General features: G+C 57.7%; 53 protein-coding genes and 2 riboswitches (1 of these 55 cut by a window edge). Of the genes, 30 read left to right on the forward strand and 23 right to left on the reverse strand.

Annotation, left to right across the window (positions count from 1 at the left end):
• The first annotated feature begins 36 nt into the window (after positions 1 to 36).
• Positions 37 to 285 (forward strand): hypothetical protein, encoded by a 249-nt coding sequence (locus EKL02_RS05685; RefSeq protein ID WP_128901143.1) that lies wholly within the window; start codon positions 37 to 39, stop codon positions 283 to 285.
• 8 nt (positions 286 to 293) lie between these two features.
• Here the strand turns inward: EKL02_RS05685 and EKL02_RS05690 are convergent, their stop codons facing one another.
• Positions 294 to 776 carry a cytochrome c gene (locus EKL02_RS05690; RefSeq protein WP_128901144.1) on the reverse strand — a complete coding sequence of 161 codons (483 nt, stop codon included), beginning with the start codon at positions 774 to 776 and terminating at the stop codon, positions 294 to 296.
• Positions 777 to 779: 3 nt separating this feature from the next.
• On the reverse strand, positions 780 to 1,976 hold the full coding sequence (locus EKL02_RS05695; RefSeq protein ID WP_164931956.1) for an MFS transporter: 1,197 nt from the start codon (positions 1,974 to 1,976) through the stop codon (positions 780 to 782).
• 139 nt (positions 1,977 to 2,115) lie between these two features.
• On the opposite strand from EKL02_RS05695, the gene EKL02_RS05700 reads away from it, so the two are divergent.
• Complete coding sequence (locus EKL02_RS05700) at positions 2,116 to 3,438, forward strand: hypothetical protein (RefSeq protein WP_128901146.1); 1,323 nt, start codon at positions 2,116 to 2,118, stop codon at positions 3,436 to 3,438.
• Between the two features lie 12 nt (positions 3,439 to 3,450).
• Here the strand turns inward: EKL02_RS05700 and EKL02_RS05705 are convergent, their stop codons facing one another.
• Both EKL02_RS05705 and EKL02_RS05710 read right to left on the reverse strand, forming a co-directional pair.
• The gene (locus EKL02_RS05705) at positions 3,451 to 3,930 is read right to left on the reverse strand and encodes a MarR family transcriptional regulator (protein ID WP_128901147.1); all 480 of its coding nucleotides are present in this window, start codon (positions 3,928 to 3,930) and stop codon (positions 3,451 to 3,453) included.
• A complete protein-coding gene (locus EKL02_RS05710) occupies positions 3,923 to 4,270 on the reverse strand; it encodes an AAA family ATPase (protein WP_206732454.1) in 348 nt (115 codons plus the stop codon). The genes EKL02_RS05705 and EKL02_RS05710 overlap by 8 nt, the downstream gene beginning before the upstream one ends.
• A gap of 128 nt (positions 4,271 to 4,398) precedes the next feature.
• On the opposite strand from EKL02_RS05710, the gene EKL02_RS05715 reads away from it, so the two are divergent.
• Together EKL02_RS05715 and EKL02_RS05720 are read left to right on the forward strand one after the other, a co-directional pair.
• Positions 4,399 to 4,986, forward strand: coding sequence for a 5'-nucleosidase (locus tag EKL02_RS05715; RefSeq protein WP_128901149.1), 588 nt, complete (start codon positions 4,399 to 4,401; stop codon positions 4,984 to 4,986).
• A gap of 250 nt (positions 4,987 to 5,236) precedes the next feature.
• Positions 5,237 to 6,982 carry a M57 family metalloprotease gene (locus tag EKL02_RS05720; protein ID WP_206732455.1) on the forward strand — a complete coding sequence of 582 codons (1,746 nt, stop codon included), beginning with the start codon at positions 5,237 to 5,239 and terminating at the stop codon, positions 6,980 to 6,982.
• Between the two features lie 83 nt (positions 6,983 to 7,065).
• On the opposite strand, the gene EKL02_RS05725 is transcribed toward EKL02_RS05720, so the two are convergent.
• A complete protein-coding gene (locus tag EKL02_RS05725) occupies positions 7,066 to 7,491 on the reverse strand; it encodes an OsmC family protein (RefSeq protein WP_128901150.1) in 426 nt (141 codons plus the stop codon).
• Positions 7,492 to 7,693: 202 nt separating this feature from the next.
• Here EKL02_RS05725 and EKL02_RS05730 point away from each other — a divergent pair, with 202 nt between their 5' ends.
• From EKL02_RS05730 to EKL02_RS05740, 3 genes are all read left to right on the forward strand, one after another.
• A complete protein-coding gene (locus EKL02_RS05730) occupies positions 7,694 to 10,294 on the forward strand; it encodes an excinuclease ABC subunit UvrA (protein ID WP_128901151.1) in 2,601 nt (866 codons plus the stop codon).
• Positions 10,295 to 10,448: 154 nt separating this feature from the next.
• Entirely contained in the window at positions 10,449 to 12,122 is a 1,674-nt protein-coding gene (locus EKL02_RS05735) for a C13 family peptidase (protein WP_164931957.1), read from the forward strand.
• Positions 12,123 to 12,174: 52 nt separating this feature from the next.
• Complete coding sequence (locus EKL02_RS05740; RefSeq protein ID WP_128901153.1) at positions 12,175 to 13,014, forward strand: DMT family transporter; 840 nt, start codon at positions 12,175 to 12,177, stop codon at positions 13,012 to 13,014.
• A gap of 36 nt (positions 13,015 to 13,050) precedes the next feature.
• Here EKL02_RS05740 and EKL02_RS05745 read toward each other — a convergent pair whose 3' ends face one another.
• Entirely contained in the window at positions 13,051 to 14,040 is a 990-nt protein-coding gene (locus tag EKL02_RS05745) for a hypothetical protein (RefSeq protein ID WP_206732456.1), read from the reverse strand.
• A gap of 172 nt (positions 14,041 to 14,212) precedes the next feature.
• On the opposite strand from EKL02_RS05745, the gene EKL02_RS05750 reads away from it, so the two are divergent.
• Positions 14,213 to 14,737, forward strand: a complete 525-nt coding sequence (locus tag EKL02_RS05750; RefSeq protein ID WP_206732457.1) for a hypothetical protein — start codon at positions 14,213 to 14,215, stop codon at positions 14,735 to 14,737.
• A gap of 24 nt (positions 14,738 to 14,761) precedes the next feature.
• Here EKL02_RS05750 and EKL02_RS05755 read toward each other — a convergent pair whose 3' ends face one another.
• The 7 genes from EKL02_RS05755 to EKL02_RS05785 all read right to left on the reverse strand — a co-directional run bounded on the left by EKL02_RS05755 (position 14,762) and on the right by EKL02_RS05785 (position 20,211).
• Positions 14,762 to 15,472, reverse strand: a complete 711-nt coding sequence (locus tag EKL02_RS05755; RefSeq protein WP_128901155.1) for an anti-sigma factor — start codon at positions 15,470 to 15,472, stop codon at positions 14,762 to 14,764.
• Positions 15,469 to 16,059, reverse strand: a complete 591-nt coding sequence (locus tag EKL02_RS05760) for a sigma-70 family RNA polymerase sigma factor (protein WP_241687798.1) — start codon at positions 16,057 to 16,059, stop codon at positions 15,469 to 15,471. The genes EKL02_RS05755 and EKL02_RS05760 overlap by 4 nt, the downstream gene beginning before the upstream one ends.
• Before the next feature lie 155 nt (positions 16,060 to 16,214).
• The gene (locus EKL02_RS05765) at positions 16,215 to 16,769 is read right to left on the reverse strand and encodes a fasciclin domain-containing protein (protein ID WP_128901157.1); all 555 of its coding nucleotides are present in this window, start codon (positions 16,767 to 16,769) and stop codon (positions 16,215 to 16,217) included.
• A 152-nt stretch (positions 16,770 to 16,921) separates the two neighbouring features.
• Complete coding sequence (locus EKL02_RS05770) at positions 16,922 to 17,317, reverse strand: hypothetical protein (protein ID WP_128901158.1); 396 nt, start codon at positions 17,315 to 17,317, stop codon at positions 16,922 to 16,924.
• Positions 17,318 to 17,337: 20 nt separating this feature from the next.
• On the reverse strand, positions 17,338 to 17,568 hold the full coding sequence (locus EKL02_RS05775) for an oxidoreductase-like domain-containing protein (RefSeq protein ID WP_128901159.1): 231 nt from the start codon (positions 17,566 to 17,568) through the stop codon (positions 17,338 to 17,340).
• A 141-nt stretch (positions 17,569 to 17,709) separates the two neighbouring features.
• The gene (locus tag EKL02_RS05780; RefSeq protein WP_128901160.1) at positions 17,710 to 18,021 is read right to left on the reverse strand and encodes a hypothetical protein; all 312 of its coding nucleotides are present in this window, start codon (positions 18,019 to 18,021) and stop codon (positions 17,710 to 17,712) included.
• Between the two features lie 219 nt (positions 18,022 to 18,240).
• Positions 18,241 to 20,211, reverse strand: a complete 1,971-nt coding sequence (locus EKL02_RS05785) for a U32 family peptidase (RefSeq protein WP_128901161.1) — start codon at positions 20,209 to 20,211, stop codon at positions 18,241 to 18,243.
• A 167-nt stretch (positions 20,212 to 20,378) separates the two neighbouring features.
• Here EKL02_RS05785 and EKL02_RS05790 point away from each other — a divergent pair, with 167 nt between their 5' ends.
• The 7 genes from EKL02_RS05790 to EKL02_RS05820 all read left to right on the forward strand — a co-directional run bounded on the left by EKL02_RS05790 (position 20,379) and on the right by EKL02_RS05820 (position 26,798).
• Positions 20,379 to 20,861: a hypothetical protein gene (locus EKL02_RS05790; protein WP_128901162.1), complete on the forward strand. Its 483-nt coding sequence runs from the start codon at positions 20,379 to 20,381 to the stop codon at positions 20,859 to 20,861.
• A 117-nt stretch (positions 20,862 to 20,978) separates the two neighbouring features.
• Positions 20,979 to 21,827, forward strand: a complete 849-nt coding sequence (locus EKL02_RS05795) for an alpha/beta hydrolase (protein ID WP_164931958.1) — start codon at positions 20,979 to 20,981, stop codon at positions 21,825 to 21,827.
• A gap of 149 nt (positions 21,828 to 21,976) precedes the next feature.
• Complete coding sequence (locus EKL02_RS05800) at positions 21,977 to 22,318, forward strand: PilZ domain-containing protein (RefSeq protein ID WP_128901164.1); 342 nt, start codon at positions 21,977 to 21,979, stop codon at positions 22,316 to 22,318.
• Between the two features lie 427 nt (positions 22,319 to 22,745).
• Complete coding sequence (locus tag EKL02_RS05805; RefSeq protein WP_164931959.1) at positions 22,746 to 23,888, forward strand: lipase; 1,143 nt, start codon at positions 22,746 to 22,748, stop codon at positions 23,886 to 23,888.
• Positions 23,889 to 23,969: 81 nt separating this feature from the next.
• Complete coding sequence (locus tag EKL02_RS05810) at positions 23,970 to 24,974, forward strand: HEAT repeat domain-containing protein (RefSeq protein WP_128901166.1); 1,005 nt, start codon at positions 23,970 to 23,972, stop codon at positions 24,972 to 24,974.
• A 72-nt stretch (positions 24,975 to 25,046) separates the two neighbouring features.
• Entirely contained in the window at positions 25,047 to 25,556 is a 510-nt protein-coding gene (locus EKL02_RS05815; protein WP_128901167.1) for a DUF1993 domain-containing protein, read from the forward strand.
• Between the two features lie 105 nt (positions 25,557 to 25,661).
• Positions 25,662 to 26,798, forward strand: a complete 1,137-nt coding sequence (locus EKL02_RS05820; RefSeq protein ID WP_241687799.1) for a YihY/virulence factor BrkB family protein — start codon at positions 25,662 to 25,664, stop codon at positions 26,796 to 26,798.
• A gap of 14 nt (positions 26,799 to 26,812) precedes the next feature.
• On the opposite strand, the gene EKL02_RS05825 is transcribed toward EKL02_RS05820, so the two are convergent.
• From EKL02_RS05825 to EKL02_RS05840, 4 genes are all read right to left on the reverse strand, one after another.
• A complete protein-coding gene (locus tag EKL02_RS05825; RefSeq protein ID WP_206732458.1) occupies positions 26,813 to 28,165 on the reverse strand; it encodes a PQQ-dependent sugar dehydrogenase in 1,353 nt (450 codons plus the stop codon).
• A 217-nt stretch (positions 28,166 to 28,382) separates the two neighbouring features.
• Positions 28,383 to 29,417 carry a DnaJ C-terminal domain-containing protein gene (locus EKL02_RS05830; protein WP_128901168.1) on the reverse strand — a complete coding sequence of 345 codons (1,035 nt, stop codon included), beginning with the start codon at positions 29,415 to 29,417 and terminating at the stop codon, positions 28,383 to 28,385.
• 276 nt (positions 29,418 to 29,693) lie between these two features.
• The gene (locus EKL02_RS05835; RefSeq protein WP_128901169.1) at positions 29,694 to 29,942 is read right to left on the reverse strand and encodes a DUF3297 family protein; all 249 of its coding nucleotides are present in this window, start codon (positions 29,940 to 29,942) and stop codon (positions 29,694 to 29,696) included.
• Positions 29,943 to 30,045: 103 nt separating this feature from the next.
• Positions 30,046 to 31,578: a sensor domain-containing diguanylate cyclase gene (locus tag EKL02_RS05840; RefSeq protein ID WP_206732459.1), complete on the reverse strand. Its 1,533-nt coding sequence runs from the start codon at positions 31,576 to 31,578 to the stop codon at positions 30,046 to 30,048.
• A 176-nt stretch (positions 31,579 to 31,754) separates the two neighbouring features.
• Here EKL02_RS05840 and EKL02_RS05845 point away from each other — a divergent pair, with 176 nt between their 5' ends.
• The 5 genes from EKL02_RS05845 (at position 31,755) to EKL02_RS05865 (ending at position 38,430) form a co-directional block, all read left to right on the forward strand.
• Positions 31,755 to 32,231, forward strand: a complete 477-nt coding sequence (locus tag EKL02_RS05845) for a peptidylprolyl isomerase (RefSeq protein WP_128901170.1) — start codon at positions 31,755 to 31,757, stop codon at positions 32,229 to 32,231.
• Positions 32,232 to 32,391: 160 nt separating this feature from the next.
• A riboswitch (glycine riboswitch) is annotated at positions 32,392 to 32,480 on the forward strand.
• Between the two features lie 8 nt (positions 32,481 to 32,488).
• Positions 32,489 to 32,602, forward strand: a riboswitch (glycine riboswitch).
• Positions 32,603 to 32,678: 76 nt separating this feature from the next.
• Positions 32,679 to 33,809, forward strand: a complete 1,131-nt coding sequence (gcvT, locus tag EKL02_RS05850) for a glycine cleavage system aminomethyltransferase GcvT (protein WP_128901171.1) — start codon at positions 32,679 to 32,681, stop codon at positions 33,807 to 33,809.
• 71 nt (positions 33,810 to 33,880) lie between these two features.
• On the forward strand, positions 33,881 to 34,258 hold the full coding sequence (gene gcvH / locus EKL02_RS05855) for a glycine cleavage system protein GcvH (protein ID WP_128901172.1): 378 nt from the start codon (positions 33,881 to 33,883) through the stop codon (positions 34,256 to 34,258).
• Between the two features lie 38 nt (positions 34,259 to 34,296).
• Positions 34,297 to 37,176: an aminomethyl-transferring glycine dehydrogenase gene (gene gcvP, locus EKL02_RS05860; RefSeq protein WP_128901173.1), complete on the forward strand. Its 2,880-nt coding sequence runs from the start codon at positions 34,297 to 34,299 to the stop codon at positions 37,174 to 37,176.
• Positions 37,177 to 37,302: 126 nt separating this feature from the next.
• Positions 37,303 to 38,430, forward strand: a complete 1,128-nt coding sequence (locus EKL02_RS05865) for an aminotransferase class V-fold PLP-dependent enzyme (RefSeq protein ID WP_128901174.1) — start codon at positions 37,303 to 37,305, stop codon at positions 38,428 to 38,430.
• A gap of 79 nt (positions 38,431 to 38,509) precedes the next feature.
• Here the strand turns inward: EKL02_RS05865 and EKL02_RS05870 are convergent, their stop codons facing one another.
• Entirely contained in the window at positions 38,510 to 40,741 is a 2,232-nt protein-coding gene (locus EKL02_RS05870; protein ID WP_128901175.1) for a malate synthase G, read from the reverse strand.
• 293 nt (positions 40,742 to 41,034) lie between these two features.
• On the opposite strand from EKL02_RS05870, the gene EKL02_RS05875 reads away from it, so the two are divergent.
• Entirely contained in the window at positions 41,035 to 42,720 is a 1,686-nt protein-coding gene (locus tag EKL02_RS05875; protein WP_164931960.1) for a diguanylate cyclase, read from the forward strand.
• Between the two features lie 67 nt (positions 42,721 to 42,787).
• Here the strand turns inward: EKL02_RS05875 and EKL02_RS18490 are convergent, their stop codons facing one another.
• Together EKL02_RS18490 and EKL02_RS05885 are read right to left on the reverse strand one after the other, a co-directional pair.
• Positions 42,788 to 42,910, reverse strand: coding sequence for a homocysteine S-methyltransferase family protein (locus EKL02_RS18490; protein ID WP_241687800.1), 123 nt, complete (start codon positions 42,908 to 42,910; stop codon positions 42,788 to 42,790).
• Between the two features lie 127 nt (positions 42,911 to 43,037).
• Entirely contained in the window at positions 43,038 to 44,015 is a 978-nt protein-coding gene (locus EKL02_RS05885) for a hypothetical protein (RefSeq protein WP_164931961.1), read from the reverse strand.
• Between the two features lie 35 nt (positions 44,016 to 44,050).
• On the opposite strand from EKL02_RS05885, the gene EKL02_RS18130 reads away from it, so the two are divergent.
• From EKL02_RS18130 to EKL02_RS05910, 6 genes are all read left to right on the forward strand, one after another.
• On the forward strand, positions 44,051 to 44,275 hold the full coding sequence (locus EKL02_RS18130) for a hypothetical protein (RefSeq protein WP_164931962.1): 225 nt from the start codon (positions 44,051 to 44,053) through the stop codon (positions 44,273 to 44,275).
• A gap of 200 nt (positions 44,276 to 44,475) precedes the next feature.
• Complete coding sequence (locus EKL02_RS05890) at positions 44,476 to 45,597, forward strand: cytochrome c (protein ID WP_128901179.1); 1,122 nt, start codon at positions 44,476 to 44,478, stop codon at positions 45,595 to 45,597.
• A 136-nt stretch (positions 45,598 to 45,733) separates the two neighbouring features.
• Positions 45,734 to 46,129: a helix-turn-helix domain-containing protein gene (locus tag EKL02_RS05895; RefSeq protein WP_128903399.1), complete on the forward strand. Its 396-nt coding sequence runs from the start codon at positions 45,734 to 45,736 to the stop codon at positions 46,127 to 46,129.
• A gap of 262 nt (positions 46,130 to 46,391) precedes the next feature.
• Positions 46,392 to 46,568, forward strand: coding sequence for a hypothetical protein (locus EKL02_RS18495; RefSeq protein ID WP_241687801.1), 177 nt, complete (start codon positions 46,392 to 46,394; stop codon positions 46,566 to 46,568).
• 132 nt (positions 46,569 to 46,700) lie between these two features.
• A complete protein-coding gene (locus EKL02_RS05905) occupies positions 46,701 to 47,435 on the forward strand; it encodes a hypothetical protein (protein ID WP_128901181.1) in 735 nt (244 codons plus the stop codon).
• Positions 47,429 to 49,714 carry a DEAD/DEAH box helicase gene (locus EKL02_RS05910; protein WP_128901182.1) on the forward strand — a complete coding sequence of 762 codons (2,286 nt, stop codon included), beginning with the start codon at positions 47,429 to 47,431 and terminating at the stop codon, positions 49,712 to 49,714. The genes EKL02_RS05905 and EKL02_RS05910 overlap by 7 nt, the downstream gene beginning before the upstream one ends.
• A 103-nt stretch (positions 49,715 to 49,817) precedes the next feature.
• Here the strand turns inward: EKL02_RS05910 and EKL02_RS05915 are convergent, their stop codons facing one another.
• Both EKL02_RS05915 and EKL02_RS05920 read right to left on the reverse strand, forming a co-directional pair.
• Positions 49,818 to 51,629, reverse strand: coding sequence for a hypothetical protein (locus EKL02_RS05915; RefSeq protein ID WP_128901183.1), 1,812 nt, complete (start codon positions 51,627 to 51,629; stop codon positions 49,818 to 49,820).
• Between the two features lie 288 nt (positions 51,630 to 51,917).
• Positions 51,918 to 53,675, reverse strand: a complete 1,758-nt coding sequence (locus EKL02_RS05920) for a glutamine--tRNA ligase/YqeY domain fusion protein (RefSeq protein ID WP_128901184.1) — start codon at positions 53,673 to 53,675, stop codon at positions 51,918 to 51,920.
• Positions 53,676 to 53,852: 177 nt separating this feature from the next.
• Between EKL02_RS05920 and EKL02_RS05925 the strand changes: the two genes are divergently transcribed.
• Positions 53,853 to 54,074, forward strand: coding sequence for a hypothetical protein (locus EKL02_RS05925; protein ID WP_128901185.1), 222 nt, complete (start codon positions 53,853 to 53,855; stop codon positions 54,072 to 54,074).
• Between the two features lie 60 nt (positions 54,075 to 54,134).
• The gene (locus tag EKL02_RS05930; protein ID WP_128901186.1) at positions 54,135 to 55,055 is read left to right on the forward strand and encodes a carbonic anhydrase family protein; all 921 of its coding nucleotides are present in this window, start codon (positions 54,135 to 54,137) and stop codon (positions 55,053 to 55,055) included.
• Here the strand turns inward: EKL02_RS05930 and EKL02_RS05935 are convergent, their stop codons facing one another.
• A complete protein-coding gene (locus EKL02_RS05935; protein ID WP_128901187.1) occupies positions 55,056 to 55,895 on the reverse strand; it encodes an IclR family transcriptional regulator in 840 nt (279 codons plus the stop codon).
• A 123-nt stretch (positions 55,896 to 56,018) separates the two neighbouring features.
• On the opposite strand from EKL02_RS05935, the gene EKL02_RS05940 reads away from it, so the two are divergent.
• Positions 56,019 to 57,025, forward strand: partial view of an NAD-dependent succinate-semialdehyde dehydrogenase gene (locus tag EKL02_RS05940; protein ID WP_128901188.1) — the 5' portion only. The gene runs 442 nt beyond the window's last position; 1,007 of the gene's 1,449 nt are visible here — the first part of the coding sequence; it begins with the start codon at positions 56,019 to 56,021; its stop codon lies off the right edge, out of view.

Below are 57,025 nucleotides of genomic sequence, written 5' to 3' on the forward strand. Positions count from 1 at the left end.
AAAACAAGCCAGATGGCTTTTCAACGAGAGGAAAAAATGTCTATCCTGCATGTACCCCACTACTCACATCATGATCTGCATGGCAGCATCCGAGTAAGCCTGGAGAAAGCACTCCATGCCGTGGTGGCTGCACTGACAGCTGTCACACCGGCTGCAAAGCGCAGTGAAGCGCCTGCCGCTGCGCGCAAGCAAAAAGATATTCGCGCACTGCTGAGCCTGGCAAGCCGCCATGAGGACGTGAGCCCGAGCCTGGCTGCCGAATTGCGCTTCATCGCTCGCCAGTAACACCCGGCTTATTGTTGACTGCGCTGTAATGTGACGGTCTTCTGCATTTCCAGGAGTTCCGCCGGCCAGTTGCTTTTGATGTAAGCCAGTACTGCAATAATCTCCTCTTCCGAAAGCACTTTGCCGTATGCCGGCATGTCGCTTTCATAGCCTTCCGGCGCGGTCTTGCCCGGAACCAGGCCATTTTTCACGATCTCGATGAGCACGGCATCCGGGTGATGCCAGGTATGGCCCGTCTGGTCGTGCGGGGGCGCAGGCAGGCGTCCATTGGGCAGGCGCTGGCGCCACGCCGGTTGTCCTTCCAGCCTCGTGCCATGGCATGCGGCACAGTGGGCGTCATAAATCGCCTTGCCCTGCGCAACGCGTTGCGCGCTTGACGGGCTGATGAAGGCCTGGGACTGTCCTTCCCGTTCGCCACCAAAATACAACAGGGCCGCGGCCCCGATCACCAGCACGCCTGCTGCAACGGCGACAGCGTATTTTTTGGACATGTCTTAGCGTGCCTGCGGCGTAGCCGGGGTGGTTTGGCCATTCGGGCGCGGGTAGGGCAGCACGACTGCCAGGCTTGCCACGCAGGCGACCAGCATGATGGTCATCAGCGGCGCAATCGAGCGGCCATCCATGAAGGGCGCCGCCGCCTGGGTGCCAAGCGCGCCTGCCACCAGCACCGCCAAGGTCAGCAATGCCGAGGCCCGGCCCATCTGTGCCGGCGGCAGGGCCAGCACTTCGCTGAAGGTCGCCGGGCCGCGGATCGCCAGGCCCGCGCAAAACGCGCTCCAGAAAATCGCCAGGCCGGTAAACGACAATGGCATGAAAAAGCTTAGTGCGAGCATGGCCGCGCACACCAGCGCCTGCAGCCAAGCGCCGAGCTGGATGGTGTTGCCCACGCCAAGGCGCTTGCTGATGCGGCCTGCCTGGCTTGCCCCCGCAATGAAGCTGGCCACGCCCACCACCTGCAGCATGGAAAACGCCGATGGCCCCAGCCCCAGGGCATTGACCACCAGTTGCGGTGCACTGGCCACGCACGCCAGCATCGCGCCGAAGCTCAGCGCATGCGAAACGGTCAGGCGGCGAAACTTGCTCGTGCCAAGCACTGCGGCATAGGAGGCATTGACGGTGCGGTCCAGTCCCGGCAACTCGCGCGGCGTGACGCGCACGACGAACGGCAGCACCAGCAGTGTCAGGCCGCCAATGACCCAGAAGGTGCCGCGCCAGCCGGTGTAACCCAACAATGCGGCGCCCAGCACTGGCCCGGCAGCCGGAATGATGGCTTCGACCATGCTGATGGTCGCCACGCCGCGCACCGCATCCGCATCCGACAGGGTAGCCCGCACCACGCTCGGCGCCACCACCATCGCGGCGCCGGCCGCCACGCCCTGGATCAGGCGCATCAGCAGCAGGAATTCAATTGTCGGCGCCAGGGCGCAGCCCAGGCTGGTGGCAACCAGCATCCAAATGCCGATCTGCACCGAATGGCGTGGACCGAGTCGCGTCAGAGCTTCGGCCCACAACAATTGCGATGCTGCCAGCCCGGCCAGGAAGAGGGCGATGGTGGCTTGCGCCAGAGTGACATCGACGCCGAACGACGCCTGCAGGTTTGGTACCGCCGGCAGATAAAAATCCATGGCAAGCATGCTGGCGCCGGTAACGAGCGACAACGGCAGGACGGTTCTGATGGAATTGGCGGACACGGGCAGGACCCTTGATTGATATGAATACGGCATGATAATCCAGAATAATGACAAGTCCCGGATGCTTGATCGAATATACTATTGGCACAAAAGAGCCCGGCCCTAAAATAATTTTCCGGGACAAAAAGGGAGATACCAGATGCATTTTCTGATTGCGCTTGCCGTCCTCGTCGCGCTGGTTTATTTGATTTCAAAAATGCTGCAGTCCCGTGGCGCTGCCAATCGTGACGCAAGCGATGCCATGCCAGGCCATGCCGGCACGGACGTTGCTGGATTGGAGGTGGCATTCATTTCAGGCGGCAAACTGTTTTATAAGGCCAGGAATGGCGACGTCGGCCAGATCCATAGCCCCTACATCCAGGAAATTGCCGACCGCTCGGAACGGCAGAAAGAGCGCCACGCCTGGAAGCAAAACACCAGCTTTGAAATATCGGCCTTCGGCGGCAGAAAGCAGTTCGAACCGGATGGTGTCCGGATTGTGATGGCGTCGGCGCAGTTCGATGGCAACAAATCGCTTGTCTATTGCCTGAAGGATGAAGGTTTCGGCGGCCTGTTTGCCTATGACCTGGAATCCAGGCTTGAACAGCGCCTGCTCCACAAGCAGCATCTTTCGCTCGGCGACCTCAACCTCGACCCCGTGCGCGGAAAAATACTTTGCACATCGTCGTCCAAAAGCGGCATCGCCAATATTGCGATGCTCAATAGCGACGGCAGCAGCTTCCGGGAACTGACCGGCGGCGATACGTTCGACTCTTCGCCCGCGTGGATTCCCGGCGAAGACGATGAAATCCTCTATCAATCGGCGGGCCTCGCACGCGGGCCGGACGGGTATCTGATCGCCCAGGGACATGCCACGATCCAGTTGCTGAACATGCAGTCCGGCAGCGTCACGCCCATCATGGACGATGCACGCTACGATTTTCTTCAGCCACGTGTCTGCGCCAGGGGCAACCTGCATTTCATTCGCCGGCCCTTTGAAACGCCGAAGTACGGGCCGGATAAACTGTTGATCGATACGCTGCTGTTCCCGTTCAGGTTGCTGCGCGCGATATTCCATTACCTGAATTTCTTTTCGCTGATGTATAGCCGCAAGCCGCTGACCGGCGCCACGGGCCCGGCCGTCAAGGCCGACCTGAAGGATATCGTGTTAAAGGGGAAGCGGATCGATGCGGAAAAAGCGCTACGCTCGGGAATGAAAATCAATGGCGTCCCGTCCCTGGTGCCGTCGTCATGGCAATTGGTCCGCAGGACGCCGCGAGGCGACGAAAGCGTCCTGGCGTCCCATGTCGCGTCGTATGACATGACCCCCGAGGGCAAGATCGTTTATTCCAACGGCAGCGGCGTGTTTCTGCTGGACGCAGAGGGCCAATCGACCCTCATCCTGAAATTCGACCTGGTCGACGATGTGATCGTTCGCGGGCCTGCTCCTCAGACGATTGCAGCGACGGAATTGCAGGCGTGAGGCGCGTCGGCCTCATGCATTGGAGAGGTTGATTCCCGCAAGCTGTCCAAGCAGCCGGGAAAAAGCGTCCATCTGATTGCCAGGCACGCTCTGCGTGGCTTCCTGGCTGATCGATTCGACGGCGACCATCGCATCCGCCAGCAACCGCTGGCCCGCTTCGGTGATGCTCGCATACCCGACACGGGCATCGCGCGGATCGGGCTGCCGCGCGACCAATCCAAGTTTTTCCAGCGGCAGCAATGTGCGCGTGACGCCAGACGCGGTCAGGCCAAGACGCTCGGCCAGGTCAATGCGGCGCAATCTGCTTCCTGGCGCGCGCTGCAGGTGAAACAGCACCATGAAATCGCTAAAGCTCAATCCATGCAGGTTCGACAGCGCATTGTCCAGCCGGCGCATCAGCACGGCATGGGCGCGGGCGAGCCGCAGGCAAAACTCCAGCGAGGGACCTGCTGCAATGGCGGCCTGCGCCACGGGGTGTGCCGTATTATCCATTTGCTGTTTCTCCCGAGATGACGGTCGTGCTGCAGAGTTCCTGTGCACCTGGCCGTTCGAAATAATTTTCCATGGCTTCAAACATCGCCGGTGTCACTTCAAAGGTATAGGTTTCGCCTTTGTCCTGGTTGCGCTGCAGGGTGCGCTGCCAGCGCAGGTCGCGCGCCATCGCCCACGCAAGATCCATTGCCGCAGGCCTGTCGTCACCGAACAGGGTCTGCATCCATTCATCGATGGCAAATCGGATGGCATTCCTGTCGGCGGCAAGCGTGCGCGCATAAGTCGATTTCCCGGCGCCGACCGGTCCATAGACAAGGTAAGCTGTCTGCATGTGTGTCATGGTAATTTAATTGATAGATATTTGAGTAATCAAGTATATATCAATTTTATAAACCCTGGAATGTTTTACCTGCCCCCGATAGAGTAGAGGCTTTTGCCGGCATTAAAGATAGAGGATGCAGCAGCAGAATGAATACAGACGTTTTGATTGTCGCGGCGCTCAGGGACGAGACGAAGAATCACTTCGAAGACCTGGGCATACCTGTCCTTTACACCGGTATCGGCAAAGTCAATGCCGCTTATTGCCTGACGCTTGAACTGGCGCGATTGAAAGCCCAAGGCCGGCTTCCGCGCGCCGTGCTCAACTTCGGCACAGCCGGCAGCCCGGTTTTCACGACGCATGAACTGGTGGAATGTACGCGGTTTGTTCAGCGCGACATGGATTTGTCGCCGCTGGGCTTTGCACGCGGCGTTACGCCCTTTGAAGACACGCCGATCGTCCTGGAAGTGCCCAAGCGCCTGCATGGGCTGGCAACGGGAATTTGCGGCACCGGCGATAGCTTTGAAACCGCTGCCGCGAAGGTGCAATGCAATGTCGTTGACATGGAAGCCTATGCGCTGGCCAAGGTGTGCTACCTGGAAGGCTTGCCATTCCTGTCAGTGAAATACATTTCCGATGGCAGCGACCACAATGCCCATAACGACTGGAACGAAAACCTCCATCGCGCCGCATCCGGTTTTATCGCGATATATGCCGAAGCGCTCAAGAGGATCTGAGCCGCGCCAGTATCGGCCAGTTGTCATATGACGAACAGCAAGCGGTGATCTGCCGGAAAAATTCCAACTTGCGCACCACCGGATAGTAGCCACCGTCGTCTTAAATCCAGAAAATTCCTTGTTTTTCAAAGGCTTGAGCGCGTCCTTTGATGCGTTTCAATGCTTGGCACGCGCCATGCCTTGTTCCTTTCGTGCCCACACCATTTCCGGTGGGGCTCCTCGCTTACTTCAATGATCAAGGAATGACGAAATGAACATGCACACTATTGCCATTGCCAGGGCGGGGAAACCCCAGCACCATGGCGCGACCCTGAAAACCCGTCTGTCGCTGGCTGCGCTGCTGCTGGCAACTGCCACGGCTGCAGTCCATGCGGAAAACACGGGAAAATCGACCCAGCCGCTCACCGTGGACAAGACCATCACGCTCTGGACCAGCAACAACAATACGGTGCCGGTCTGCTGGGAAACCGCTGGCTATGACCGGGAAAAGAAAATCGTCAAGGAAGCAGTCCAGGGTACCTGGGAGTTTCATGCGAACCTGAATTTCAATGGCTGGGACACCACGTGCCCCACGGACGGCGATGCCCAGCATGTGCGCATGCGCATCGATGCGTATGGCAAGGAAAACTCGGGTGCGCAAGGCAGCGCGCCGGTGTTCGGCACAGGGGCGTTGAGCAAGGCGGCCGACAAGCGCGCCGGCATCATCTTCCAGTTCAATCCCGACGGCACGGCCAAGCAGAGCCGGGTCGAATATGTGGCGGTCCATGAATTCGGCCATGTGCTGGGCTTCATGCATGAGCAGGATGGCCCCGGCAACGTGGAAGGGACGGAACACTGCAACAAGACCACGGGCACCGGCGACAATGCCAAGCCGGTGACCGAGTATGACCGCGACTCGATCATGAATTACTGCAATAAGTTCGGCAATTCGCGCGGCGACCTGAGCGACGTCGATATCAAGGGCGCGCACGATGTGTATGGCGTGCGCCGGCAAAACCTGGCGTCGCGCAATTCCTGCTCTTCCGCCTTGACGAAGCAGGCGGTTTCGCTGGCCGCGCCCTGGAATGACGGCGGCTACACCACCGTTGCCGTGTTCCCGTCCGACCGCACCAAGTTCCTGTATCACTCGCAATGGAACGTCAAGGATGGCGGCTGGGGCGACAACGTCAGGTGGATGTCGGGCGATTTCAACGGCGATGGCTTGAATGACATTGCAGCGGCCTGGAACAATGGCGGCACCAACGTGCTGACGATGCGCCAATCCAACGGCAGCGGCTTTGCCCATGTCCATTGGCTGGTCAATGCCGGCGGCTGGATGGATAGCACGGTGTGGCTGCCAGGCGACTTCAATGGCGATGGCAAGACCGATGTCGCGGGCGTGTGGAACAATGGCGGCAGCGTCTCGATTGCAGTGTACCTGTCGGACGGCACGAAATTCCCTGGCTGGGCGCAATGGAGCGACAAGGATGGCGGCTGGATGGATAACGCCAAATGGGTGGCCGGTGACTTCGATGGCGACGGCCGCACGGATATCGGCGCAGCCTGGAACAACGGCGGCCACACCACCCTGACCTTGCGGCGCTCGACGGGCAGTGCATTCATCCACGAACACTGGCTGGCTGATGCTGGCGACTGGACCGAGTCCGGCACCTTCGTGGCCGGTGACTTCAACGGCGACAGCCGCGCCGATATCGTCCGGCTCTGGGAAGACCTGGGCAAGACCTCGAGCCAGGTGTATCTCTCCAGCGGCACGCAATTCCAGGCGCCGGTGGCGTGGACCACGCGCGACGGCGGCTGGGGCTCGGAAGTGAAGTGGACTTCAGGCGACTTTGACGGTGATGGACGCACAGACCTGAACGCCACCTGGAACAATGGCGGCACCAATGTCCTGACGGTACGGCGATCGACCGGCAGCGCCTTCAGCGCCGCGCACTGGTCCACCAATGCCGGTGGCTGGATGGATTCCACGGCTTGGTGCGCAGGCAAGTTCAACTAAGGCCAGCGCCGGAAGTCATAACAAAGCCCGCGCTCTCCACCGGAGAATCGCGGGCGACGCCCCTTCTGCGCGCGCAACCAGACTCACGCCTCCAGCGTTGCCTCCATGGTGATTTGCGCCTTCAGGAGCTTGGAAACGGGACAGCCTGTCTTGGCCTTGTTGGCGATTTCTTCAAACTTGGCCTGGTCTGCATTGGGGATTTTTGCCGTGACGCGCAAGTGGCTTTTCGTGATTTCAAAGCCCTCACCGACTTTTTCCAGTGTAACGTCGGCGTGCGTTTCGATTTTTTCCGCGGTCAGGCCTGCCTCGCCCAGCATGAGCGACAGCGCCATCGAAAAGCAGCCGGCGTGGGCAGCGCCAATCAATTCTTCCGGATTGGTGCCGGGGCCGTCTTCGAAGCGCGCCTTGAATCCATAGGGCGCTTCATTCAAGACGCCCGTTTCAGTGGAAATCGTGCCGCCGCCGTCCTTGATGCCGCCACGCCAGATTGCCCATGCTTTCTTGATCATCGTTACCCTCCGGTTAGTTTGGTTGAGACAAGCCGTGCCCGTGAAAATTGCAGTTTCCTGAAATCACGTCGACTGACGCCCTTGATTATGCAGAGGCCGCCATTGCCTTGGTCTGCGCCGCGACAGATGAACTAATGATTGCATCGATGGCTCCGAGATATAGATAGGCAGCAAGCTGAAAAATCTTGCCCGGAGTCACAATATGAAAAAAAACGAAGACAAGCATACTTTGCATGCTCCCGGTCAAACCCGTGCCGGCTTTGTGCATGTCCGTGGCGCGCGCGAACATAACCTCAAGAATGTCGATGTCGATATTCCCCGCGATGCCCTTGTGGTATTTACCGGAATTTCCGGCTCCGGGAAGTCGTCGCTTGCCTTCGGCACGCTGTATGCCGAAGCCCAGCGCCGCTATCTGGAATCGGTTTCGCCCTATGCGCGGCGCCTGTTCCATCAGATGCCCGTGCCGGAAGTCGATGCGGTCGATGGCTTGCCGCCGGCTGTGGCATTGCAGCAGCAGCGCGGCACCCCGACGACGCGCTCCTCTGTCGGCAGCGTCACGACGCTGTCGAATTCCCTGCGCATGCTGTACTCGCGCGCCGGCGACTATCCGCCCAGGCAGCCGCTGTTATACGCAGATGCCTTCTCTCCCAACACCGCCGATGGCGCATGCACGCAATGCCATGGCCTGGGCCGCATCTATGAGGTGACCGAGAAGTCGATGGTGCCTGACGATACGCTGACGATTCGCGAGCGTGCCGTGGCGGCCTGGCCGCCCGCCTGGCATGGCCAGAACCTGCGCGATATCCTGACCACGCTGGGCCATGACATCGATCGCCCATGGCGGGAGTTGCCAAAGAAAGACCGCGACTGGATCCTTTTCACCGATGAACAGCCCGTCGTGCCCGTCTATGCGGGCTTCACCCGCCAGGAAGTCAAGCAGGCGCTCAGGCAAAAAATGGAGCCCAGCTATCAAGGCACCTTCACCGGCGCGCGCCGGTATGTCTTGCATACGTTTGCCAATACCGAAAGCGCGGCGATGAAGAAGCGGGTGGCACAGTACATGGTCAGCAGCGAATGTCCGGCGTGCGGGGGCAAGCGCCTGCGGCGCGAAGCCTTGTCAGTGAAGTTTGCGGGTTACGATATCGCCGATATCTCCAGGTTGCCGTTAATGCGCCTTGCCGAATTGATCAAGCCGTATGAAGAGGGCAGGGTGCGCGGCTGGGAAAAGCTTGCAGCACGTCATCCGGAAAAAGCGATCGTGACCCAACGCATCGCGCAGGACGTGGCAGCCCGCCTTGCCGTTTTGCTTGAGCTGGGATTGGGGTACCTGACGCTGGAACGCAGCACGCCCACGCTCTCTCCGGGCGAGTTGCAGCGGCTACGCCTGGCAACCCAGGTGCGCTCGAACCTGTTCGGCGTGGTGTATGTGCTGGACGAGCCTTCCGCCGGCCTGCACCCGGCCGATAGCGAGGCGCTGCTGCATGCGCTCGGCCGCTTGAAAGCTTCCGGCAATTCGTTGTTCGTGGTGGAGCACTCGCTCGATGTCATGCGGCATGCGGACTGGATCGTCGATGTCGGCCCTGGCGCCGGCAAGGATGGCGGTGCGATACTCTATAGCGGCCCGCCGCAAGGCTTGCGCGACACAACGGCATCGCACACGCGCCGTTACTTGTTCGTGGAGGAAAAATCCGCCACGCGCACGCCGCGCCAGGCAAAAGACTGGCTGCGTCTGGAAGGGGTGTCGCGCAATAACCTGCATCGGCTGGACGTGGCCTTTCCGCTCGGCGCGCTCACCAGCGTGACAGGCGTCTCCGGTTCGGGAAAATCCAGCCTGGTCAGCCAGGTGTTGGTAGAGCTGGTGGGGGCGGCCCTTGGGCAGGCATTGCCGGTGGAAGCCGAGGATGAGGAGCCGTTCGATCGACTGGAGAAAGCCGATCCCGGCGTTACCGAAGGACGCATCGCCGGCGGGATGGAAGCGATCCGGCGGCTGGTGCGGGTCGATCAAAAGCCGATCGGCCGCACACCGCGTTCCAACCTGGCCACGTATACCGGGCTTTTCGATTACGTGCGCAAGCTTTTTGCCGCGACAAAAACATCGCGCGCGCGCAAATACGATGCCGGGCGATTCTCGTTCAATGTCGCCAAGGGACGCTGTGAGCACTGCGAAGGCGAAGGCTTTGTCATGGTCGAGCTTTTGTTCCTGCCGAGCGTCTATGCCCCTTGCCCAACCTGCCACGGGGCGCGTTATAACGCCAGGACCCTGGAGATTGCCTACCGGGACAAGAACATCGCCGATGTACTGAGCATGACGGTGGATGATGCCTGGGCCTTCTTTGCCGACGAGCCGGCAATCCATCGCTCGCTTTCAATGTTGCGGGAAGTGGGCCTGGGGTATCTGCGTCTCGGCCAGCCGGCAACCGAGTTGTCCGGCGGCGAAGCCCAGCGCATCAAGCTGGCAACCGAACTGCAGCGCGCAACGCGCGGCAATACCCTTTATATTCTGGACGAGCCGACCACCGGTTTGCATGCCGCCGATGTGGAAAAGCTCATCGTTCAGCTCGATGGGCTGGCCGAGGCCGGCAATACCGTGGTCGTGGTGGAGCACGACATGCGCGTGGTCATCGCCAGCGACTGGGTCATTGATATCGGCCCAGGTGCCGGCGAAGAAGGCGGCAAGGTGGTTGTGGCCGGACCACCGGCGAACGTGGCAGTGAACAATAAAAGCATCACGGCGCCTTATCTCGCGCGCTTTATGGCGTTGAATCTGGACGCGGACAAGGACGGCCTGCGGCAGGCAGGATAGACTTTTATGGCAACTCATTTATTATTGGTATAAAGCCAACAGAAACCTGGTATACCATCCTGGTCATCAGGATATAAATAAAGAGATAAAAATGATCCGGTCATTCTCAAGATTTTCTGCCCCATTGCTGCTTGCGCTTTCTTTTGCCGGATACATGCACCTTTTCGTGTATGCCGGGGAACGGACGCCAGCCGCAGTGCTTGCCGACGCTGTCACGCCTGACGGGGGCAAATATCGCGGGCCGATGGTCGATGGCAAATTCCATGGCCACGGCATCATTGACTGGGCCAATGGCGAGCGCTATGAGGGCGGGTTTGAAGACGGCCTGTTTTCCGGAAAAGGCAAGCTCACGACTGAGACTTATGCCTATGAAGGCGAGTTCAAGCGCGGCAGGATGGCTGGACAGGGACGTTATACCGTGCCCAGTGGTGAAACCTATGTCGGCCAGTTTGCCGACAATCTTTTCAACGGTCATGGCAAGTACCAGGACGGGGGCGGCACTTACGAAGGGAACTTCGTCAAAGGCGTATTCCAAGGCACCGGCAAATATACGACGAGCGATTACGAATACAAGGGCGGGTTCAAGCAAGGGAAATATGCAGGCCAGGGGCAAACCACTTACAAAAATGGCCGTAGGTACACAGGAACATACGCAGACGGACTTTTTCACGGAAAAGGCCGGTTTGAGACGCGGGACAAGCTGATTTATGAAGGCAACTTCGATAAGGGCGAGTTCGTCGGCCAAGGCACGTTCCAGGGGGCAGACGGTTCCCATTACAAGGGGGAATTCAAAAACTGGAAATTCCATGGCAAGGGCAAGTTTCGCGATGCCGAGGGTGGTGAATACCAGGGCGAATTCAAATATGGCAGTTTCGATGGCCAGGGCACTTACACCTACGCCAAAGCGCAAGCAGACGGCCGCACCAAAGACGTCGGTACCTGGCGCTATGGCGCCCTGGAAGACAAGCTTGCAGAAGAAAAGGCCAGGAACGATGTCGAGACTGCGCTATACAACCAGCGGGCGATGCTCGACAAGGCCATTGCCGCGATTGCGCCGCAGGACCCGGACAAGATCGACCTCTACCTGCTGGCGATTGGCGGCGACGGTTCGCAGGAAGTGTTTCGCCGCGAAGTGGAATTCGTGCGCAAGCAGTTCGACCGCGATTTCGGCACGCAAGGGCGCTCCCTTGCCTTGTTCAACAGCCGGCATACGGTCGCCGGCCTTCCCATGGCAACGGTGACCAGTATCCGTGAAAGCATCGCCGCTATTGCCAGGCGCATGGACAAGGAAAACGACATCCTGTTTCTGTACCTGACCAGCCATGGATCGAAAGACCACAAATTCACGCTGAACCAGAACGGCATCGAGCTGCCGGACCTGGGCGCAAAGGAACTGGGCAAACTGCTGAAGGAGTCCGGCATCCGCTGGAAAGTGGCCGTTATCTCGGCGTGCTACTCTGGCGGCTTCATCGACCCGATCAAGGACAAGTACACGATGGTGATGACCGCTGCCCGCCACGACCGCACCTCTTTCGGCTGCGCCGATGAAAATGACTTTACCTATTTCGGCAAGGCGTTTTTCCATGACGCCCTCCCAACGGCGGCATCGTTTGGCGACGCCTTCGTCACCGCGCGCAAGTTGATTGAAAAGCGCGAGGCCGAGGATTTCAAGGGGGGCGACGGCGACAAGCCGGCCAGCAGCCATTCGGAACCGCAAATCCATCATTCTGCACTGCTGGAGCAGCACCTGAAGCAGTGGAAGGCGCAACTGCCGTCGCCGCAGCAGAGTGCCGGCAAGCAGCCGCTGGCCAGCCTTGCTGGAAAATAGCGGGCGAAACGGCAAGCCGGCCCACAGCACGGCACATATAAGGAATTTTTCGATGTCACATGCTCGCGTCATTGGCATGACCGCACTTGCCATGCTGGCGTTTGCAGGCAATTCCCTGCTTTGCAGGGTGGCGCTAAAAGATACCGGCATTGATGCCGCCAGCTTTACGACCATCCGGCTGGTCTCCGGAGCGGTCATGCTCTGGCTGCTGGTGTGCACGCGGCGTGGCACCTACAGTGGCAGTGGCAGCTGGTTATCGGCGCTCATGCTGTTCGCTTATGCCGCCGGCTTTTCATTCGCCTATCTGAGCCTGCCTGCGGCCGCCGGGGCGCTCATACTCTTTGGCGCTGTCCAGGCCACTATGATCACGCACGGCATTGTCAGAGGCGAGCGTTTTCGGGGCCGGCAGCTGCTTGGCCTGGTGCTGGCATTCGGCGGACTCGTCGGCTTGATGTTGCCGGGACTGTCGGCGCCGCCACTGTACGGTTCACTCCTGATGCTCGCCGCAGGAGGCGCCTGGGGCATCTATTCCTTGCGTGGAAAAGGTGCGGGCGATCCCCTCAGGGTCACGGCAGGCAATTTTATTCGTGCAATACCCTTTGCGATTGTCTTGAGTGCGTTTTCGTTCAAGGCGATTTCCGTGGATGGCGCGGGGTTCTGGTACGCGCTTGCGTCAGGTGCGATCACCTCCGGCGTCGGCTATGCCATCTGGTACACCGCGCTGCCTGCGCTGAAAGCCACCAATGCCGCAACCGTGCAGCTAAGCGTCCCGGTGATTGCGGCGCTGGGCGGCATTGTCTTTCTGGGCGAATCCCTGACCATGCGCCTGGCGATCACGTCGGTTGCCATCATCGGCGGAATCGCGCTGGTGGTAATGTCCAAGGCAGAGTGACCGGCTTTGCGCTTCTTTCATTGCCTTGATGCGTGCTCAGGCGCCAAGTCCCTTGTACAGAAACACGCCATAGCCGCCCAACAGCAGGAAACCCACGAACCGTGGCAGTCGTCCCCAGATTGCAATGGACAGGAAATGCACCGCCCCCGCTCCCAGGATGACCCAGACCCCCCACTGGAAATAGGCGGGCACGACGATCTTGTCTGACAGGGCGATCAAGCCGACGCACATCGGAATGCAGATGTGCCCGTCACCCACCTGTGAGCTTACGACGATATCCTGGCGCCCCGCATGCGCATAATAGAGCGCCAGAAACGCATTGGGCACCACCATGATGAGACCGCTGAGCCAACCCAGGTTGGACAGGTTGAACCAGGGGTTCTCCGCTGTCGTGATCCAGTTCACGAGGTAATCCACGCTCAGATAGATGGCGTAGGCGCACACGCCGATCAGCAACAGGTCGAAGACGATCGACCAGTGGATGGACTGGTTTTTGCGGACGTTGTTCTTTAAAACCTCGAATACGTGCAGTACTTGCCAGAAAAGAAACAGGCCAATCAGCACCAGCCCGTCATAAAAATCCAGCACGCCATCCTTGGCCAGCGCCCACATGGCGCCTGTAAACAGGAACAGCGCGACCAGGGTCAGCAGAAGATCCAGGTGGTACAGGCGGTAGGCATCGACCTGGGCTTTGCCCTTCTTTTTCGCCGCCTGTGGCGGGGATGCCGCGTAAAACGCTGCCGTCAGTCCCAATATCAGCGTCAGGTTGGTGACATTATTGACCAGGCTGTTTTCGATCACCAGGCCGCCATTGCCGGCGCTGCGGCTCATCACGAAAACAAACACCAGGTTGGCGAAGCCCGAGCAGTAAGGCATGATCAGGGTCCCCAGCAGCGTGCCTTCGAAGCCCTTGCCTTCGATAGCGTGCAAGCGCCAGATCATCAGGAACGATGCCGCGACAAATCCGGCGAGCAGCACCAGCGGGTTGGATAACCAGGGTTGGACAGTCGGCAGGAAGCTCAGCACGCAGTGATTCAAAAAGGAGGAAAACTTGGCTATGATACAGAGCTTGCTTCACGGAAAGAAGTGCATGTCCTTCTGTTGATGAAATTAGCCAGATCCGAGGCCCCCAACTGTTGGGGGCGATATACACTGAGCCTTTTGGCGAAAGAATTTTTCCATGAATAGTTTGAGCGCCATGCCCGCAAATAGCGCGGCGGAACGCATTGTCCGGCATTTTCAGGCAGCGGGATTTTCCGGCATCACGGAGGCGATGGTGATCCGGATTCGCCTCAAGAAAGCTGACCGGCATGTCGTCGAGGCCGCTTTCGAGAGGGCGGCCGACCTCGGCGCGCCACCGCCCCTGGCGGAATATTTCGAAATTCGCCCTTATGGCTTCTATTCGGAACTGCGCAGCTTTGCGCAGGCAAAAGCCGGCGTGCAGTCGGACTTCGGTGTTCCCCTGCGGCGCAAGGTGCCTGGCATTTACTTCAATGTGGCGCCCGTCGTGATCGATGACGCGCTGGCCATCGGCACCAGGTACGACGCGCTGATCAAGTTCAGCGACAACATGCTCGATTACGCCCTGGCGGTGTTGCTGAATGACCCGACTTCGTCATTCTTTGAATATCTTGGCACCCACCGTGGCGACGACTGGCAGAAAATAATCGGCGACTTTGAAACCGCCGCAACCAGTTTTGACCAGGAAGTGGATCTGTTCTGATCGGAAGCCTGCGTATCCCAGGCTCTACACGTCAATCCAGGCACCCTTGAACAGGACCGGTCCACTTGGCGCATTCCGGTTTGGCGAGCCGCCCCTGGGCTCGAGTGAAATTGCCAGAGCCGGTACCGCGTCCGGCGTGAGGTCGGCAGGGAAGGGGAGCGATGAGGCGCCATTTGCCGCGACGAGGCCAAGCGACCGGGGCGGGGCACCTGTGGGTAACGCCCATAATTCCAGGCTTTTATCTGCTGCTACGCTCTGGGGACTGACGACCTTTATGACCAGTCTGCGTTTTGCACTGTCGCCCGTGATGACAATTGTCGTTTGGCCTGCAGCATCTGCCAGGGCGGCGACATAGCTTGCAGCCGGCACGTCGTCCAGTGGCCGGGTCAGCATTACTGCCAGCAGGATTGTGGCCATTGCGGAAGAAGCAATCGCCAGGTTACGCCAGAACTGCAGGTTCGACGTCAAGCCACGCAACCACGTCGGGCCGGGTTGCCGCTTGCCTGACCAAAGCTTGTGTTCTACCGCTTGCCACACCCGAGCCGGCGGCGTCACGGCAGGCGCCAGTTCGCCAAGCGGCGCAAGCCTGTCATGCCATTCGGCGGTCTCCCGGCGCAGATTCGCGTCATCCTTCAGCCAGGATTCAAAACGCCGGCGCGCGCCACCGCGCAGCGTTCCCAATACGTATTCCGCTGCCAGCTTGTTGCGCAGACTGTCATTGTCGCGGATGTTCATGCGCCCTCCCATTTGGCCAGGCAAAGCCTCAAGCGCTCCAGGCCGCGGCGGATCCAGGTTTTTACAGTGCCGATCGGCAGCTGCATTTGCTCGGCGACGTCGCCATGAGAGAGGTCATGATAGAACGCGAGTGCGATGGCTTGCCGGTGCAAGCCCTCCAGCCGCTTGAAACATTGCGCCAGCGCCGCTGCATTTTCGCTGAGCTGGACGAGTTCGAGGGGGGTGGGGGCCTGGCCAGCCAGTTCATCCGTTGCCTGCTGCATGCCCCCCTCCTTGTAAATGTCTGCATCGATTTCGACGGCATGGTCGGCGCGTCGCAGCAAATCAAATGCCTTGTTGCGCACGATTGTCGTCATCCATGTCATCGGCGCGGCAAGGCTGGCCTGGTACGCGGATGCGTTATTCCAGATGCTGATAAAGCTTTCCTGCAATACCTCTTCTGCCGCTTCCCGCCTACTCAATATACGCAAGGCAAAGCCAAACAGTTTCGGCGATGTCGTGTCATAGAGCTGGCGAAAAGCCTGCCTGTCATGCCTGGCCGTCGCGGCCAGCCAAGCTTTCAATTGTTGCGGATCCAGAGTCGACAATTTCGCATCCATTCGCATGAGAGGCATGTGGGACGCAGCCCCGTTCCCGCCCGAGGTTTGCTTAAAGCCGCGCGTGGCCATTATACATATCGATGCAAATGCGCCTGCCCGGCACGATAGCTGACGGTGCGCCGGGCAGGTAACGGGTAGGAAAATTACTTCGGCATCAGCACGGTATCGATCACGTTGATGACCCCGTTCGACTGATACACGTCATAGGTACTGATATTGGCGCCATTGCCAGCTTCATCCTTGACATGGATATTGTGCATCCCGTTCTTGGCAAACCAGAGCTTGCCGCCGCTTGCCGTGGCAAGCTCAAGCTTGCCATTGTTTTTCGCGATTCCCTTGGACAGGGCGTCAAAGTCATACTTTCCCGGGACGACGTGATAAGTCAGGATTTTGGTCAGTGTCGCCTTGCTTTCCGGCTTTACCAGTGTATCGACTGTACCTGCTGGCAATTTGCCGAAGGCGGCATTGGTCGGGGCGAAGACGGTAAACGGGCCTTTTCCCTTGAGCGTGTCGACCAGGCCTGCGGCTTTGACGGCAGCCACGAGCGTCGTGTGGTCGGCGGAATTGACGGCGTTATCGATGATGTCTTTGGCCGGGAACATGCTCTGGCCGCCAACCATTACGGGATCGGCGGCAACTGCCAGGCTGGCAGCGGCGAGGGACAGGGACAGAATCATTGCGTGGCTGATTTTTTTCATGATCATTCCTAAAAAATGAATTATTTGAGGGACTGCCTCCCTATATACGGAAGGGCCCGGCAATTGGATTCAATTATTTTCAGGATAGATGATCGCCATACGGTCAGGCGCCAGTGCAGAAGACCTGGCGGCCCTGGGCATGGGCATTTTGTCTAGCGCTGCTTTCCCCGACCTCTGATAAATGCCGAGAAAAGATCGCCCACCGGCATCGTATCCGCCTCGTCACGGTCAACGTAATATTTCTCGTCCGGCACGGCAAACGCTTCGAGGCCATCGAACCGGACTAGTCCCTGCACCTGTCTGTCAAGTTGGTCCAGCAACCCCGTCAGGGCAGTGCGCGACAGATGCAATCGCGGCGACACGCCTGGCAAATACTGGTCTGCCCCTTCGACTGCCACCACCGCAATTCTGCGCAGCGTGGGTGGATAGACCGGATGCGTGGTGTCGTTCTTGATGATGGTGCAGGCGCTGACCTCGCCGTTGCGCACGCTGTCGAGTTTTTGCAGCAGAGTGGCGAGATCGCGCCGGGACAGATAGAGCTTTTCCATTTTTTCGCCAATAGGTAATGTCAGCCTTGCTTCTGTAAAGCTTCCTGCGCCTGCTCGCACCAGTAGCCGACTGCATTGAAATACCCTTCCCATACGCAACCATTGCAGCCACGGCCGCAGCAACTGGTGGGTTCTTCCGGCGGATCACGCAGCACAATGCCGCGCTCGGCCAGCTTTGCACTGAGGCCGGCAATCCATTGCCTGGCTTGATAGGCGCTGTCAGGTGCAAGAGTTTGGGAATCGTCGTTCATCGGTCAAGTGTCGTTGCATTGGCAAAAAGAACGCCAATTCATAAAAACACTTAATCATAAACACTTTGGATGCCAAAGGGGGTGGTCAGCCCATTTGAATGCCGCGCCCCGAAGAGCGCGGCATTGAGGCGATATCAAGAATTAACGCGTGCCACTCGATGTGCCAGACGGAGGAGTGCCGGTTGTGCCAGATGTGCCGGATGTTCCCGAGCCACTTGAGGAGGGAGTGCCGTAGGTCGTGCCGTAAGGCGTGCCGGAAGACGACGATTCGCTGGAGGAGGGAGAATTGCTCAATGGTGAAGTCGAGCCCTTGACCGCGCCGCTTGCAGCACCCGACTCGGCAGAAGACCCGGACGAGCCGGACGAACCCGACGAAGACTTGTCGGATGTGCCGGCTGTGGTACAAGCAGTGAAGGCAAGCGCGCAAGCGAGAGGAATAATCCAATTTTTCATAAGAGCTCCTTGGTAGATTTCTAAATAGCACCGCATACTGGCAGACGCCAGGTTTGTAGAAGTTGCTATACAACCAAAGTTCCCGTAAAGCCCGCTATTCCTTCCCAATAGAAAGTGAACATGGCTTCGCATTGAGAAACCATAAATGCAGCGGTTCCTCGAAGAATTGGCGCGGCTGGCGGTTGGAAACGAGAATAGTGCGTTGCGTGTGCATGAAAGTCAGGCGCCGGTTCGCTGGCGATGAAACACCAGCGGACTGTAGGGCACCGCCGAGGGCGGCGGCGAGTTCAGGATGCCCGGTTTCATGGCCCCCACGACATGCATCTCGCAGGGCTTGCAATCAAAGCGCAGGGTGTAGCGCTCGTTGCCGGAGACCAGCGTCATCGGTTCGGCGCGCACCTGGCCTTGCACACCCTGCACCCCCTTGGCCTGCTTGGGGCACAGGTTGAAGGAAAAGCGCAGGCAGTGCTTGGTGATCATCAGCGATACTTCGCCGGCTTCTTCATGTTTTTCATAGGCCGCGTCGATCAGTTGCACGCCGTGCTTGTGATAAAAGGCGCGCGCCTTTTCATTGTAAACATTGGCAAGATAGGAGAGCTGCGTTTCCGGATAGGCCGGGCGCGGCTGCGCAGGCGCCTTGCGCTGCGGGCGCTGCCATGCTGCCAGGCGTGCGGCCTCGTGGGCTGCTATCGCATCGCGGCGCAGCGCGTTGATGGCCGCTGCCGGCACAAACCAGGGCTGCGACAGCGCCAGGGAGATCTCGCCGGCCTCGAACATGGTGTTGCCGAGCTTGGCCAGGCTCGCACGCAGCGCGGCGTCGGCCTGGGCGGCCTGTTGCGCCGGCTGCAGCGTCATCGTCACGGCGGTTGTGCTGGTGACACCGTCGTCGTCGCAAAGCGTCAGAAGCAAACCGTCGGCATGCTCGGCGAGCGTCATCGCCAGCGCCAGCTTGCGTTCGGCTGATTTTTTCTGCAGCGCCGCTTCCCACTGGTGGTCGCTGTTACGATGGATCACGCTGCCTGGCTTCAAACCGGCCAGGGCACTCATGGTTTCATTGGGGAAGATGCGCCAGCGCTGGCCTTCCGCCTCCTCACCCAGCTTCTCGACCCGGTTGGCGCGGATGCCGACCGTATCGCGTTTGTGCATGTAATTCAAGCCATCGCCATTGGCCAGCGGCGCATTTGCCACCAGGTCGAAATGGTCGCTTCCCAGGCGGGCAACCACGCCCAGTTCCACGCCGACGTATTTGGGCGAATCGAAGGCGCCGATGTCCGGCTGGCGTTCCTGCGCAAAGTAATCGGTGTGGCCGCGGTGGAAGTTCTTGTCCACGTCCGGCGTAAACGACAATCGGGTGCGTCCGCTGGCCGCGCGCGAAAGCTCGGGCCGGCGTTCCAGGATTTCATCGAGCAGCAGCCGGTAGTGGCCGGTGATGTTCTTCACGTAGCCCATGTCCTTGTAGCGCCCCTCGATCTTGAACGAGCGGATGCCGGCATCGATCAGGGCTTCCATGTTGCGGCTCTGGTCATTGTCCTTCATCGACAGCAGGTGTTTTTCGTACGCCACCACGCGGCCCTGGCCATCGGTGAGCGTATAGGGCAGGCGGCAGGCTTGCGAGCAGTCGCCGCGGTTGGCGCTGCGGCCGGTATCGGCGTGGGAGATGTAACACTGGCCGGAAAACGCCACGCACAGCGCGCCGTGAACGAAATACTCGAGCGGCGTATCGACTTCCTTGCGGATGGCACGGATCTGCTCCAGGCTCAGTTCGCGCGCCAGCACCAGCTGGGAAAAGCCCACGGCGCCCAGGAAGCGCGCCTTGTCCACCGTGCGGATATCGCATTGCGTGCTGGCGTGCAGCTGGATCGGCGGCAGGTCCATTTCGAGCAGTCCCATATCCTGCACGATGAGGGCGTCGACGCCGGCGTCAAACAGTTGCCAGATCTGCTTGCGTGCAGCCTCCAGTTCGGCATCGTGCAGGATGGTATTCATCGTGACGAAAATGCGGGCGTGGTAGCGGTGGGCAAATTCCACCAGGCTGGCGATGTCCTCCAGCGCGTTGCTGGCATTGTGGCGTGCTCCAAACCCCGGGCCGCCGATATAGACAGCGTCAGCGCCATGCAGGATGGCTTCACGGCCGATTTCGGCGGTTTTGGCGGGGGCGAGCAATTCGAGCTGGGAGGGGAGCAGGGACATGGGAAGCATCCGATCAGGCGAAGGCGGTAATTATAGCCAAAGGCGGCCCCGGCCGGACGCCGCGGCGGCCTCCAGCGCGAGTCGGCTCGGCAAAGTCGCCGGAAACAGGTTTGGCTAAAGATCTGCGGAAAAATGCCGTAAATGCGGTAAGGATCAGCGAGGTTGTCATGAAAATTGACCCATCTGCAACAAATTACGCCAGCACGCTCGCAGCGCTCGACCAGGGCGAGGCAAGCAAGGGCGCACACCCGGAGGCAACGGCTTCCACGGAGCATGGTGCTTCGGCAATCGTTTCCATTTCGGACTCTGCCAAGCTGGCAGCGCAAGCCGCCGATGCCGATATCCCGCCGCCGCCATCGATCGATGCGCCGGACAACCCGGCCATTTCAGCTGGAAATAATCCAGACGTCTTCCTGGACAAGCTGTTGCTGGAAATGCTCTCCGGACGCAAGATTCAAGGCATCAGTGTGGCGGACTTGCAGGCAGTCCGCGACAGCGGCGCCAACAGCGACCTGTTGTTAAAACGCATCGAGCGGGCGGCATTGCGTGCCGGTTTCGCCATCGAGCGCCAGATACCGCAAGAACAGGCAACCGTCGACCAGACCACGTTCCAGGCCAAGGGCGTCGTCCGCGCTGCCCATGACAGTTAGTGCTTACAAGCACTCCCCAAAGCAGCCTGGCATACCACCCTCCGAACGGAGGGTGTGAACAATCGTGCCGCGGGCATGGCGCCGGACTATACTCACAAAAAATTTGGGGAGTATGGAATGCTCGATGAAATCAAGCCTGCCCTGGAAGGCACTGTCCATGTCAAGGGCGTCGATATCCATTACGAATACTTTGGCGAGCGTGGCCGCCCGGTGATGGTGATCCTGAACGGCGTGGCAATGGAGACCCTCTCCTGGTACCGGCTGCTGCCGAACGTGTTGCCGATCATGGATGTGCTGCTGTGGGACTACCGCGGCCAGGGGCAGTCCACGGCAGACGACGTGCCCTACAGCGTGGAAGAGGCGGCAGACCATCTGGTGGCGATTCTGGATGCGCTGCAACTGGAAAAGCACCAGGTCAACCTGCTCGGCGTATCCACCGGCAGCATCATCGTTGCGGAAACCTTGCGGCGCTTCCAGCACAGGGTCAATCGCGCCGTCATGTCGGGCGTGTTGCTGCAAAAGGCATTGAGCTTCAAGCTGGACTCGGAATTCGGCATCCGCATGCTGCGGGAAAACCGCGCCGATATGTGGGCAGACAGCCTGTATACCAAAATCTTCAGCGACCGCTTCCTGACGGAATTTGCCGACGCCATCCCTGCCATGCAATACATGCTCGTCATGCGCTACAAAAACAAGGAACATGCGCTTGCCCGCATCATCGAAGCGCAATCGCACTACCTGTGGGAGATCGAACAATACCGTTCGCAGTTCGAGGAAGTGACCACGCCGATACTGGTGCTGGCCGGGGCCGAAGACAAGCTGGTGCCGCCGTTCTATCAAAAACGCGTTGCGGCCATGTTTCCGCGCGCGGACCTGAAGCAGTATCCCGAGTGCGCGCATATTCCCTTCTTTGAAACGCCCGTGCGGGCGTTCGCCGACAGCATGCGGTTTTTGCTGGCAAAGTGAGATCCGGGCGGCTGATTGCTAACACAGGTAATCAGCGTGCCGATAAAAACCTTAAGAACTTTCAGTTGATCCGCCCATCATACTGCCATTCGCTTTGATTATGGTTAGCATCCGGGACTTCATGTTCCCGGAGGTTATGCCTCATTCCCATGCTGGATGGTTTCAAGAAAAATCCTGTTGATGAACGCTCGTCGCCACGCCGGCCGATCCGTTGCAAAGTCAAGATAACTGGCCCGACAGGCCAAACGATCCATGGCGAGAGCTTCGACTTGTCCACTGGCGGGATTGGTGTCGTTCTCGACATTCAACTTGCCTTGGGCGCGGTATGCACCGTCATGTTTGCGCCGTTTACACACGGTAGTGTCAAGTCGGTCAATGTGACCGCCTCCGTTGCATATTGCATGCTGAACTCCGCCGGATTCCGTACCGGTTTCCAGTTCATCAATATCCCCGCTGCGACTACGGCAATTATTGCCAGCATCATCGGATAGCGTTCCGTTCTCCGGCTTTCCCCCGCCTTTTCCTGCACCTTCCCACTACTCGCCGGGCCAATGCGGCTGGCGGATTGTTCCGCGTTGCCACAGATTATTAACTTATGTTAATTCCCTCTCCGTTCGGAGTGTTGTTTTCCACAGAGCAATAGAATAGAGTGGTTTCCAGGGAGTAATTTTTCTCTTTGCCGGCATGTCCAGCGACTGAAAGGAGTAGATGTTCATTAGATAAACTTATCCGTTCAACCCTTTGCATCGTGTGCGTTCGTCATCACAAAAGTCGCTTGAAGCGACAGGCATGGCGGGCACAGTGAGTCTGCAAGGGGAAGAGGCGAAGGGAAAAAAGGAGCCCGACGTCGCACGCGGAACAATGGATCAAAGCATGTCCATTTCAAAAAAAGTGCACTTATTATTCGGAGACATAAAAATGATTACCAAATCGACCTCGAAGCAACGGTTGTTCCCGTCCCTTGCAGCATCGGCGGCTTCTCTGGCCCTGGCCCTGACTGGTACGCTCGTCGCCCCTGGCGACGCCCAGGCACTGGCTTGCGGCGCCAATAGCGGTTTTGTGTGCCAGGGCACGCAAACGCAGTACGCTGGCGGATTCGCGCCGGGCGTCGGCTATGGCGGCTTTGGCGGTGGTACCTGCACCGCAACAAAAACCCCGGTCATTTTTATTCACGGTAACGGTGACAATGCCATCAGCCTGGATATGCCACCTGGTAATGTCACGGGATACGGCACCCCGGCGCGCTCGGTCTATGCCGAATTGAAGGCGCAAGGCTATAACGATTGCGAACTGTTTGGCGTGACCTACCTGAGCGCAAGCGAGCAAGGTTCTGCGCAATACAACTATCACTCCTCCAGCAAGTACAGCATCCTCAAGACCTTCATCGACAAGGTCAAGGCATACACCGGCAAAACCCAGGTCGATATCGTCGCCCATTCGATGGGCGTGTCGATGTCGATCGCCTCGCTGCAGTACTACAATAACTGGACCAGCGTGCGCAAGTTCGTGAACCTGGGCGGCGGCGTCCGCGGTCTGTATAGCTGCTATTACACCGGCTACGCCAATTCCATGGCGCCGACCTGCGGTTCGCAAAACATCTACAGCAGTTACACCTTCGGCTTCTTCCCGGAAGGGTGGTACTACGGCGTCTGGGTGAGCAATGGCTGGACAGGCAGCGGGTCGACCAATTCGATGCGCGACATGCCGGCCAAGCGCACTGCCGTGTCGTTCTACACGCTGTCGGCCGGATTCAAAGACCAGGTCGGCTGCGCCACGGCCTCGTTCTGGACCGGGTGCGATCTGACCGCCAAGTTCGCCAGCACGACCAGCAATGTGATGGCACAGATCAATGTGGGCGCCGGAAGCAACGCCACCCAGGCCGACTACGACTGGGCGGACGGCATGCCTTACAACGCCGGCGGTGGCGATACAACCGGCGGTGTCGGGCATTTCCGCTCCAAGACCAACACCGGCGCTATCATCCAGCGCATGCTGCTGACCAACTGTACCGGCCTCGATTGCGCCGCCACCTACACGACCGGTCCCAAGGTCGCTTACTAAACGCAGTGCTGTGAAATAAACTCGCGGGGGAAAGACCTGGCCTTCCGGGGCCGGGTCTGTTTCAGCGTTCAGGAGTCATTGATGAAAACCATCACGGCAGTTTTATACGGCATCGGCTTTTGCGCAGCAGGCGCCGCCGCCGTATGGTCGGTATGGTCGATGAGTACAGACGGGCCTGCCGACGCGGCGGCCACGGTTGCGCAGTCCATGGCGGCAGCCTCGCCAGCGCGACCGGCACCTGCCGGTGATGCTTCCGGCCTTTGGGCCTGGGGCAATCCCGGCACCAGTGCCGGCAAGATAGACGAGCCCGTGGATGTGTTGCTGGCAAAGGCCATGAGGCCCTCCAGCAAGCCGGCGGAGGGCGATGACCCGCGCGATAAACTGCGCAAGCTGGCGAAGGACGACCCCGGTGTCGTGAAGCAGCTCATGGCAAGCTATGACAAGGAATCCAGCACGCAGGCCCGGCAGTTGATCGTCTCGCTGCTGTCCAGCGTCGAGAAGCCGGAAATCCTGGCATTCTCCAAACGGCTGGCCACCAGCCGCGACATGGCGCAGCGCAAGGACGGTTTCGTCATGCTGCAAAACCTGAGCGGTGATGCACCAGACATCCACCCCATTATTCTGCAAGCCCTGTATGGCGACAAGTCGCCGGATGTCATCATGCTGGCGCTGGCTGCGCTCAAGCCGCCGGCCGATAACAATCCGTCGCAGCCAGGCATGCACGCCAGGGATGCGGCTGCCATCGTCGCGCAGCTGCAGCATTTAACCAGGAATGCCGACCCGAACATCCGGCTCCAAAGCATCTTGCAGCTGGCCCAGTGGGACAAGGCGGACAGCAGCCAGGCGCAGTGGTCCCAGGCATTGGCGGATCAGTCGCCGCAAGTGCGCCAGGCCGCCGTCACTGCGGTCGCACAGTCCGGTACGCAATCCGATGCCGTCAAGGCGGCACTGATCGGCATGGCCAATAATCCGAACGAGAGCCGCGACGTCAGGGGCAATGCCCTGCAAGTTCTGGAGGCCTTTGTGCTGAGCAAGGATGAAGCGGCGACTCTGAGCCAGTCGCGCTCTCAAATACTGGGCTTGTAGGCTTCAGCATCGCCGCCAGGCCGGCTCCAGGGGCTCTGGGTATAATCCCCGTGTCATTCACAAGGAGCCAATATGAGCATTTCCATGTACGCGGCATCGGTGCCGCTGCTGAAACAAATACTGCAAAGCCTGGATGCCATCCTGGGCAAGGCGGAATCCCACGCCAGCGCCAGGAAAATCGATCCGGCGGTGTTGCTGCAGGCACGTTTATATCCCGACATGTTTCCCTTGGTGAAGCAGGTGCAGATTGCCAGCGACAATGCCAAGGGCATCGCTGCCCGGCTGGCCGGCGTCGGCGTTCCTTCCTTTGCCGATACCGAGCAGACGTTTGCAGAGCTGCAGGCGCGCATTGCGAAAACGCTCGACTTTATCAATGCCATCCAGCCAGAGCAGGTCAACGGCAGCGAAGCGCGCGATGTCGTGGTATACAAAGGGTCGCCGTACGAGATGCAGTTTCAGGGGCAGACCTACCTGATTCATTTCGGCTTGCCCAACTTCCTTTTCCACGTGACGACAGCGTATGCCATCCTGCGGCATAACGGCGTCGAGATCGGCAAGGACGACTTTATCGGCAAGTTCTGACCAGGCCTTTCTATTTGCCTCCGGTCGCGGTGAAACAATTTCCAGTCTTCTGCGCTCTTACGGTTATCGCTGGGAAAAGCCTGGCGTTCTGGCCGGGAGACCAACATGAAGACTTCGCGCTACATCGATCCGGACGGTGGGCACTGGGGCAAGGTGCAGCTTGCCGGTGCTTTAATTTCTTTCCTCGTCGTACTCACCCGCGGCAGAAAGCGGACGCCCCGGGCAAAAGAGTTGCCGATTGAAGACAAGCCGCCCCCGCAGCTGGCGGCAGCAGCACAAAAGAAATCCGAAGAAGTTGCATCATTGCGGAAAGAATCCCGGCCCAAGGCACTGTTTCATATCGCTGTATCAGCTGCAAAGGAGTGGATGGCGCATCGCGCCGCAAGCAAGGGGGCGGCGCTGGCGTTGTACACCCTGTTTTCCCTGGCGCCGATGCTGCTGCTGGTCGTGACGATTGCGGGCCTGTTCTTTGGCGAAGATGCCGTTCGCAACCAGCTGCTGCAGCAAATGTCTGGACTGGTGGGGCAGCAGGGCGGCGAAGCGGTGCGCACCATTCTCGCCGGCACACGCCATAACGATGCGAGCGTCATGGCCGGGCTGATTTCCGCCGGACTCGTCCTGGTCAGCGCAACCAGCGCCTTCGCGGAACTGAAAGAAAGCCTCGATGAACTGTGGGAAGTGCCGCCCTCGGCAAAGCCGGGCATCTGGGCCTTTCTTCGCCAGCGCGTGCTCTCGTTCGGCCTGATACTGGTGATTGCACTGATGCTGCTGATTTCGCTGGCGATCAGTACCGCACTGGCGGCAATGGATAGCATCTGGCCGGGAGGGGAGGGCTCGCCGTTGAAAGTGGTGAGTATGGTGATTTCGCACATCGTGTCGTTCGCCATTGTCACGGGCCTGTTCGCCGTCATCTTCAAGTACCTGCCAGCGACGAAGATTGCATGGAAAGACGTCCTGGTCGGGGCCTTGCTCACCGCGACCCTGTTCATTGCTGGCAAGACCCTGATTGGCATCTACATGGCGAGCGCCGATGTCGCCTCGGCTTATGGCGCGGCCGGCTCCGTCGTCATTCTTATCCTGTGGGTCTATTACTCGGCACAAATCTTTTTCTACGGGTCCCTCTTCACGCATGAATATGCGATGAAACTGGGAAGCCGGGCCGATGCGTCAGACAGCGAAAGTTTGCCAAACAGCAGCTTAAGTCAGGCGGACAAAGCGCGCCTGGCGCGTACTGCTTCCTGAGCAGGGATCGCCGGTTATTTGCGCGTCACCCTGAAAATCGTGCCGTTCGCATCATCGCTGACCAGTAGCGCGCCATCCCGCGTGACTGCCACGCCCGCCGGCCGGCCCCAGACACTGTCGTTGTCCACCAGGAATCCGGTCATGAAGTCTTCGTACTCACCGGTCGGCTGGCCATTTTTCACGCATACGCGGATCACTTTATAGCCCGTCCTTTCAGGCCGGCTATGCGAGCCGTGCAGCGCGACGAAGGCATCGCCGCGATAGTCGGACGGGAAAGCGTCGCGGTCATAGAAAGCCACGCTCAGCGCGGAAGAGTGCGCCTGGATCAGTATCTCGGGCAGCCGCGCCTGGCCCTTGAGGTCGGGACGCTTTCCGATCAAGGCAGGGTCTTCCCTGTCGCCGAGGTAATACCAGGGCCAGCCGTAGAAAGCGCCTTCCTGCACGCGCGCCATGTAATCGGGCGTCACGAGGGGGCCAAGGTGGTCGCGCTCGTTGACGACGCACCACAGGTTATCGGTGCCGGGTTGCATCGCCAGGCCCGAGCAATTGCGCAGGCCGGTGGCGTAATTGCGCACGCTTTTTCCTTCCGGATCGAACACGCGCACCACGGCGCGATTCTCTTCTTCGCCCCAGGCGGCGCCGCGACCGTGGGCAGCCTCATGCTGCCGGATTTGTTCGTGCGTCATGTCGGGCATGCCGTCGACCCCCAGGTTGGACCCCGAGCCAACCGACAGGAACAGGCGCTGGCCATCGCGGGAGACCGCCAGGTCGCGCGTCCAGTGGCGCTTGGTGGGAATGTTGGCAACGATGACTTCGGCAGGGCCGGCGGCTTTGGTATCGCCGCTGCGATACGGGTAGCGCACTACCTGGTTGGACGCCGCCACGTAGACATAGCGGGGATTGGCGGGCGGCACAAAAGCGATGCCGTAAGGCTTTTCCAGGTTCTCGGCGAAGACTGCGGGCGTGACCGGTGTGCCGCTCGTACCGGCACGGAACACCAGCACGCGTCCGGTCCCGCTCTCGGACAGGAAGATGTCGCCGTTGGGCGCCACGCGCAGCGTGCGCGGTTGCTTGAATCCCGCCGCAAACACCTGCACCGCAAAGCCCTCCGGCACTTTCGGCAGCGCGCCCTGCGGCGCCGGGATCACCTTCACACTGCTGGCAATCGACGTTTCAGGGGCGTTGCCTGTTGCCGGGGCAGGCACGTCGATGGGCCTGATATGGCGGCGAACGCCGGGCGCGTCAGCCTTCCAGCCGGCAAGGGCAGCCGCGCCGGTATGGACCTTGCCGGTCTGCGCGCATGCAGCCAGCGCCAGAACAACCAGCAACACGGGAACGAGACGCGTCGACAACGCCGGCATGTGCATGGCTATTCTCCTTGGGCGCAGACAGGGCGCTGTCATTCGCCTGCAGGCAAGAAAAAAGCGAACGGAAACGCTGGTTTCAGGATAAGTCACCTTGAATAAGTCGCCCGCCTATCACAGGGGTGTCTGACTTCAATCAAGATGCGGCAACGATGTGCACAGGGAGTTTCCCCTCGGGCAAGGGGGGCTTTATCGGGAAGTTCCGGGCATGTTCGGCACGTCAGGGCTCGATGCCGTCGATCTGCTTGAGTAACGCTTCCATTTCCGGCGTCAATTTGCGTCGCGAGGCCGGGAGGGTAATCGACGTGCTCAGTACGACATCGCCGCGCTTGTCATTGGCCGCGTCGAAAAGCCCTTGACCTGCCAGCCTGATCTTCTTGCCGGTGTTGCAGCGCGCCGGCACGTCCACCTGTACCGTCCTGCCGGTTGGCAAAGGCACGTCCATCAGTCCGCCCAACAGGGCGATGGAGTACGGCAGCTTCAGCGCGCCGGAAAGGTCGATGCCTTTGCGTTTCCATCCGGTCTCCGGCTTGATGGTGATGGCGATGTGTAGGTCGCCGGGCAATCCCCCGTGTTCGCTGGCCTTGCCGCGCTCCTTCACCGTCAGCACGCTGCCGTCGACAAGCCCTGCCGGGGTTCTTACCGTAATTTTGCGGTTGCGCGAGATAACGCCAAGTCCAGTGCAAGGTTCGCAATTGACCCAGACCTTGCCGGAATTCTGACAAGCCTGGCAGACGAGCCGCCGCGAGTGTCTCAAAAATCCCTGGCAACGGCCGCATTGCACCCACTCGCCGCGCTGGCCCTCGCATTCGCCGCAATGTTCGGCCACCGTTTCCTCAAAGCTGATGCGGGTGCCGTTATAGGCTTCGGCAATCGTGACGGCGACCTTCTTGTTGACATCCGTGCCGCGCATGGCCGACGCGCGGCGCTGGCGTTCGGCCTCGGCGCGATTGCGGTCGTCGTATTCGCGGCCCCATTGCGGCTGCTGCCGGTGCCTCTCGGTGAACTCGTGATACGTTTGCGGCCGGACGATGCTCTCGCGATCATAGCGTTCGCGCTTGCTGTCGTCGCACAGGGTTTCGTACGCTGTCTTGATCAGCTTGAACTGCTTTTCCGCCTCGACCTTGTCTGCCGGCCGGACATGGCGATCGGGATGCCATTTCATCGCGAGCCGCCGGAATGCCGCAATGATGGACTCTTTGCTTGCCGCGCGTTCGACGCCAAGTGATGCGTAATAATCTTGTGCGGCCGTCATGACGCGCCTTCAGAAAAGGCGGCTGCCACGCCCGGTTGCGGGCGTCGCTGGCACAAGCGCGGATTGGTTATTCGAATGGAAATGAAATCAACGATATCGCCGAAGCGGGCGATCCGATTCTGGGTATGCATAAAGTGTAAAGCCGATGAAGCGCGCAGCGTTGGCCGCAAGTGAGAGCCGAGGAGGGATTCTATATGGCTTGATATCCATTACCAAGCCTTTTGGCCAATAAAATCCGGCCTGCTTCAGGCCAGTGGCTTTATTGCGAGCACACCGTCACCGATAAAACGCCTCGACCTTGCCTTTCAGCTTGATCAATAAAGGCTTGCCCTTGCGGTCCAGGGCTTTACCGGACGCCACGGCAATCCATCCTTCGCTGATGCAATACTCCTCGGCGGTCGTATATTCCTTCTCGTTGAGCTTGATGCCGATTTCGTGCTTGAGCACCTCGGCATCGTGGTGGCGGCTGCGCGGATCAACGGAGAGGCGGTCGGGGAGCGGGGGGAGTTGAGTCGTGTCGTTCATGAGGAGTGACGATGCATCTATAAAAGGAGTGAAGTACGAATTTTCGTTATTGTATCTTGCTTCACTGCCGATTCGGTCGCGGCGGTTCCTGAACGACCTTCCCTTACATATAAACCTGATCGCGGCCATGCTGCTTGGCACGGTACATTGCATTGTCTGCGTATCCCAGGAGGGTTTCCACATCCCCGCCGTTGGCCGGGTATAAGCTGAAACCGATGCTGACTGTGACGGAGGCTGACCGGTCTCCCAGCTGGTAAGGCTGGCCCACTGATTCACGAATTTTATTTGCCACCGCCATGGCATGGCTTTCCTGGGTCGGGCCGTTCAGCAGCACGACGAACTCATCGCCGCCCAGCCGCGCGATCGTATCTTCTTCACGCACGCATTTGGCCAGGCGTTGCGCAACATTGCGCAACAGGGCGTCGCCTGCCGCATGGCCCAAGTCGTCGTTGACGGCCTTGAAGCGGTCCAGATCCAGGAACAGCAACGCGAAGTTCTCCTGCTTGCGCTGCGCCCTGGCGATTGCCTGCATGGTGCGGTCCTTGAGCAGATTACGATTGGGCAGGCCGGTGAGGCCGTCATGGTCGGCGGCATAGGCCAGCCGCTCGGTCATTTGCTGCGTTTCCGTGATATCGCGAATGACTGATACAGCGCCAACAATCTTGCTATGGCGATCATAAAGCGGTGTGGCGACTTCTTCGACAATGTGTCTTGTCGCGTTGCAGTACAAGACGCCTTGCCTGGTAATTTTTCCAGTGGTACGCAGGCTTTCTTCCATGGCCGTGCCGGCGCGCTGATTTTCTTCGATATCCAGGATGTCGAACACCTCGTTCGCGGGACGATTCCGGGCTTCATGAAATGGGTAACCGCACAGCGTTTCTGCGGCGGGATTGAGATATTCGATCCGTCCGTTCACATCCGCCATGGCGACGCCTTCGCCGATTGCGCTCAGCGTGGTTTGCAGCCGATCCTTTTCCATGAATAATTGTTCTTCCGCCGCGCGCCGTTGTGCGACTTCCGCTTCCAGCTCGCGCTTGTCGAAGCGCAGATGCAAGGAGGCCCGGATCGAACGATGAAAATTCAATGCGGAAAAGAGCATGCCTGCCAAAAACAGCAGCGTCATTATTCCCATGCCCATCTGAAGATAGCTGCCATGGCCCAAGTAATGGAATGCCAACGGCAGCAGTGCCGGCAGAAAAAATGCAAGACAGGCTTCCAGTCGCGGCGACAGCACGCTAATGGCGCCCGCCGACATGCCGGCCAGGACAAAGGCGACAAACAGCTGATGGGCCATTGAGTCGGCGGGAAGGAGAAACAGGGCGGTGGCGCCCCATACGGCGCCTGCGCATGCCGTACCGGCCAGGAAAATCGCATGCCATCGATGCATGCCGGCAAAGTTCGGATTGGCGCGGGCAAACCGGTGCCACGCTACCGCGCGCAATGTGGTCACCAGCAGCAGGGTGCCATACCAGGAGATCAAGACAGGCGGGGTAATATGGGTACGCTGGACAAGGATGAGAATGGCGCCATTGACGAGCGTGACCAATAGCGCGACAGGCGTATTTTCGTAAAGCATTTTCACCTGTTCGGCAAACACCTCTTCGACATGGTTGCTTTCGTCGACAACGTCTTTCACGTTCACCGTCCGATGGCGAATTGACAATTGGTTTTTGCTTTGACCGGAATCGGGGGCGTTCGTTTTGCGCTATGTCTTCCTGAAAGAGCCCGCATTGCCTGGGCGTGTGCCGCTGCATTTGGTTTATATTACTGCCTGCACTGAATTCCAAACCCTATTTATCCAAGAAAAACTCCATGAAAATCGACAAGGACACGGCGGTCACCCTGCGTTTGACCATCGCCGAAAGTAACGGCAAGCTCCTCCAGAGCGGCAAGACCCCGATGGCCTACCTGCACGGCGGTTATGACAATCTGTTCCCCAAACTGGAAGAAGCCCTGCAAGGCCAGGAAGCCGGCTTCAAAGCCACGCTGGATCTGGCGCCGGAAGACGCGTTTGGCGTGCGCGACGAAAGCCTGCTGCGCACGATTTCCAAGAAGGATTTTCCGCCGGGCGTCAAGGTGGGTGGCGAGCTGGAAGGCTATAACGATGCGGGGGAAGCGCAGATTTTCACCGTCCTCAAGATCAAGGGCGACCAGGTCATGCTGGATGGCAATCACCCGCTGGCGGACAAAGCCTTGCGCGTGGGCGTGGAAGTGATCAGCGTGCGTGCCGCTACCGCAGAAGAAATCACCCACCGCCATGTGCATGGCGAGCATGGGCATCACCACTAAAGCGCCGCGGGCCAGGGACCGGTCATGGTTTTGTACCCCTGCATAACTGCACGGATGACTGTCATGACTGTTCCTGGTTGCATGACGCCGATATATTGCTATTAATCATTGTCATTTTGCTATCGGCATTCTCAAGCCGAAACAACTCTTATATAATCACCGGACTTGATCGGGAGAGCGCAGCAAGCCGCTGCCGCCGAAGGGGCTAATACCCAACAAACTCTCAGGCAAAAGGACCGGTCAAGCGGGGAGCATATTCCCCAAACTCTGGAGAGCGATAGCGGCGGACAGTTGCCGAACTATCCACCGAAGGTGCGCACGGAGGGTGTTCTACTCCGTAATCTCTCAGGTATCAGGACAGGGTGGGCTGCGATTTCATCGCGTGTAATGGACTTGTGTTCATTATTCGTATTTTGTCGTCCCCATTATCCTGGTATCGAGACTCTCATGACGCAAGCGGCAACCACTCCGAAAGCAACTCCCCTCAACGCGGTGCATCGCGCAGCCGGCGCCAAAATGGTCGATTTCGGCGGTTGGGACATGCCCGTCAATTACGGCTCGCAGATCGAAGAACACCACGCCGTGCGCAGCGACTGCGGCATGTTCGACGTCTCGCACATGTGCATCGTCGACCTCAAAGGCGATAACGTACGCGGCTTCCTGCGCGGACTGGTGGCCAACAACGTCGACAAATTGCAAAACCCCGGCAAGGCGCTTTACTCCTGCATGCTGACGCCGGAAGGCGTCGTGGTCGACGACCTGATCATTTACTACTTCAACGAAAACTGGTTCCGCCTCGTGGTCAACGCCGGCACGGCGGAAAAAGATGTCGCCTGGATGAATGCGCACAACGCCGCAACCAATGCCGGCGTCACCATCACCCAGCGCCGCGACGGCGACAATGCCTACGCGATGATTGCCGTGCAAGGCCCGAACGCCCGCGCCAAGGCCTGGGAAGTCCTGCCGGAGACCAAGGCCGCCAGCGCCGAAATCAAACCGTTCAATGTTGTCATTGTCCCGGACACCGCATTCGGCGAAGTGATGGTGGCACGCACCGGCTATACCGGCGAAGACGGCTTCGAGATTGCCGTCGCGGCTGACAAGGTCAGCGCGTTATGGAATGCCCTGGCCGCAGCCGGCGTCAAGCCAGCCGGGCTGGGTGCACGCGACACCTTGCGCCTGGAAGCCGGCATGAACCTGTACGGCCAGGACATGGATGACACCGTCAGCCCGCTCAACGCCGGCCTGGCCTGGACCGTGGATCTCGCCAGCGAGCGCGATTTCGTCGGCAAGTCTGCCTTGCTGCAGCAAGGCCAGAGCGCGCAATTCCTCGGCTTGATCCTGCGTGAAAAGGGCGGCATCCTGCGCTCGCACCAGAAAGTCATCACCGCGCAAGGCGAAGGCGAAATCACCAGCGGCACCTTCAGCCCGACCATGCAGCAAGCCATTGCCCTGGCGCGCTTGCCAATGGGCGTCCAGGTTGGCGACAGCGTGCACGTCGTCATCCGCGACAAGCAGCTGGCTGCCACCGTAGTGAAATTGCCCTTTGTGCGCAACGGTAAAGTACTCGCCTCCTGAATCAGCACCGATCAGTCGCCGCAACCTTTCATTCACACCCTATTTACACTTTTAACACTTTGGAGCCAACCATGAACGTCCCAGCCGAACTGAAATACACCGCTTCCCACGAGTGGGTGCGCACCGAAGCCGACGGCACCCTGGCTGTCGGCATCACGGAATTTGCCCAGGATGCATTGGGCGATATCGTCTATGTGGAATTGCCAAAAATCGGCCAGGCGCTGACCGCCGGCAAAGACTGCGCCGTGATCGAATCGGTGAAAGCCGCCGGTGACATCTACGCACCCGTCAGCGGTGAAGTCGTTGCCATCAACGAATCCCTGGCCGACGCCCCCGAGTCGATCAACGCCGACGCTTACGGCGCATGGCTGTTCAAGATCAAGCCCACCAATGCAGCAGACGCCGATGCGCTGCTGAGCGCAGAAGACTACGCCAAGAATATCGGCTGATCTCGCTGCAAGCAATTTACTTTCCGGTTCCAGATATCATGACAAACGCCAGCCTTACCCAACTCGAAGCGCACGACGCCTTCATCGCCCGCCATATCGGCCCTTCCGAAGCGGAACAAGCCGCCATGCTGGCGGTGCTCGGTTACCCGAACCGCACCGCATTGATCGACGCCATCGTGCCGGACAACATCCGCCGCCGCGACGTGCTGCCGCTCGGCGAGTTCACCAAGGCGCAATCGGAACCGGAAGCGCTGGCGCAGCTGAAAGCACTGGCCGGCAAGAACAAGGTCCTCAAATCGCTGATCGGCCAGGGGTATTACAACACCCATACCCCCGGCGTCATCCTGCGCAACGTGTTCGAGAACCCGGCCTGGTATACCGCCTACACGCCTTACCAGCCGGAGATTTCGCAAGGCCGCCTGGAAGCGATGCTGAATTTCCAGCAGATGATCACGGACCTGACCGGCATGGACATCGCCAATGCGTCGATGCTCGATGAAGGCACGGCCGCTGCCGAAGCCATGACGCTGATCCAGCGCGTGGGCAAATCCACTTCCAGCGTGTTCTATGTCGCAGCAGACGTCTTGCCGCAAACGCGCGAAGTCATCGAGACCCGCGCCAAGCCGCTGGGCGTCGAGGTGCGCACCTGCGACGGCAAGGCGGAACTGGAGGGCGAATGTTTCGGCGTGCTGCTGCAATACCCGGGCGTCAACGGCGACATCCGCGATTACCGCGAATATGCCAGCGCCATGCATGCCAAAGGCACGATGGTCATCGTCGCCGCCGACCTGCTGGCGCTGACCCTGATCACGCCGCCGGGCGAGTGGGGCGCAGACGTCGTCGTCGGCAACAGCCAGCGTTTCGGCGTGCCGCTCGGATTCGGCGGCCCGCACGCCGGTTACATGTCCACGCGCGATGCCTTCAAGCGCAACATGCCTGGCCGCCTGGTCGGTGTCACCATCGATGCGCAAGGCAACCAGGCCTACCGTTTGGCCCTGCAGACCCGCGAACAGCATATCCGCCGTGAAAAAGCCACGTCGAACATCTGCACCGCGCAAGTCTTGCTGGCCGTGATCGCCTCGATGTACGCGGTCTACCACGGACCGGAAGGCTTGCGCCGGATCGCACAACGCGTGCACCGCTTCACCGGCATCCTCGCCGCCGGCCTGACGCACCTGGGCTACAAGCTTGCCAACACGACCTATTTCGACACACTCACCATCAATGTGAGCGATGCGGCTGCCTTGCACACCGCAGCAGAAGCCGCCGGCATCAACCTGCGCCAGATCAGCGCCACGCAAGTCGGCATCTCGCTCGATGAGACCATCACCCGTGAAGACATCGCCACCCTGTGGACCATCTTCGCGCAAGGCAAGGCGACTCCCGACTTTGCCGCCATCGACGCCGGTGTCGACGACGCCCTGCCCAAGGCACTGGCCCGCACCAGCGCCTACCTGACCCACCCGACCTTCAGCCGCTACCACGCAGAACACGAAATGCTGCGTTACCTGCGCAGCCTGGCGGACAAGGACCTGGCGCTCGACCGCACCATGATCCCGCTCGGCTCCTGCACCATGAAGCTCAACGCCACCAGCGAAATGATCCCGGTGACCTGGCCCGAGTTTTCCAACATCCATCCTTTCGCGCCGGCAGACCAGACCGTCGGCTACCGCGAAATGATCGACCAGCTCGAAGCGATGATGTGCGCCGCCACCGGCTACGCCGCCGTGTCGCTGCAGCCGAACGCCGGCTCGCAAGGCGAATACGCCGGCTTGCTGGTGATCCAGGCTTACCACGCATCGCGTGGCGAAGCGCACCGCAACATCTGCCTGATCCCGTCATCGGCGCACGGCACCAACCCGGCCTCGGCCAGCATGGTCGGCATGGAAGTCGTCGTGGTCGCCTGCGACGAGCGCGGCAACGTCGACCTGGCGGATCTCAAAGCCAAGGCAGAGAAGCACAGCGCCAACCTCGCCGCCGTGATGGTCACCTACCCATCCACCCACGGCGTGTTTGAAGAAGGCATCCAGTCCCTGTGCGAGATCGTCCATGCCCATGGCGGCCAGGTCTATGTCGACGGCGCCAACCTGAATGCCATGGTCGGCGTCGCCGCGCCCGGCAAGTTCGGCGGCGACGTCAGCCACCTGAACCTGCACAAGACCTTCTGCATTCCGCACGGCGGCGGCGGTCCGGGCGTGGGCCCGGTCGCGGTGGGCGCGCATCTCGCCCAGTTCCTGCCCAACCAGAAATCCACCGGCTACACGCGCAGCGAGCAAGGCATCGGCGCGGTCAGCGCCGCGCCATTCGGTTCGGCCAGCATCCTGCCGATCTCGTGGATGTATGTCGCGATGATGGGCGCGGAAGGCCTGAAGGCGGCAACCGAGACCGCCATCCTGGCCGCCAACTACATCGCCCGTCGCCTGGCGCCGCACTATCCGGTGCTGTACTCCGGCCACGACGGCCTGGTGGCGCATGAATGCATCCTGGACCTGCGCCCGATCACCGACGCCACCGGCATCAGCAACGAAGACGTCGCCAAGCGCCTGATCGACTTCGGCTTCCATGCCCCGACCATGAGCTTCCCGGTCCCGGGCACGCTGATGATCGAGCCGACCGAAAGCGAATCGCAAGCCGAACTGGACCGCTTCATCGACGCCATGATCGCCATCCGCATGGAAATCGCCAAGGTTGCCTCGGGCGAATTCGACGCCAGGGACAATCCCTTGAAGAACGCGCCGCACACGGTGCAAGTCATGGTGGCGGACAAGTGGGAGCATGCGTACAGCCGTGAAGTGGCAGCGTATCCGGTGGCTTCCCTGCGCCAGCAAAAGTACTGGTCGCCGGTGGGCCGTGCCGACAATGTGTACGGCGACCGCAACCTGTTCTGTTCGTGCGTGCCGATGTCGGATTACGAATGAGCGGTTACAGATAATCTGCCTGAAACGATAAAAAGCGGGTAGTGCGCAGGCACTGCCCGCTTTTTCTTTGAATGGTAGACTTGACAGGCTTTTTTCTTCAGAACAAAACAACACAGGAGATGCTTCATGTCCAACCCGCTATCCAGGGTCGATCCGGAAGGATTGCTGGAATATTCCGTCGTCTACACCGACCGCGCGCTCAACCACATGTCCAAGCGCTTTCAAGGCGTGATGCAGGACATCTCCGGCATTCTGAAAGAGGTTTACCGCGCGCACTCGACCATCCTCGTGCCCGGCAGCGGCAGTTTCGGCATGGAAGCGGTCGCGCGGCAGTTTGCCTCCGGAAAAAAGACGCTGGTGATCCGCAACGGCTGGTTCAGCTACCGCTGGACGCAGATCTTCGACATGGGCGGCATCCCGTCTGCCTCCACGGTCTTGAAGGCGCGTCGCCTCGACGACAGCAAGCATGCCGCATGGATCCCTGCGCCCGTGGACGAAGTGGTCGCCGCCATCCGCGACACCAGGCCCGACGTCGTGTTTGCGCCGCACGTGGAAACCGCCTCCGGCATCCTGCTGCCGGATGACTACCTGCGCGCGGTGGCGGACGCGGTGCATGAGGTCGGCGGACTGATGGTGCTCGATTGCGTGGCGTCCGGCGCGATATGGGTCGACATGCAAGCCACCGGCATCGACGTGCTGATCAGCGCGCCGCAAAAAGGCTGGAGCGGATCGCCTTGCTGCGCCATGGTCATGCTGAGCGAGCGCGCACGCAGCGCGATCGACGCCACCACCAGCACCAGCTTTGCCGCCGACCTGAAGAAATGGCTGCAGGTTATGGAAACCTACGAAAAAGGCGCGCACGTCTACCACACCACGATGCCGACCGATGCGCTGGTCGTGCTGCGCGACGTGATGCAGGAGACGCGCGCGTTCGGCTTCGACAAGGCACGCGCCAGGCAAGTCGAACTGGGCCAGCGCGTGCGTGCCCTGCTGGAAAGCCGCGGCTTCGCCAGCGTCGCGGCAGAGGGTTACAAGGCGCCTGGCGTCGTAGTCAGCTACACCGATGATCCCGGCATCCAGTCCGGCAAGAAATTCATCGAGCAGGGTCTGCAAACCGCCGGCGGCGTGCCGCTGCAATGCGATGAACCGGCCGACTTCATGACCTTCCGCGTCGGCTTGTTCGGGCTGGAGAAACTGCAGAACGTGGAGCGCACCGTCGCGCATCTGGAAGCAGCGCTGAACCGGATGGCGTGAGAAGGGGTGGTTTGAGGCGATAAAAAAAGCGGGTAGTGCATGAGCACTACCCGCTTTTCATTTGGCGATGCGCCGGGCTTTAGCCTTGAGCCTTCACCTTCAGGCGCCAGGCATGCAGCAACGGCTCGGTGTAGCCGCTAGGCTGCTCCAGGCCCTTGAACACCAGGTCGCATGCTGCCTTGTAGGCCATGCTGGTGCCAAAGTTGCCGGCCATGTTCTGGTACAGCGTGTCGCCGGCGTTTTGCTTGTCGACGACGGCGGCCATGCGCTCGAAGGTTTCCGTGACTTGCGCCTCGGTGACGACCTTGTGCAGCAACCAGTTAGCCATGTGCTGGCTGCTGATGCGCAGCGTGGCGCGGTCTTCCATCAGGCCGACGTTGTGGATGTCGGGCACCTTGGAGCAGCCCACGCCCTGGTCGACCCAGCGCACGACATACCCGAGGATGCCTTGGGCATTGTTGTCCAGCTCTTGCTGCTTTTCGGCATCGGACCAGTCCGGGGTGGCGGTAACCGGCACTTGCAGCAGGTTGTTGAGAATGCCGTCGCGCTCTTTCTCGTAATTGGTCTTTTCCAGATCCTTTTGCACGTCGGAGACCAGCACCTGGTGGTAGTGCAGGGCGTGCAGCGTGGCGCCGGTGGGGCTGGGCACCCAGGCGGTGTTGGCGCCGGCCTTGGGGTGAACGATCTTTTGTTCCAGCATGCCCTTCATCAGGTCAGGCATGGCCCACATGCCCTTGCCGATCTGCGCCTTGCCGCGCAGACCGCAGGACAGGCCCACCAGCACGTTGTTCTTCTCGTAGGCTGCAATCCAGGCGCTGGTCTTCATGTCGCCCTTGCGGATCATCGGGCCGGCGTGCATGGCTGTGTGCATCTCGTCGCCGGTGCGGTCCAGGAAGCCGGTGTTGATGAAGGCCACGCGGCTGGCAGCGGCGGCGATACAGGCTTTCAGGTTGACGCTGGTGCGGCGCTCTTCATCCATGATGCCCAGCTTGACAGTGCTGTCTGGCAGGCCCAGGACTTTTTCCACGCGGGTAAACAGTTCGGCGGCGAAGGCCACTTCCGCAGGGCCGTGCATCTTCGGCTTGACGATGTAGACCGAGCCCTTGCGGGAATTGCGGATGGCATCCTTCTTGGTGCGGGCAAGGTCGTGCAGGGCGATGGTCGTGGTGACCACGGCATCCATGATACCTTCCGGGATTTCCTGCAAATTGCCTGCCTCGTCCTTGTACAGGATCGCGGGGTTGGTCATCAGGTGGCCGACGTTACGCACAAACATGAGCGAACGGCCATGCAGCGTGACCTTGCCCTTGCCGCTGGCAGCGGTGTACACGCGGTCGGCGTTCAGGCCGCGGGTAAATGTCTTGCCGCCTTTTTGCACTTCCTCGGTCAGGGTGCCTTGCAGGATGCCCAGCCAGTTGCCGTAGGCCAGGACCTTGTCTTCTGCATCGACCACGGCGACGGAGTCTTCCAGGTCCAGGATGGTGGACAGCGCGGCTTCGACCACCAGGTCGGCGACACCCGCAGCGTCGCTCTTGCCGATGGCGGTGGTGCGGTTGATGATGATGTCCAGGTGCAGGCCATTGTGCTGCAGCAGGATGCTGCTCGGGGCCTTGGCGTCGCCCTGGTAACCGATGAACTGGCTCTTGTCGGCCAGCTTGGAGGTGCCGCCTTCTTTCAGGGAAACCACCAGTTCGCCATCCTTGTTGATTTTGTAGCCGGTGGAGCCGACATGCGAACCCTTTTTCAGGGGCACGGTGCGGTCCAGCACATGGCGCGCGTATTCAATGACCTTCTTGCCGCGCCTGGGGTTGTAGCCGCCCTTGGCGCCGGCTTTCTCGCAGCCTTTGTCTTCCGAAATCACATCGGTGCCATACAGCGCGTCGTACAAGCTGCCCCAGCGCGCGTTGGCGGCGTTCAGGGCGTAACGGGCATTGAGCACCGGCACCACCAGCTGCGGACCGGCCTGCACGGCCAGTTCGGCGTCGACGTTTTTGGTGCTGATCTTGACCTTTTTCGGGCTCGGCACGAGGTAGCCGATCTTTTCCAGATGGGCGCGGTAGGCAGGCATGTCGGCGATGGGGCCGGGGTTGGCCTTGTGCCAGGCATCCATTTCCAGCTGCAGGCGGTCGCGCTCAGCCAGCAGGGCAATATTCTTCGGCGCCAGGTCGGCCACGATGGCGTCAAAGCCGCTCCAGAAATCGGCAGACGAAATGCCGGTGCCGGGCAGGACTTTGCTCTCGATGAACTGGTGCAAAACGGTGGCAACTTGCAGGCGATGCTCAGTGGTGCGGGGCGTAGAGGATGTGGACATAAGTGGATTTTTTAAAAAACGAGGGAGATTTCGGGTAAGCCTATTTTATTGGATATTTTAATCGATGCTATGCGAGTAACTATCAATATATTTGTGACTAAAAGATAGGTAATGGCACATCGAGCCGTGCCTGATTCCGTACGCAGCTTAAATGATGCACAGGATTGTTACATTGACTGTAGAAGAACGTTAAATGATTGTTATTTTTTAAGAATCCGCGTTTTACACTTCATAATCTGGCCCACTTAAAAAAACAAATGCACAAAGGGGCGTATGGAAAACAGGGAAATTCCATGGACGACATGAAAATCATGATGAGTGCCGACACCCGACTCAACCTGTTTCAGTCCCTCAGCGATGCTTCGGATCTGAGTGCCGTACTCGACACCGTTGCCAAGGCAGCATTTAACTGGGGGGAGTTTGACGGTCTCCTCATCAATCTCGTCGACGAAGCGAAAGAAAATCTGGTTTGCCATTGGGTATCGCTCCCACCTGAATTCGAGAATTACCGGAATACCTTCTTTTATTATCACTTTCCGCTCGATGCAAAAGATCTGAATGCCCAATGTTTTCAGTCAAACCGGGCAATCATTGCAGACCACAATGACGTCGAAAATTCGTCAGGGGCGACGCGCGCGCGCTTCATGCGATGGAAGATGGGGGCCATCTGCATCGTGCCGCTGTGCGCAGAAGAAAGCGGCCAGCCATTTGGCACGATCATGGCCTTGCGCAAGAAGCATCCTATCCTGACGTCCGACACCCAGTTTTTGCAGGAGCTGATGACACTGGCGGGAAAGCGGATTCTTGCAGCCAAGCGCGAGCAGAAGCTTTTGCAAGACAAGATCGGGATTGAGAACGCTGCCCTGGAGCGCAATCAGTTTTTCGATTTCATCAACCAGATTAATACGCTCGATTCACGCGAAAAGATCTACCGGCTCATTTCGAAAGAATGCCTGCGGCGGTTTCCTGTCGAGCTGGTGTCGATCTGGCAAAAAGAAGAAGCCGGATATGTATGCAAAACGACGACTGCGATCGATCCGGACTACATGCGTATTGCCGAACGGCTGGAACACTTTTATTCAAAAACGGTCTTCGACGACATCGATTTTGAGTTGACGGTGAGCGAAGTGCTTGCACAGAATTATCCGATGTATATCGAGGATGTCTTTGCACTCAGGCATTTGCCGTTGACCGATAAGGTCAGGCGAATCGTTGAACTGGTTGAGACACCGCGCACTTTTATCCACATGCCCATATGGCATAAGGGTGAGCCGCTCCGGGTATTGACGCTGGTCAGCTGTAAAGAAATCTATCGCCCAACCGAGACCGAATTCCAGGTAATCCGGCAATTGTCGCAATTCTTTGGCACGGTGCTCGTCAATTCGGGGCTTTACGAGACCGTCAAAAAACAGCGGGAGATGGTCGAGACGCTGAATACGCAACTGGCTTGCGAGTTGAATGCCCAGGGAGCGCAGGCTCTCAAGGATGACGTCACGGGGCTTTACAACTACAACTACTTTTATGATGTTCTCATCCGACGGGTTAACGAGTTTCTGAGGGATCCCGGTGGAAAAGGGCTATCACTCGTTTTGATCAGCATCGACGGTTTCGATGCGCTTTCGAATAAAAAGGGAAGCTCATTTGCCAACACCGTAATGCAGGAGTTTGCGAAACTGCTGATGAAACGCGTGCGCAAGTCCGATATTGTCTGCAGGTTCGGCGGCGAGGAATTTGCCGTAATTCTGCCGGGATGCCGCAAAGAATACGCCATGCATTTTGCGCAGAGTATCCAGACAAAATTGAAGTACAGCGGGCTCCGGGTTGACAACGTGCGCCATGACGTTACAGTCAGTATCGGATACTCATCCTGCGAAATGGGCGCCAAGCAAACGCAAATGCTGGAGCAAGCTGACCAGGCTTTGGCTGTTGCGAAACAATGCGGGGGCAATCGCATCGCCACGGATAGCCAGATTGGGTAATGCGTCCAGGTGCCCTGCATAAATACGCGCATTATGTAATCACTTTATAGGCCCTTGCTGAGAATGGTCAGCCCTGCAAGGCATGGCAAATGGCATCCACGTGCCGATGGTCCGTGCCGCAGCAGCCACCCACCACCGTCATGCGGGGCAGTTTCGCTTGCAGGGCCTTGTACTCCAGACCCAGTTCCACAGGGTTGCCGTCGAATCTGACGCCTGCGCAATATCGCAAGCGGTTTGGGGCGATGCGGGGGGGGCGAAGTGGCGGATGAAAAGTGACCCCGCCCCAATGAATAGCACCGACCAATGCCGCGATATGGTCAATTCGTCAGGTAGCTTGAATTCGCCAGATTAAAGACGTTGGCCGGCAAGCCATCCGGATTGTAGTAATTCCTTTTTCTGACATCCAGAATGCTGGGAGCCCAGGGATCTGGCCCTGCGTACATCAGGTCGCGCGGATCGTAGTTGACATGGGTGTTGTCGTAATCGGGCGCGTCGGCATCTACTGCGCCCAATGCGTGCATAATTTCGTGCAACAGACTGAATTCCCAGTATCCGGGCGCAGCGAGTGAATTGCCTGAGAATGGATTGCTGCCACAAGGCGGTGCGCCGGCGGGCGTTCCCTGCAAATACATCACGATGACTTGCCCCTGCAGTTCGGGAGGGTGCGGTGCATCTGCACAATATCTTGAATTTCCACCATCGTAGTACACCACATATATTTTCTCTGGCAGGAGGAATCCTGAGTTCGCCAGGTCGGCCTCGATCGCGTCCCTTTTGTTGACGCCAAAGGCGTCAAATTCCGCATCCGTTCTCTGCAATTGCACGAAAGTGACGTCCAGCCTGCCGCCGATCGTATCAAACTTCAGTTTCCTGCCGCCTGTCTGGCTGGCCAGCCAGTTGTTGGCCGCGCCTGTCGAATTCTCCAGGACTGGCCCCAGATCGATCCTGATATCCGTTGCGCCGAATGGCAAGGCATAGACCACATGAATTTGCGGACCATTGATTTCGTCTGGCCGATCAGTTATTGAGCGCGTAGATGTCGGGTCATCGGTTGGCGTGGGCAAGACCTCAGGCTGATCACGATGATCATGCCGAGTATGGCGATTGACGCGCCAGTTCTTCCATACGTTCCACAGCGATTCCTTGCGCAGGCTTTTCGCGCCTGTGTCGGATGCAATGAGTGAAGCCTGTTGCGGGGCGCCGGAAGCGCTGGCGGCATTCTGCGGTGTGTCCGGGTTGCCGCCGCACGCTGCGAGTAGGCAGATAGGGCCAAGTAGTGTCAGATGAAGTTTCATAATGGATTTCCAAGATCTTGAGTTGGTGATACACGATGGACTCCCTGACCAATTTTTTAATATCTGACAGGTTAGATGCTGGAAGGAGAAACACAATCGCCACTGTTCGCGCACTGTTGAAATCGGCAGGATGCTTGCGACGCATCAGGCCAAAAATACTGCAGGAATTATCTGTAACTTATTTGAACCGGAATGATGCAAACGAAGCACCAGGCAAAAATATTTCAGGGGCGATCTGTAACTTTTTTGAATCGGAATGATGCTGGCGAAGACAGTGCATTGTGTTGGATCAGCGTGCCCAGAATTTCACGGAACGGATGTCTGCAACGCACATCCTAATCACGTCATTTTTAGTCACCCATAAAATGTGGCTATCGGTCACTATGCGTGATCAGAAAAGTGATGTGGTTTGCTGCATGCAGTTCGTGCCTTGATTATTTTTAATAAGGATCTTCCGACCATGAAAGCTCACAAAAGTATTTGCGCTCGCCCGTTTGCTATAGCGGCTTTATTTTCTGCGGCGATTCTTGCGCTATGTCCCTGGCCGGCGCAAGCGCAGTCCTTGAATATCACGGACAATAATTCGAGCCTGACATATACGACTGATGTCCCAGGCACTAATTCAGGCACCGCCAGTGATCCGGTGCAGTTTGCGCGTGTGCTCAAGTGGACCATTGATGGACGCGAGATACTGGTTAATCCATCGGCTCCGGCAAGATTTCTGGACATAGATCACAAGCATGAAGCACTCCATGTCGCACCTAACCAGCTACATGCTCAAGGCCCGCTTTTTGGGTATAGTGCGAGCGCGGTGACAGGTGGTGTCGTCTACACGATCACGGGAGGACCGCCGGGAAGCGGATTATCCTGTCTTTCGGAGAAAGTGGACATTCGCAATAAATCCACTGAAGCCATTTCACTTTCCTCTTCCGGATTGGCCGGTATGGGATGGAAGCCGGGCCTGGCAAGCGCCCCCGGTGCGAATCTTCAAATTCCGGATTTGTCCGGATTGAACATCACAGGCACAACGGTCGCCTTTGTACAAGGTGACGTCCAGAATGGCGTTGCTCGTCCCTTGATCAGCGATCCTCCTTTTGCACCAGTTTCAGTCTTCCCCATTGTGTCTTTTTCCGGATTCAACACGTTTTTCGTTAAGAATTTCACGCTGCCTGCCGGCGCTACCTTGACGATGATTACCGAACTGAATCTTGATGGCATAAGTCAAAATGGCATACACAAGAACCCATGGGGCAAGCCTCAGAAAGATGGGGTGCAAAGTTTGCTTCAACGTGTCAGCAACTGCAGGCCAGTGCTAGCCAGTGCACCGACTACGCCGCCGACGACACCGCCAACCACTCCTCCGACGACGCCACCAACCACTCCTCCAACGACTCCGCCGGCTATTAATGGGGCAGCACTTTATACAAACAACTGTGCCAGTTGCCACGGTGCGCTGGCGACGTCAACAAAAAGGGGACGATCTGCCGCGCAGATAACGACCGCGATTCGAAACGAACCTGCCATGCAATCGATCACTCTGACGCCAGAGGAGATAGAGGCCATTGCCGCAGCATTGCAATAGTAGAGTACGTGACCTGCATCCCAGGGCTACCGCACCAAAACTCATTCAGTTTCAATGAGTTGAAACTGAATGAGGCTCCCCGCGCTGACAGGCATGGATCGCGGAGCACTATGCAACGGCGTCGCCCGTGGCCGCCATGATCGAACTGAGCGGCCTGGCCGAACGTTCTTTCAAGCGCCATTTTCAGCAAGCTACCGGCATGCCGCCGCTGGAGTATGTGCATACGGTGCGCCTGGAAGAAGCCAAGCAGATGCTGGAAGCTGGCAGTCAGTCGATCGAGGCAATTGCCAATGAAGTTGGCAATGAAGATTCCGGTTTCTTCAGTCGGTTGTTCAGGCGGCATGTGAACCTGACGCCTGCGCAATACCGCAAAAGGTTTGGGGCGATAAAAAAGTCGCTAGAGCAACGGGAAGCTAAATATTTACTTTTTAGAATCGAGCAATTGGGATGTCAGCGTAATGGACGCGATCACCAATGCCGAAAACTCGCTCTCCGTTTGAGCCCCGAAAACCCAAGCGGATCGTTAGCATGAAGACTCACTTTTTGGGTGTTTACACGATTTCTACCACAGGTCACAGACATTTATTGAGTAACCGCATCGAGCGCACGACTCAAGCTAAAGTCAACGCTTGTCCCATCCATTCGAAAAACAAAAAAGCACTGCGTATGCCCAGGATGATCGCGGTCCAATCCTTTCTCGAAGTACGCTATGCCGTTTCCAGATTTAGTCGGCTCGCCGGGCGCTACGGTTTTATCGTAAACAGTAAGGAGTGAGGATAAATCGGAATGATCGGTTGAATTTTGTACTCGCTCACCTACTGAATACCGACCAAGCATTTCCCGAAAATGAGTTGCCGCATCGCTTTTTTTGGGCCAATACCGACCATTTGGAAGTTGAACCGGGATTGTCCTTGGCATTTGCAGTCCTCTTTGATGGCTTGGGGCGGGTTTATGAGTTTAAGGATGATTGACCGATGAATCTTATTGACTGCAGGCAATACTAATGATCCCGCCGTCACAGTTGCAACTTGACAACTACATTACTTTCAATCATTCTCATTTTGCCACTAATGCTCACTGGAGCACACTCAATAAAGGGCAATATGAGTCTGAGCTTAGCAAAAGAAGTCGAGGATAGCGAATGGGGGTGTACATACCAAGCCGTAACAAACGGTACTGGAAACCCAAACATTAAATTATGTCACGTCAAAGTCAAGAACCTAAATGAATTCGCCGCGCGAATCACTACACTAGTTCTCGACAACTCTTGGATGACCAAATTAGATTATGGGACTCGCCGCGCCTACGACAGGACAGTAAGCGAAACCGCGAATGCGCTTGTCAATACGTTTAGGCAGACCGCCGCGGATGGTACTGTTGGGGCTGAATTTGGTGAGGTCATGGTCTCTATTGGCTCAGCTCACGCGCTCGAACAAATATTCGAACACATTGCGATTCCCATAGCAGAGCTCTGGAAGCCCCAAGTTAAGCAAAATGAAGGCTTCGACTTTCACACGGTCTGCACTTCAGAATATATCAACTTTGGAGAGGCAAAGTATTCAAATGCGAGTAGCCCGCATGGGTTGGCTATTAGGCAAGCTGATGACTTCCTCCAAGCGGAAAAACATTTGCGCGACAGGAATCATTTAGAGAAGCTAGTAGAGGAGTCTTCAATTCAACATCTTGATCAGGATAATTTTGGGGTTGTTGCGGCGTTCTCAATTAACGCGAAACAACCATTGGTTGTATTCGAGAACGCTTTAAAATCTGCATCTAAAATCGTTGCCTCAAAGAGGTTGACCAATTTCTATTTGGTTGGGGTGACCGAAGAATGTTAAGCAAGCTCGCTTCGATCAAAAATTCCCAGCAACCAGTAGATGAACTTTTAGAGCTATTAAACTTGCTACACAAAGAGGGGCCAGTAGGCTCTGACCTCTTAGAAAGTATCGCTCTCTATAGCGAATTTCATCCTCAAGAGTTCTCCAAGCTGGAAGAACACTTTATATCAGCTCTAGGATTATTTTATAAGGTTCCAGCCCCAAGTAATCTTTATTCGCTTCTTCTGGCAACTATCGGCAACAACCACAAGGCCGAGTATGGATCATTCCTAACTCCTGTCCAAGCAAGTGTCAGACGCGCCGTTGATAAATTTCAGTTCGTTTCGATATCCGCGCCCACTAGCGCGGGCAAATCGTATTCAATTCGCGATTTCATTTGTGAACAATCTGGAGACGCCGTAGTTATTGTTCCGTCCAGAGCGTTAATTGCCGAGTATATTTCTGCTATCAAGCGTCATTTCAATGAGCAAAAAAATGTCATGATTTCCTCGTTCGTCGACAAGGTCTTCTTGAGCCGTGAGCTTCGACGAATCTTTGTTCTAACACCTGAACGCGCTCGAGAACTATTCCTCATGCGAGACCAATTGGCGATTGGCGTCTTCTTTTTTGACGAGGCGCAGGTTTCTGAGGAAAAAGGGCGAGGAATCATCTTCGATGTTCTAGTCCGACGTGTCCAGAGATCCTTTCCGGATGCTAGACTAATTTTTGCCCATCCATTTACGGAAAATCCCGATGCGCAATTCAAAAAACATAATATCGATTCGGAACGAGCATATGCCCATTCTTATAGCCAGGGAGCTGTTGGGAAGATCTGCATCTATCGCCATAAGAATGACAAAGATTATTATTTCACCTCAACAGATGAAAAGGGATATTTACTAAAAAAGTGCATCGAGTTTGGCGGTGGTTTTAATCAATTTGCATTTAATGGCAATCACTCGATACTGATATTTGTTTCAAAGGCTTCAATTTACAGTGGAAAATTTTTAGAGAGCTTTGAAGAATATATCGATAGATTTGAATACGTAACCGACGTTAAAGCGTTAGAAATAATTGCAGCAGTCGAACACATTCTCGGGGCTGATGAAAACGAGCACCGCTCAAAGCTGGTGTCGTTACTACGAAAAGGCGTAGTCATCCATCATGGCTCGGTACCGTTGGATGTTCGATTCCTTTTGGAAGATTTCATCAGGAGCGGCTTTGCCAAAGTATGTTTTGCCACCAGCACGTTGGCTCAAGGAGTTAATATGCCTTTTGACATAGTGTGGTTAGAGAGCAATCGGATCATTGGAAGAGATGAGCAAGAAAGAGCCCTTGCTTTTAAAAACTTAGTAGGACGGGCAGGGCGCTTGTCAGCGGAAAGGAAGTTTGATTATGGCTATGTCTTTACCGACAATCCACAGTTGTACATAAGACGGGTAAATGAGCCGTTCGCCTTAAGTGAAGTTTCTGTTATCGACCAGGATTTTGAAACTGACGCATGGGAAACTAAAGAACTTCGTGAATCCATTAGACAAGGTAGTTTTGATGATGATTTGAATGTGCCAATCCCGAGAGCACAAAGGCTTTCTGACCAAAAAATTCAGGATGCATGCAAAGCAATATTAGATTTGCTCTATGCTGGTGGATCGATTCGGGAAAATATTTCCGGCGAGGTCAACAAGGCTGTTCGAGAAACGATCAGAGAAAAATTACGACTAATCTTCGTTACTTCAGTAAATCGTGAACTCTACAAAGGGGAATCATCGGTCTTTAACACTGCGGTCATGATCTTTATGCTAGCAATTGGTGGCAGAACGTTTAGGGAAATTGCAGGTATACGCTACAGCGAGATATCGAAACGTGATACCGGCCATATTGGTGAAGCGACCTTCTCCCAATGCGCAGAACAAATTCCGAACAGTTCGCTTGTGAGCGCCTTTCCATTGTTCAAGAATACGGCAGCAAAAGATGTAAGTTACGATTCTGTCGTGTTTGACACCTACGATTACATGGACCAAGTCATTGCCTTCTCTTTGTCAGATGTGTTTTCTGCGGCATTTAAAATTTACAGGAAGCAGACAGACGATAGTAGGGCTGAAAAAATGCTCGAGTTATTACGTTTTGGGACGAATAACGTAGTTCACGTCTTACTGATGCGTTATGGATTTTCGCCTGAGACCATTTCGGAAATCACTCCATACATTCAATTTGTAAATGAAGATCAAATCATTTTCTCAGACAATATTTACTCAGCTCCGCAGCAGGTGAGAAATATGGTGGAGTGGTACTTGCCATAATTTCTTCGGCATTGATCGTTTTCGCACAGCTAAAATAGAAAAAGTCCAGTGGTATCTACGCATTGGATCATCTTGGTGCTGATTCATTAGGCGTAATCTAGTCCTAGATTAATGGGGTCGGCACTATTTCCTCGAAGGTGTTGATCGCTGTTGAAGAATTAATGTTGCTCACAACAGCTTCTGCTCCCATCTTGTAAGCGACCAACAGATCACTTATCGAGTGCAGTCTGTCATTTTTCGTTTGAATTGCAGCCTTTGAAATCGCAACATAGCTAACTGCGAGGTAATCGAGCAAATGTGTTATTAGTTGAGGGCGAATGTTTGCAAAATGCCCTGTATGGGTGATCTTGTTTCTTAGGAAGTAAATCCGGCGCAATTGTCTTGCTACGTCAGTTTCCGAGCGTTTAACCCTGTCTGCTAAGGATTTGTTGTCTTTCATGTCCATAAAAGTAGAATAAAATCTGAATTTCAAGTGCTCTTTTGGACCTAAGCTGTTGAAAAGCTCAATGCTTGCATCTTTGTTTTTTAATACTTCAAAGACAATCGAACTCGTAGATTCTTCATTAAATACCGCATCACCTTTAGTGATACTTAGAGCTAAGGGGGTGATGGGTATTTGGTGCCGAACTAAAGCATCCCTCAGATACTCGATGCGCCGTTGCAGACCTGTCAGCGCATATATTTGTGGAACGTATTCCACGATATTGAGCAAAATGCTATTTTCTCCATCGGAGAAAAGTGACTCGAGTGCTATCCAGAGGTTGAGTAGTTTTTGTTCTAGTGAAACGGACTCTCGAGCTAGGCGAAGGTATCGCAATGATCTGCCGATATGCTCTTTGCCTTCAATATTTAGTTTCGCCAATGCATGCCGGATGGTGTTGTCCGATTTTGTAAAAAATGTGCCGCTTTCTGACGTGAGAAACCCAATTAGCAGACTAATATTCAATGATTCACCATGAGTAAACTGTTGGTTCCGAGATATAGCCATGCAGTGTGGATGAAATGCGATTTGAGGGTTTAACTCTAATGCCGTTACTGCGTCTATTAACTGGTCAAGCTTGTCTTTTGTCCTCCAAGAGGCGCTTACAAAATCTGTGCTCGTAATAGTCAGTCTTGCTATCGCATTTGGATTCAATTCGGCCCAAGATTTTTTTAGTTTATTATCTTGAATGTCGTCGGGAATGGTCGAGAAGAATTTGCAGTTATCTTCATCATTAATTGCGAGCAAGCTGCTTGGTTTGTTTGATCGAATGGCAAAATAGACTTCAAAGCTTGTGGTATGGCTTCTTAGCTTTTCTGTAATAAACTCGAATTGTTCTTTAAAATTCCTGCCGGAATAATTGGTTTCTCTTGTGAATTGTTCTGCGCGGTTGAAGAGATATGTTGGTGAATAGCCTTTGTTTAATAGATGAGTCACATAAAGACCGGTCAATGCATAGATGCTTGTTGTTAATCGATCTTTTTGTGCAAGTTCTACGTTTGAAAATAAAACCTTATTTAAATCTGCCAATAGCTCTTTTTCATAGTCTTCTTCTCGAGCTAATACGCCCCTGCAGATGACGCTAAGGCGATTTAATTGCCCTGAACTAAAATCTCCCCCTCGAATTTTTTTGAAGATCTGTTGTCGTGAACCCTCCATTTTGGCGAAGAGAAATTCCGCAACTGGATCGTTCGATAGGCAGCTGTCAATCTCGTCTAACGATGAAAGTATGTAGCCTCCGTTTTTGTCGTTGGATCGATATTCGCTTATGTAAGTTAACGCTTCAAGGGAACTGCTAAATATATTCATCAGTCTAGATTGGTAGAAATGCGGTGTTCGCATGCTTAGTTTTTCCGTAAATGTCTCAACGAAGAAACGGGCACGAAAATCGTTAATTGGGAGTCTTTCCCATTTATCGTCTGCGAGGTATTTCATGTTATCTATCTAACTTCCTGGATGAGTGGCGAGCGCATAATTCTATTTTCTCGCCAAGTTATCAAATGGGTGCTTAAACTGGTAAGAATGGAGATTGTCGATGTATAAAATTGATTAAAAGTAATTTTACTTACTTTCGGTAGTGATGCTCGTATATTTTTATTTGTTCGGTTCAGCCATGTCACAGAATCTATAGAAATAAAAATGGGCACCATAAATGTGCCCGTTTTTATTATTACTTGGCTCCTAATTCAGACTCGAATTAGGGCCTGGAAGATTGGAGATCTATCACTTCCCCCAACTATCCTTCAAAGTAACCACCCGATTAAACACCGGCTTCCCCGCCTTCGAATCCACCCGATCCGCCACAAAGTACCCATGCCGCTCGAACTGGAACTTCTCGTCCGGCATTGCATGCTTCATGCCCTGTTCCAGGTAAGCCGTAATCACTTCCTTCGAATGCGGATTGAGCGCCTGCTTGAAATCCTTGCCGCCCGAATCCGGCATCGCATCCGCAAACAACCGGTCATACATGCGCACTTCCGCTTCCAGCGCATGGCTGCTGCTGACCCAGTGAATATTGCCCTTGACCTTGTAATTGGCGCTGCCTTCCGTGCCTGATTTACTGTCCGGGAAGTAGCTGCAATGCACGGCAATCACGCGGCCAGATTCATCCTTGTCGCAGCCGGTGCATTCCACCACGTAGCCGTAACGCAGGCGCACCTTGTTGCCGGGGAAGAGGCGGAAGTAACCCTTGCTCGGCACTTCCATGAAGTCTTCTTCCTCGATCCACAATTCCTTGGTGATAGGGAAGGTGCGGTGGCCGCGCTCAGGAAAGTGCGGGTGTACGGGCGCCGTGCATTCCACCGTGAGGTCGTCAGGGAAGTTGTCGATGATGAGTTTTAACGGACGCAGCACGGCCACGCCGCGCGGGGCCTTGGCGTCGAGGTCGTCGCGTAGCGCCCCTTCCAGCGTGCCCATGTCGATCCAGCTATCCGCCTTGGAGACGCCGATGCGCTCGCAAAACAGCTGGATCGATTCCGGCGTATAGCCGCGACGGCGCAAGCCGACGATGGTGGGCATGCGCGGGTCGTCCCAGCCATCGACGATGTTTTCCTGGACCATCTGCAAGAGCTTGCGCTTGCTGGTGACGGCATAGGTGAGGTTCAGGCGCGCGAATTCGGTTTGTTGCGGCAGGGGCTTCTTGAAGAAGCCGCCTTCGGCCAGACGCTCCAGCACCCAGTCGTAGAACGGCCGGTGGTCCTGGAACTCCAGCGTGCAGAACGAGTGCGAGACATTTTCGATGGCGTCCTCGATCGGGTGCGCATAGTCGTACATCGGGTAGATGCACCAGGCGTCGCCTGTCCTGTGGTGGTGCGCATGGCGGATGCGGTAGATGGCCGGGTCGCGCAGGTTCATGTTGGGCGAGGCCATGTCGATCTTGGCGCGCACGATGTGTTCGCCATCCTTGAATTCGCCGGCCTTCATGCGGCGGAACAGGTCCAGCGATTCGGCCGCGGGGCGGTCGCGGAAAGGGGAGTTCTTGCCCGGCTCGCCGAAGTTACCGCGGTTTTTTGCCATGTCGTCGGCGCTCTGGCTATCGACGTAGGCGTGGCCGGCGCTGATCAGGTATTCCGCCATTGCATAGAACTGGTCGAAGTAGTCGCTGGCGTAATACAGGTGCGCGGCCGGGCCGCCGGGGCCGTCTTCGTTCCAGTTGAAACCCAGCCATTGGACGCTGTCGAGGATGGTGTCGACATATTCCTGCTCTTCCTTGGTCGGGTTGGTGTCGTCGAAGCGCATGTGGCAGCGCCCCTGGTAGTCGCGCGCGAGGCCAAAGTTCAGGCAGATCGCCTTGGCATGGCCGATGTGCAGGTAGCCGTTGGGCTCGGGCGGGAAGCGCGTGATGACCGGCGGCAGCGGGTGCGCCAGGCTGTCGGTGCGGTTGGCGTACTTGCCGGAGGCGAGGTCGGCTTCGATGATTCCCTTCAGAAAATTCGAGGAAGCGGGATTGGCGTCGGCTGCGGCTTTGGGTGGATTGCTCATGGATTATTCAGGCAGGCTGCTTGGTAAATGGATATGACTTGTTGTTGCCATTTTACCGTAGCAGGGTGCCGGGGCGGTCATTGCCTTCCCTTTGATTATTGTCAGCGACACTTTTACAGCCTGGAGGAAATAATTGCAAAAAATATATTTAATTTAAGTAACGTTAGGGAGAGACCCATGAACATGCAATGCGACATTCTTGCTAGCGAACCGCTGCTGTCTGCCGAAACGCCCGCTGCGGCGACTCCACCGGGGGAGTGGCGCTACTCCGTGGGCGGCATGCTGGTGCTGTCGGGCGCTTTCGGATTGCTGGCGGTGCTGGCCGATGAAGCGCTCGGCGGCGCGGTGACCCAGGTGCTGGAGGCTACCCTGGGCACGCCGGGAATTTTCAGCAGGTAACTCAAGTTCGGGCGGGTGTGGCCGTAAAGAAAGAAAGCCTTATCTTTTTTCTGGAAGCCCATGCGTATTCTTTTTCTGGCCTTTGCTGGCATGCTGCTGTGGTCGTCCGCCCATGCCATCGACCCGCGCATCATTACGGCGGTCAATCCCAAGGAAGAAGAGGATATGCAATTGCTGGCCGAGCGCATTTCCGCGCGCCTGGCGACCTTGCGCAAATCCCGGGAAGCCCGTCCGGCCGCGCCGATGCCGCGCAAGAAGCCGGCGGCGGCCAGCGCCGCGGCCGCCGGTGCCAACGCGCCGCAACAAGGCCATGCCTGGCACTATGACGGCGAGGGCGGTCCCGCGCACTGGGGCCGCATGAATCCGGCCTGGGCCACCTGCGCCAGCGGCGCGCGCCAGTCGCCCATCGATATCCGCGACGGCATCCGCGTCGACCTGGACCCGGTGCAATTCGATTACAGGCCGACGCGCTTCCAGGTGCTCGACAACGGCCATACCGTGCAGGTGAATCTGTCGACGGGCAATACCATCACCGTGACCGGCCGCAGCTACGAGCTGACGCAATTCCACTTCCACCTGCCCTCCGAAGAACGCATCAATGGCAAGGGCTTCCCGATGGTGCTGCACCTGGTGCACAAGGATGCCGCAGGCCGGCACGCCGTGGTGGCGCTGCTGGTCGAGGATGGCGAGCCGCATGAGGTGGTGCAGCAGGTGTGGAACAACCTGCCGCTGGAAAAGCGCGAGCCGGTTCTGGCGGCGGCGCCGCTGGATCTCGACAAGCTCATGCCGTCGCGGCGCGAGTATTACACCTACATGGGCTCGATGACGACGCCACCCTGCTCCGAGGGGGTGCTGTGGATCGTCATGAAAGAGCCGATCCGCCTCTCCAGCCAGCAGATCGCCATCTTCGCGCGGCTGTACCCGATGAATGCGCGCCCGATCCAGGAAGCGGCGGGGCGCATGATCAAGGAATCCAACTAGTCAGGAACGCAGGGCAGCAGGCCTGCCGCCGAGCCGCGCGGAAAGGCGGTCGGCGAACCTGCGGATGGCGGCGCCGGCCTTTTCCTGCGCTGCCTCGGTGGCGTCGATCGAGAGCATGCTGACGGCCACGCCTGCAACGGCCTGGCTGCCGGACGAATCGAACACCGGCGCGCCGAAGCAATGCATGCCTTCGCGCACTTCGCCGGCATCGACCGAATAGCCGCGCCTCCGCACTTCGTCCAGCTGCGCGAGAAACGCTTCGAGGTCGGGCGTGCCGGCGGGTGTCAGCTTCTGCGGCCAGCTGCCTTGCAGGCTCGCCTTGACATCCTCCAGCGCAAAGGTGCTTGCCATGGCCTTGCCGGTCGCCGTGAAGGCCAGGGGCAGGCGCATGCCGATCCTGAATGTCACGCCCAGCGGCCGGCTGCCGTTGCGGCACGCCACGTACACCACGCTGGCGCCATCCATCACCGACAGGGTGACGGTTTCCTGCGGCAATTCACCGATTTCTTCCCAGGCTGCATAAAACTCTTGCGTGATATCGCTGCGCGCCAAAAACGCATTGGCCCAGGTCATCACGTGCGGCCCCAGGCTCATCTGGCCATTTTCCAGGCGCGTGATCAGGCGCAGCTGCACCAGCGTCGCGCACAGGCCGTGCAGCGAGCTTTTCGGCAAATCCACCATGCGCGCCAGGTCCGCCAGCGACAGCGGGTTGGCGGATCCGGCCAGCGTATCGAGCACGCGGGCGGCGCGGGTCACGGCCGGCGACGTGCTTTTTTCTTGCGGCACGGCATCATCGGATGCCGCCAATGTTGCCAAACTGCGGGCTGTAACACTTTTCATAAAAAATAGGGCTCAAAGAAGTTGACGGGCAATCAAAACCTGCCTACGATGGCGGCATTCGATAATACGAACGGCGTTCAATAGGTTGAACAGCATAACAAAATTCTACGCAAAAGGCTACTCATGAATCTGATCGATATCAGTTTGTTGAAATCGCAAGCGTTTGTAAATGGGCAATGGGTCGATGCCGACGGCGGTGCGCGCTTTGCCGTGACCGATCCGGCCACCGGCGAGACGCTGGCGCAAGTTCCGGCAATGGGCGCGGCCGAGACGGAGCGTGCGGTCGCTGCCGCCCAGGTGGCGCAGCAGGCATGGGCAGCCAGGTCGGCCAAGGAGCGTGCCGCCATCCTGCATGCCTGGAACGACCTGATCCTGGCCAACCTGGAAGACCTCGCGTACCTGATGACGCGCGAACAGGGCAAGCCGCTTGCCGAGGCGCGCGGTGAAATCCGTTATGCCGCTTCCTTCATCGACTGGTTCGCCGAAGAAGCGCGCCGCATCCACGGCGATATCCCCCAGCACCCGGACGCCGACAAGCGCATCCAGGTCTACAAGCAGCCGGTGGGCGTGTGTGCGGCGATCACCCCATGGAATTTTCCGGCGGCGATGATTACCCGCAAGGCGGGCCCGGCGCTGGCTGCCGGCTGCGCCATCATCATCAAGCCGGCTGAACAGACCCCGCTGTCGGCGTTTGCGCTGGCCGAGCTGGCGCAGCGCGCCGGCGTGCCTGCAGGCGTGCTGCAAGTGATTACCGGCGACGCCCGCGCCATCGGCGGCGTGCTGACCGCCTCGCCGGTCGTGCGCAAGCTGTCGTTTACCGGTTCGACCGGCGTCGGCCGCATCCTGATGGCGCAGTGCGCGCCGACCGTCAAGCGCCTGTCGCTCGAACTCGGCGGCAACGCGCCGTTTATCGTGTTTGATGACGCCGATGTGGATGCCGCCGTCAACGGCGCCCTGATCGCGAAGTACCGCAACAGCGGCCAGACCTGCGTCTGCGCCAACCGCTTCCTGGTGCAGGATGGTATTTACGACGCCTTTGCCAGCAAGCTGGCCGAGAAGGTCGCCGCGCTGGCTGTGGGCAATGGCTTGCAGGCAGAGACAGTGCAGGGCCCGCTGATCGACCAGGCCGC

It is taken from the genome of Janthinobacterium sp. 17J80-10 (assembly GCF_004114795.1).
Taxonomy (GTDB): Bacteria; Pseudomonadota; Gammaproteobacteria; order Burkholderiales; family Burkholderiaceae_D; genus Paucimonas.

Excerpts from the sequence above, each read along its gene's own strand:
- EKL02_RS05710 (WP_206732454.1), bottom strand. The coding sequence starts at position 4,270 with ATGACACACATGCAGACAGCTTACCTTGTCTATGGACCGGTCGGCGCC.
- EKL02_RS05775 (WP_128901159.1), bottom strand. The coding sequence starts at position 17,568 with ATGAACGACGATTCCCAAACTCTTGCACCTGACAGCGCCTATCAAGCC.
- EKL02_RS18130 (WP_164931962.1), top strand. The coding sequence starts at position 44,051 with ATGGACTCCCTGACCAATTTTTTAATATCTGACAGGTTAGATGCTGGA.
- EKL02_RS05810 (WP_128901166.1), top strand. The coding sequence starts at position 23,970 with ATGAAAACCATCACGGCAGTTTTATACGGCATCGGCTTTTGCGCAGCA.
- EKL02_RS05845 (WP_128901170.1), top strand. The coding sequence starts at position 31,755 with ATGAAAATCGACAAGGACACGGCGGTCACCCTGCGTTTGACCATCGCC.
- EKL02_RS05740 (WP_128901153.1), top strand. The coding sequence starts at position 12,175 with ATGTCACATGCTCGCGTCATTGGCATGACCGCACTTGCCATGCTGGCG.
- gcvP (WP_128901173.1), top strand. The coding sequence starts at position 34,297 with ATGACAAACGCCAGCCTTACCCAACTCGAAGCGCACGACGCCTTCATC.
- EKL02_RS05825 (WP_206732458.1), bottom strand. The coding sequence starts at position 28,165 with ATGCACATGCCGGCGTTGTCGACGCGTCTCGTTCCCGTGTTGCTGGTT.
- EKL02_RS05785 (WP_128901161.1), bottom strand. The coding sequence starts at position 20,211 with ATGTCCCTGCTCCCCTCCCAGCTCGAATTGCTCGCCCCCGCCAAAACC.
- EKL02_RS05805 (WP_164931959.1), top strand. The coding sequence starts at position 22,746 with ATGATTACCAAATCGACCTCGAAGCAACGGTTGTTCCCGTCCCTTGCA.
- gcvT (WP_128901171.1), top strand. The coding sequence starts at position 32,679 with ATGACGCAAGCGGCAACCACTCCGAAAGCAACTCCCCTCAACGCGGTG.
- EKL02_RS05795 (WP_164931958.1), top strand. The coding sequence starts at position 20,979 with ATGCTCGATGAAATCAAGCCTGCCCTGGAAGGCACTGTCCATGTCAAG.
- EKL02_RS05770 (WP_128901158.1), bottom strand. The coding sequence starts at position 17,317 with ATGGAAAAGCTCTATCTGTCCCGGCGCGATCTCGCCACTCTGCTGCAA.
- EKL02_RS05915 (WP_128901183.1), bottom strand. The coding sequence starts at position 51,629 with ATGAAATACCTCGCAGACGATAAATGGGAAAGACTCCCAATTAACGAT.
- EKL02_RS05820 (WP_241687799.1), top strand. The coding sequence starts at position 25,662 with ATGAAGACTTCGCGCTACATCGATCCGGACGGTGGGCACTGGGGCAAG.
- EKL02_RS05905 (WP_128901181.1), top strand. The coding sequence starts at position 46,701 with ATGAGTCTGAGCTTAGCAAAAGAAGTCGAGGATAGCGAATGGGGGTGT.
- EKL02_RS05735 (WP_164931957.1), top strand. The coding sequence starts at position 10,449 with ATGCACCTTTTCGTGTATGCCGGGGAACGGACGCCAGCCGCAGTGCTT.
- EKL02_RS05720 (WP_206732455.1), top strand. The coding sequence starts at position 5,237 with ATGAACATGCACACTATTGCCATTGCCAGGGCGGGGAAACCCCAGCAC.
- EKL02_RS05700 (WP_128901146.1), top strand. The coding sequence starts at position 2,116 with ATGCATTTTCTGATTGCGCTTGCCGTCCTCGTCGCGCTGGTTTATTTG.
- EKL02_RS05895 (WP_128903399.1), top strand. The coding sequence starts at position 45,734 with ATGATCGAACTGAGCGGCCTGGCCGAACGTTCTTTCAAGCGCCATTTT.
- EKL02_RS05920 (WP_128901184.1), bottom strand. The coding sequence starts at position 53,675 with ATGAGCAATCCACCCAAAGCCGCAGCCGACGCCAATCCCGCTTCCTCG.
- EKL02_RS05765 (WP_128901157.1), bottom strand. The coding sequence starts at position 16,769 with ATGAAAAAAATCAGCCACGCAATGATTCTGTCCCTGTCCCTCGCCGCT.
- EKL02_RS05935 (WP_128901187.1), bottom strand. The coding sequence starts at position 55,895 with ATGAAAAGTGTTACAGCCCGCAGTTTGGCAACATTGGCGGCATCCGAT.
- EKL02_RS05865 (WP_128901174.1), top strand. The coding sequence starts at position 37,303 with ATGTCCAACCCGCTATCCAGGGTCGATCCGGAAGGATTGCTGGAATAT.
- EKL02_RS05870 (WP_128901175.1), bottom strand. The coding sequence starts at position 40,741 with ATGTCCACATCCTCTACGCCCCGCACCACTGAGCATCGCCTGCAAGTT.
- EKL02_RS05790 (WP_128901162.1), top strand. The coding sequence starts at position 20,379 with ATGAAAATTGACCCATCTGCAACAAATTACGCCAGCACGCTCGCAGCG.
- EKL02_RS05815 (WP_128901167.1), top strand. The coding sequence starts at position 25,047 with ATGAGCATTTCCATGTACGCGGCATCGGTGCCGCTGCTGAAACAAATA.
- EKL02_RS05755 (WP_128901155.1), bottom strand. The coding sequence starts at position 15,472 with ATGAACATCCGCGACAATGACAGTCTGCGCAACAAGCTGGCAGCGGAA.
- EKL02_RS05835 (WP_128901169.1), bottom strand. The coding sequence starts at position 29,942 with ATGAACGACACGACTCAACTCCCCCCGCTCCCCGACCGCCTCTCCGTT.
- EKL02_RS05800 (WP_128901164.1), top strand. The coding sequence starts at position 21,977 with ATGCTGGATGGTTTCAAGAAAAATCCTGTTGATGAACGCTCGTCGCCA.
- EKL02_RS05925 (WP_128901185.1), top strand. The coding sequence starts at position 53,853 with ATGAACATGCAATGCGACATTCTTGCTAGCGAACCGCTGCTGTCTGCC.
- EKL02_RS05685 (WP_128901143.1), top strand. The coding sequence starts at position 37 with ATGTCTATCCTGCATGTACCCCACTACTCACATCATGATCTGCATGGC.
- EKL02_RS05690 (WP_128901144.1), bottom strand. The coding sequence starts at position 776 with ATGTCCAAAAAATACGCTGTCGCCGTTGCAGCAGGCGTGCTGGTGATC.
- EKL02_RS05730 (WP_128901151.1), top strand. The coding sequence starts at position 7,694 with ATGAAAAAAAACGAAGACAAGCATACTTTGCATGCTCCCGGTCAAACC.
- EKL02_RS05705 (WP_128901147.1), bottom strand. The coding sequence starts at position 3,930 with ATGGATAATACGGCACACCCCGTGGCGCAGGCCGCCATTGCAGCAGGT.
- EKL02_RS05725 (WP_128901150.1), bottom strand. The coding sequence starts at position 7,491 with ATGATCAAGAAAGCATGGGCAATCTGGCGTGGCGGCATCAAGGACGGC.
- EKL02_RS05715 (WP_128901149.1), top strand. The coding sequence starts at position 4,399 with ATGAATACAGACGTTTTGATTGTCGCGGCGCTCAGGGACGAGACGAAG.
- EKL02_RS05750 (WP_206732457.1), top strand. The coding sequence starts at position 14,213 with ATGCCCGCAAATAGCGCGGCGGAACGCATTGTCCGGCATTTTCAGGCA.
- EKL02_RS05930 (WP_128901186.1), top strand. The coding sequence starts at position 54,135 with ATGCGTATTCTTTTTCTGGCCTTTGCTGGCATGCTGCTGTGGTCGTCC.
- EKL02_RS05875 (WP_164931960.1), top strand. The coding sequence starts at position 41,035 with ATGGACGACATGAAAATCATGATGAGTGCCGACACCCGACTCAACCTG.
- EKL02_RS05910 (WP_128901182.1), top strand. The coding sequence starts at position 47,429 with ATGTTAAGCAAGCTCGCTTCGATCAAAAATTCCCAGCAACCAGTAGAT.
- EKL02_RS05890 (WP_128901179.1), top strand. The coding sequence starts at position 44,476 with ATGAAAGCTCACAAAAGTATTTGCGCTCGCCCGTTTGCTATAGCGGCT.
- EKL02_RS05780 (WP_128901160.1), bottom strand. The coding sequence starts at position 18,021 with ATGAAAAATTGGATTATTCCTCTCGCTTGCGCGCTTGCCTTCACTGCT.
- EKL02_RS05885 (WP_164931961.1), bottom strand. The coding sequence starts at position 44,015 with ATGAAACTTCATCTGACACTACTTGGCCCTATCTGCCTACTCGCAGCG.
- EKL02_RS05830 (WP_128901168.1), bottom strand. The coding sequence starts at position 29,417 with ATGACGGCCGCACAAGATTATTACGCATCACTTGGCGTCGAACGCGCG.
- gcvH (WP_128901172.1), top strand. The coding sequence starts at position 33,881 with ATGAACGTCCCAGCCGAACTGAAATACACCGCTTCCCACGAGTGGGTG.